Source organism: Sphingomonas ginsenosidimutans (assembly GCF_002374835.1).
GTDB classification, from domain to species: Bacteria; Pseudomonadota; Alphaproteobacteria; order Sphingomonadales; family Sphingomonadaceae; genus Sphingomonas; species Sphingomonas ginsenosidimutans.
On sequence record NZ_NWVD01000005.1, the window covers coordinates 114,552 to 168,474 of the forward strand.

Below are 53,923 nucleotides of genomic sequence, written 5' to 3' on the forward strand. Positions count from 1 at the left end.
AGCCATTTCAACACTCCCGGGCCGCAGCCCTCTTTGTCATCGCATAGGCGGCGCGCAGCGTCGCGACCGCCGGGGAAAGCTCACGCCGCCGGCGGCACGTCGCGGGGGCGGCGGTTCTCGTCGATCGCGACGAAGGTGAAGCGCGCCTCGGTCACCTTGCGGGTTTCCTCGCCATGGCGGTCGCGCGCCCAGCTTTCGACCTGGATCGTCATCGACGTGCGCCCAATCTTTTCGAGCTGTGCATAGACCGACACTTCGTCGCCGACATGGACGGGCGCGTGGAAATGCATCCCGTCGGTCGCGATCGTCACCGCGCGCCCCTTGGCACGGCGCGCGGCGGTCAGGCCGGCGGCCGAATCCATCAGGCTCATCAGCCACCCGCCGAAGATGTCGCCATAGGCATTGGCGTCGGCGGGCATCGCGGTGACGCGAATCGTCGGCGCGCGATCCGGCGGGGGGAGCGTGGTCATGCCGCGGCCCCTTCGCGCTGCATCCGCCCGACGTCGCGTGCGCCCAGCACGCCGACCGCCACCAGCGTGGCCGCGCCGACCAGCCAGATCGTGTCGGCGCCCTGCGGATAGCTCCACGCCGCGCCCTGGAAGACCAGCGCGGTGATCCCGAAGCCCAGCACGGTCCAGGCGATCTCGCGCTTTTCGGCGGACAGCTGCATCTGCGCCATCGCGGCCGGCCTCAGGCGAGCATCGACAGCGGGCTTTCGACCAGCGTCTTGAACGCCTGCATCAGCTGCGCGCCGTCCGCGCCGTCGATCGCGCGGTGATCGAAGCTGCCGGTCGCGCTCATGATGCTGGCGACGCCCAGCGTGCCGTCGGGCATCACCCACGGGCGTTTATCGCCCGCGCCGATCGCCAGGATCATGCCCTGCGGCGGGTTGATGACCGCCTCGAACTGCTTGATCCCGAACATGCCCATGTTGCTGAGCGAGGCGGTGCCGCCGGTGAATTCCTCCGGCTTCAGCTTCTTGTCGCGCGCGCGGGCGGCCAGATCCTTCATCCGCGTCGAGATGCTGGACAGCGACGCGCTGTCCGCCTCGGTGATGACGGGGGTGATCAGGCCTTCGGGCGTCGACACCGCGACCGAGATGTCGGCGCGGTGGAAGCTGACCAGCTGATCGGGCGTGAACATCACGTTGCACTTGGGCACCTGGACCAGCGACACCGCCAGCGCCTTGATGAGCAGATCGTTGACCGACAGCTTGACCCCGCGCGCCTCCAGCCCGGCGTTCAGCTCGGCGCGCAGCTTCAGCAGCTTGTCGAGCTGCACGTCCACGGTGAGGTAGATGTGCGGCACCTGCTGCTTCGATTCGGTCAGGCGGCGCGCGATCGTCTTGCGCATGTTGCTGAGCTTGGTCGTCTCATGCGGGATGTCCGGCACCTGCGCGGGCTTCGGCGCGGCGGCGGGCGCCTCGGCCGGTGCGGCGGCGCTCGCGGCCGGCGCGGCGGCGCCCGGCCGGGCCTTCTCCACGTCCGCCTTGACGATGCGGCCGTTCGGGCCGGAGCCGGAGACGCCCGACAGGTCGACTCCCTTGTCCGCGGCGATGCGGCGCGCCAGCGGGCTGGCCTTCACGCGGTCGCCGTCATGACGTGCGGCGGCCGGCGCCGGCGTGGCGGCGGGTGCAGAGGCAGGGGCAGCGGGCTTCTCTTCCCGGGCGACCGCGGCATCGGCGGGCTTGCCGTGGTCGGCGGGAGCGGGCGCCTCCTCCTTCTTCGCGGCGGGCGGCGCCGCTTCCTCGCCTTCGCCTTCCAGCAGCGCGATCACCGCGCCGACCTTCACGCCATCGGTGCCCTCGGCCACCATGATCTTCGCGATGCGGCCTTCGTCGACCGCCTCGAACTCCATCGTCGCCTTGTCGGTCTCGATCTCGGCCATGATGTCGCCGGACTTCACCTCGTCGCCTTCCTTGACGAGCCATTTGGCCAGCGTGCCCTCCTCCATCGTGGGCGACAGGGCAGGCATCTTGATTTCGATGGGCATCGTGATCCTCGAAAGGCTCCTGGGAATGGCCCGTCTCTCGCGGACACGCGCTATGCGGTCAAGCCCGTCTGCCCCTTGGCGCGCGCGGCGGCGGGGCGTAGGCTGGCGGGATGCGCATTTACCTGACCGTGATCGACGACACCGCCGAGGCATTGAGCGCGCTGCGCTTCGCAGCGCGGCGCGCGGTGAAGACCGGCGGCGGGGTAGAGATCCTCGCGCTGCTGCCGCCGCAGGAGTTCATCGCGTTCGGCGGGGTGCAGGCCACGATCGAGGAGGAACAGCGCCAGCGGGCCGAGGGGCTGGTCGCGCGTGCGGCGGGCACGATCCTGGAGGAATCGGGGGTGCGCCCGTCGCTGACCGTGCGCGAGGGCGACGGGCCGAAGGTGATCCGGCAGATGATCGCCGACAATCCGCGCATCGCCGCACTGGTGCTGGGCGCGGCACCGGGTGCGCCCGGTGCGCTGGTCAGCCATTTCGCGGCGGAGGCCGGCACGCTGCCGGTCCCGCTGATGATCGTGCCGGGCGGGCTGGACGCCGCCGCGATCGACCGGCTGAGCTGAGGCGCGGACCGGGCGTCCGCCGCAGGCTCAGCAGCGACAGCGGCTCTTGGTGTAGCGGCGCGGCGCCTTGGTATAGCGACGCCCCGTGTGGACCACGCGATCCCCGTAGACGTCCTGCACCGTCTGTCCGGTGCCGCCCGACTGGACGGTGATGGTGGTGATCGTGGCGGGCGGATAATACCAGCCGCCGGCGACATAGCCGGGCGCGCCCTGCGTCGTCGTCACGACCGTGCCGTTGCCGCCGGTCACCTGCACCGGGGGATAGGGGGCGTAGGCGGGGTAGTCGGCTGGCGGCGGGCCGTAATAGGTCGTCCCCGAATAGGTCGTGCCTGCATAATCGCCGCCATAGCTGCCCTGCTGATAGGCGACGACCGGTGGCGGCGGCGCACCCGGTCCACCGGCGCCCGGCGGCGGGGGATAGCCGGCACCGGGGGGCGGATAGCCCGCACCCGGTGGCGGCGCGACCGGGACGCGCCCCGCGCGGTCCGCCTTGTCGATCGCCATGCCGGCCAGCGCGCCCGCGCCCGCGCCCAGCAAGGTGCCGCCCAGCCGGTTGCCCGATCCTGCGATCACATTGCCCGCTACGCCGCCGACCACCGCACCGATGGCGGCGCCGCCCAGCCCGCCGTCGGCATCGCGCGTCGGATAGGGGAGCCGCGGGTAGCCGTCACTCGCCACATCCGCGCCATAGCCGCCATATCCCGCGTCGCCGCGCGACCAGTCGATCCCGCCGACGCTGTCGTACACCGTCCCGCGCGGGTCGATCAGCACCGCATCGTCATAGTAACGCGACCAGGTATAGCCATAGGGCGGTTGGCGCAGGCCATAGGCCTGCCAGTCGTTGATGTGCCAGCCCGGCGCGATCCAATAGCCCGGCAGCGCCCAGCCGCGCACCGGCCGGCGATACGCGCCCCAGCCCCCCGGCGCGCGCATCCCGCCCCACCAGCGGCCGCCGATCTGACCGCCCCAGCGCGGCCCGTGCCATGCACGGGTGCCGTTCCACTGGCCCCGGGTCCACTGGCCCCGATCCGACGGGCCATGCCGGCCGCCGTTCCACGTTGTCGCGCCCGGCGCCGTCTGCGCCACGGCGGGTGCGCCGGCAGCAAGCGAGAGTGAGGCGACGGCGGCGATCGGCAGCAGGCGCATGGGCGCAATCCTTCCCCTGAAGCAACCCGGCCGCAACGCGCCCGTGGTGAACGGGTTGCTTACCATCGTGACGCCACTGCAACCAGAGCCGCGCGCCGCGCGCGATCTGTCCCGTTTTGGGGCGAGGCTGTGGTCAGTCGCTCAACCGCGCAGTCGCGGGGCGAGCAGCGCCATCATCGCCTCGCACCCCGCCGCGTCGGTCGCATCGAACCGCGCGGGCAGGGGACTGTCGAGATCGAGGACGCCGATCAGCCGATCGCCGTCGAGGATCGGCACGACCAGTTCCGACCGGCTCGCCGCGTCGCACGCGATATGCCCCGGAAAGGCGTGGACGTCCTCCACCAGCTGCGTGCGCCGCTCGGCCGCGGCGGTGCCGCATACGCCCTTGCCCAGCGGGATGCGGATGCACGCCGCCTTGCCCTGGAACGGCCCCAGCACCAGTTCGTCGCCGACCATCCGATAGAAGCCGGCCCAGTTCAGGTCGGGCAGATACTGGCCGATCATCGCGGCGGCATTGGCCATGTTGGCGATCGCATCCGGCTCGCCCGCGGTCAGCGCGTCGAGCGCGGCGGTCAGTTCGCGGTACAATTCCGCGCGGTCGGTCGTGGCGATGTCGAAGGCGTACATGCCGCCGTAGCTAGGCGCACCTGCCGGAAAGTCCAGCCGCGCGGTCAGGCAGCGGTGCGCAGCTGGCTGAGGAAGGTCGCGACGCTGCGGTCGAGCCGCGAGAGCGTCTCGGTGAGGTCGAGCGCGACCCCGTCCAGCCGGTCGGCGGCATCGTGCCCGGCAGCGATCGCCGAGCGGGTATCGCCGACCGATGCGGCGGCGGTACGACTTTCGGCGGCGATCCCGTCGATCCCGGCGCGGATGCCGTCGATGCCGCGCGCCTGGCGGTTCACCGCCTCGGTGATGACGCTCGATGCCTGTTCGGTGCGGGTCAGCGCGCCGCTGATCGTACCGATCGATTCGACCGCGGTGCCGACGCGGTCGCGCAGTGCCCCGATCTGGGTGGCGACGCGCGCGGTCAGATCGGCGGTGTGATGCGCCAGCGACTTCACCTCGCTGGCGACCACCGCGAAGCCGGAGCCGGCCTTGCCTGCACGCGCCGCCTCGATCTGCGCGTTGAGCGCCAGCAGGTTGGTCTGCCGCGACAGATCGTCGATCAGCGTCAATACCCCGCCGATCTCGTCGAGCGATCCCGCCAGTTCGCCCACGCTCGCCTGTATCTCCTGCCCGTCGCTGGCGGCGCGGCGTGCGTCCGACAGCGCGGCGAGCGACTGGCGCTCGATCTCGCGGCTGGCCTCGGTAAAGGTCGCCGCCTGCGGTGCGAGGTCGAGCGAGCGGCGCTCGGTGGCGGCGGCGGCGGTCGATGCGTTGGTGGCGAGCGTCTCCAACCCGCGCGCCTGGTCGCGGACCTGTTCCGACGCCCCGGCCAGCAACGCCGCCTGCCCGCGCATCGTCGCCAGCAACGGCGCCAGTTCGCGTTCCAGCTGCTGGCGCGCCTCGGCCATTGCGGCGTCGCGGGCGTTGCGCACTTTGGCATCCAGCGCGCGATTGTCGGCGCGCACCTGCGCCACCGTCCGTTCCAGCCGGTCGCGCGCCTCCTGCTCGGCGGCGGCGGCGGCATCGCGGGCGCGGTTCAGTTCCTCCAGCGCGTCATGCGCCTGGCGGGCGGCGCGTTCGGACTGCGCGATCGCCGCGGCGGTATCCGCCAGGATTCGGCGCGACCGGCGCAGGATCTGCCGGGTCAGCAATCCCAGCAGCGCGAGCAGGATGACGACCGCCGCCAGGCCGCGACGCAGAAGGTACGCGCCCGGCTGCCTCGCGTCCCATTGCAACTGGCCGAACGCCACGCCGCGCGCATCGTGGAGGGGCAGCGTCGGTTTTCCCGCGGACACCGGCACGCCCAGCGGGACGAAGTGGACGCCCGACAGCTCGCGCTCGCCGCCAAGCCGACTCAGCTCCGCGGGTGACAGGATGTTGACGAAGACGAGATAGGAACGGTCGCTTCGGGTCGGCGTCTCGCCGCTCGCATCGGTGATCTGCACCACGCTGACGATCGCCAGCCGGTCGCCGATCGGTACATACATGCCACGTTCGTTGCGCCCGTTGGCGGGTTGCCGGCGAAGGTCGGCGAGGACGGTGCGCAGCGACGGGCCGATCAGCTCGAACGCGTCAATCGGCTCTCGTCGGTCGCGGTTGCTGGCATAGATCGTGCGACCCTGCCCGTCGATGACCAGCGCATGTTCGTATTGGTGGGACAGATAGACGTAGGCGCCGATGTTCCGATGCGCCCACCCGGTGTCGCGATGCAGCACGATCCGGTCGAACGCATCGTCCCATTGCGCGTAGCCGCGTTCGTTGCGCACAAGGAACTGGCGTTCCGAATCGATCAGGAATTCCGCCATCTGCCGCTCGCGCGCCAGTTCCTGCCGGTCCGACGCGGCGCTGAACCAGAACAGCAGCGCCAGCGTGACCGCCGACGATGCCAGCAGGATGAAGATCAGCGGCGCCACGAAGTGGCGGCGGTAGATCGATGCCAGCGACGCCAGGTCGGCGTCCGGGCGCGCGGCAACGGGCAACGTCATGCCGCGAACATAGTTGATCCGCTTTAAGGCTACGCTAACGGCGCTGCCGTCATTCGCGCACCTTGCCGCGCCCCGCCTTCACCGCCGAACGTCGCGCCTTTCCTTCTACCCGTCGGGTCTGCGATGCGCGCGTCGGCTTGGTGGGGCGCCGCTTCTTGGGGACGATCAACGCCTCGCGGATCATCGCGATCAACCGGTCGCGCACTTCCTGCCGGTTGAGAAGCTGCGACCGCGCGCCCTCGCTGCGCAGCACCAACACGCCCTCGCGCGTCATCCGCGTTCCCGCGATCGCCGCCAGCCGGTGCTTGACCGCATCGGGCAGGCCGGGGGAGCGCGCCACGTCGAAGCGCAGCATGACCGCGCTGTCGGTGGTGTTCACATGCTGCCCGCCGGGACCCGATGCGCGCGTGAACGATTCCTCCAGCTCGTCGCTGTCGATCGCGATGCTGCGCGAAATCGGGATCGCTACCATTGGCGCCACGTATCGATGTCGTCGACCAGCGCCGGCTGGCGCGCGGCATAGGCGATGTCCACCAGCGCGGCGACGATATCCTCGCGCTCATCGGTGCCGATCACGCCGCCGGCCGCGTCGTCGGCGTCGTTGAACCATTCGACGGTGCGTTTCAGGACCGCGCGCACCGCCGGCTTGCGCGGTTTCTCCCCCATCGCCGCCAGTTCGGCGCGGGCGGCGCGCAGCATCGCACGCGCCCCGTCGATGAAGGCGGGCGGGGGGAAGGCCGGCGACGGTTGCCAGCGCGCCAGCGGCGTTTCCGCGGCAAGTTGCGCCCAGCTGAGAGTCGATAGCCGCGTTTTGAAGCGTTGCGCCGCGGCCTCGCGCTGCGCCTCCTCGCGCTCTTCCTCCTGGTCCAGTTCGGCGGCCAGCGCGTCACGATCGTTCGCCCAGCGCCATTCGCCTTCGACGATGATGTCGACGTTCGACAGCTCGCCGAAGCCGGCGCCCCGCCCGAACCCGGTTAGCGTGGCGAAGAACGTCTCTTCCTCTTCCGACACCGGCTGGTCGGCGACGAACGCGAGCGCGTCGAGCTGGCCCGGGGCGTCCAACTCCTCCGGCCGCGCGCCGAACACGGCCGGCTTTCCACGAAAGGCGAAGCGGTGTTCGTGGAGGACCGGCGCGCCTACGACGTCCATTGCCGCTGGCGGCGTGCGCCACACGCCGGACAGCACCGCGACGCCGAGCATGTCGTCGGCCACGCCGATGATCTTGAATGCGCCGTAGCGTCCCGTGTGCGGGGGTGAGAACGTAGTGAACGGGCGCGTGCGGAAGGACCAGACCTGCCCGGCGGCCGGGGGCGGCGTGATCGGCTCAGGCATCGCCGTCGAAGCCCAGCGCGGTGAACCGTTCCGGCCACGGTGCCTGCGCGGTCACGTCGTCCTTGCCGGGGCGCGGCACGGTCAGCGCGATCGCGTGGAGCATCATTCCGCCGGGATGCGCGGTGCCGTAGACCGGATCGCCAGTCACCGCCGCGCCCAGCCCTTCCAGCGCGTGGACGCGAATCTGGTGGGTGCGCCCGGTCGCCGGCAGGAACTCGACCAGCGCGCGTCCGGCATGGTCGCCGATCACGCGCCAGTCGGTCCGCGCCGACTTGCCGCGCGGATCGCGCGTCATCCGCCAGCCGCGTTCCGCCGACGACACCTTGCCCAGCGGCAGGTCGATCGTCCCGCTAGCTTCCCGCGGCACGCCGTCGAGCACCGCGACATAGCGTTTGCGCAACGCACCCGCTTCGAACGCCTGCTGGAACCGCGCATGCGCCTTGGGATTGCGCGACAGCAGCAGGCAGCCGCTGGTGTCGCGGTCGAGGCGGTGGACCGCGACGGGCCAGCGCCGGAACCCGAAGGTCAGCGAGGCGAGGTGGTTTTCCAGGCTGGTCGCGCCGTCGCGCGGCCGGTCCACCGGCAGGCCCGCCGGCTTGTCGATCACCAACGCCTCACCGTCGAGGAAGAGCACACGGTCGCCTAACATGCCTGCCCCCTTGCCATCATGGCGCCGCGCTGGCCAGAGGGGTGCCATGCAGCGCGCCATCCTGTTCCTCATCATGTTCGTCCTGGCGATCCCGGCGCAGGCGCAGGTTTGTGCTGTGGGTCGCGCGCCGTCCGCCGCCGACGGTCGCGTGCTCGGGCATCTGCCCTATGGCGATGCGCCGCCGGGCGATCTGGTGCCGGTGCCCTCGCAATGGGTGGCGGGGAAGGGCTGCGTCCTGCGGCGGGAGGTGCTGCCCGATCTGGAACGGCTGCTGACCGCCGCCGCGGCCGATCCGGCGGTGGGCGGGCGCATCCTGGCGCTGTCGTGCCATCGCGCGATCCTGTACCAGCAATCGGTGTTCTGCCGCGGCGAGCGGGCGGGGAGCGATGCCGGCGATCGCGCCATCTCGGTCGCGCCACCGGGGCACAGCGAGCATGCCACCGGCTTCGCGCTGGACTTCGCCTTTCGCCCGCGCGTCAACGACTGCCCGGATGTCGAGGCGTGCGTTGCCGCCACCCCGGCGTTCCGCTGGCTGGCGGCCAACGCGCCGCGCTACGGCTTCGAAATGTCCTTCCCCGCGGGCAACCGGCAGGGGGTGAAATGGGAGCCGTGGCACTGGCGATGGGTCGGCGCGACCGGGGCCACCCCGGCGGCGCAGCGCGCGCGGCTGCTGTTTGCGCGGGCGCGCCGCGACTTTCCCGCCAACCCGGCGGTGCCGCCCGACGTGGTGGTGATCGGCCATGTCGATGCGCCGCCGGTCTATCTGGGCGCCTATCCGCCGCCAGACTGTCGCAAGGGCAAGTGCCGGATGCCGCGTCCGGCACGGCGCCGATAGCGCGTATCGCCCCGGCGCGCTGCCGGGGCGATACGCAGCATCATCAGCCGAACAGCTTCGCCGCCGTCTCGGCAATACGCTTGCCCTGATGGCGCGCGCCGTCCAGATCGACCTGGCTGGGCTGGCGGCTGCCGTCGCCGTCGGCGAGCGTGCTGGCGCCATAGGGGGTGCCGCCATGCACTTCCTTGACGCCCATCTGCCCCTGGAAGCCATAGTCCAGTCCGACGATCGCCATGCCGTGATGCAGCAGGTTGGTGATGATCGAGAACAATGTCGTCTCCTGCCCGCCGTGCTGGCTGGCGGTAGAGGTGAATGCACCGCCGACCTTGCCGATCAGCGCGCCGCGCATCCACACGCCGCCGGTGGTGTCCCAGAAGGCCGCCATCTGGCTGGGCATCCGGCCATAACGGGTCGGCGCGCCGACGATGATCGCGTCGTAGTTCGCCAGCGCGTCCGGCCCCTCGATCAGCGGGTGGGCGGTGTCGGTCTTGAACCCGGCGGCCTTCACGACCTCGTCCGGGGCGGTTTCGGCGACACGGCGGATCTCCACTTCGGCGCCACCGGCGCGCGCGCCCTCGGCGACGGCATCGGCCATCTTCTCGATATGCCCGTAGGAGGAATAATAAAGCACCAGGACCTTGGCCATGAACGGCTCCTTTTCGATGGGTGGGGACGAAAAAAACGTGTGGCGCGAACCTAGGTGTGCGGCCGGCGCGCGAAAACGTGAACGATTGAAACGGATCGTTTCGCCCGATAGACGTTTCGCATGAGGCTCCCCGACCTGGAGGCATGGGCAATCTTCGCCGCGGTGGCGGAGCACCGCTCGTTCAGCGGCGCGGCAGAGGCGATCGGGTTGAGCAAGGCCACCGTCTCCAAGGGCGTGTCGCGGCTGGAAGCGCATCTGGGCCTGTCGCTGTTCCATCGCACCTCGCGGCGGCTTGCACTGACCGAGGCGGGACGCCCGCTTGCCGACCATGCCGCGCGGATCGTGGCGGAGGCGCAGGCCGCCGAGGAGGCCGCGCGGCAGGGCGCCAGCGCGCCGGCCGGGCGCGTCCGGGTGGCGGCACCGATGAGTTTCGGGTTGCAGAACGTCGCGCCGGTCATCGCCGATTTCCTGGCGGAACACCCCGCGATCGAGATCGAGCTGCACCTGTCCGACGCGCGCGTCGATATCGTGGCGGAGGGGTTCGACATCGCGCTGCGCATCGCCGACCTGCCCGACAGCAGCCTGCGCGCGCGGCGGCTGTGCGGCATCGCGGGGCATCTGGTCGCCGCGCCCGCCTATCTCGCGCGGCACGGCACGCCGACGCATCCGTCGCAACTCGGCGAGCATCGGCTGCTGGGCTATACCAACCTGTCCGGTCCGTGGCGCTTCCGCTCGCGCGACGGTGCCGATGTGTCGGTCAAGGCGCACGGGCCGCTGCAGTCGAACAACGGCACCGCCCTGTTGCCCGCGCTGCTCGCCGGGCTGGGGATCGCGCGGCTGCCCGCCTTCATCCTGGGCGATGCGCTGACGTCGGGGCAGGTGGTGGAGATCCTGCCCGACTGGGCGCCCGCGCCGACCGCGCTCCATCTGCTCACCCCGCCCAGCGCGCTGCGCCCGGCGCGGGTCGAGGCGCTGATCGCGTTCCTGTCGGCGCGGCTCAAGGATTGACCCCCAAAGGTGCTGGCGTACCGGCGGCGGCTGCGCCATCGTGCCGGCACATCAAGGGGAATTCAGGGAATGACGATGGTGAAGTGGGCGTGGCCGGTTGTGGCCGCGATGGCGGCGTCGGTGGCGTTGCCGGCGATGGCCGCACCGGCGCAGAAGGCGCCGGAGACGGTGGTGGTGACGGCGGCGCGGATGCTCGACGTGCAGAGCGGGCGGATGGTCGACCGCCCGGTGGTGACGGTCGTCGACGGAAAGGTCACCGCGGTCGTGTCCGGCGGCGCGGTGCCCGCGGGGGCGAAGCGCATCGACCTTGGCGATGCGACGATCGTGCCGGGGCTGATCGACATGCACGTCCACCTGACCAGCCTGGCGGAGGTCGGCGGCTATCAGGCGCTGAAATATACCGACAGCTTCTGGGGCGCGGTGGGCGTCGCCAATGCGGCGAAGACGCTGCGCGCGGGCTTCACCACGGTGCGCAACGTCGGTTCATCCGACTTCCAGGACGTCGGTCTGCGCGAGGCGATCGACGGCGGCTGGGTGATTGGCCCGCGGATCGTCGCCGCCGGCTATGCGATCGGCGCGACCGGCGGGCATTGCGACGACAATGCGCTGCCGCCTTCCTATGACAAGAAGCTGCCCTCGGTGGTCAACTCGCCCGAGGAAGCGCGCGCCAAGGTCCGCTGGCTGCACAAATACGGCGCCGAGGTCATCAAGATCTGCGCGACCGGCGGGGTCTTCTCGCTGGGCGATTCGGTCGGCGGGCAGCAGCTGAGCCTCGAAGAGATGAAGGCGATCGCCGACGAGGCGCACATGCTCCACCTGAAGGTCGCCGCGCACGCGCATGGCGACGAGGGGATCAAGACCGCGATCCTCGCCGGGATCGACACGATCGAGCACGTCAGCCTCGCCTCGGACGAGGCGATCCGCCTCGCGATTGAGCGCAAGACGTGGTTCGACATGGATATCTACAACGACGACTATATCCTGGCGACCGGCACCGCGAACGGGACCGAGCAGGAAAGCCTCGACAAGGAACGGATGATCGGCCTCAAGCAGCGCCAGACGTTCCAGCGCGCGGTCCGCGCCGGGGTGAAGATGGCGTTCGCGACCGATGCCGGCGTCTATCCGCACGGCGACAATGCCAAGCAGTTCGCCAAGATGGTCGAATGGGGGATGACCCCGTTGCAGGCGATCCGCGCCGCGACGGTGAGCGCGGCGGAGGCGCTGGGCCGCGACGACGTCGGCGAGATCGCGCCCGGCCGCTGGGCGGACATGGTCGCGGTGTCGGGTGATCCGACCGCCGACGTGCGCGTGCTGGAACATCCGGTCGCGGTGGTGAAGGGCGGAGTGCGCGTCGATTGATCCGCAGCGTCGCCGCCGGCCGTGCGATTGACGCGGCCGGCGGCGATGCGTATAGGCCCGCCGGTTCGCGTCGCGGGGTGACTCGCGCACGGACAGCTTGAACATTGCTGGATGCATTGAGGGCCGCGGCGACCGGTGACGGGCGCCCATGGTCCTTTTCGTATTCCAAGTAGCTGTGATGGCTCCAGCAAAGTAACCTAGATAGAGGTGAAGGCTTCAATGCCAACGATCAACCAGCTGGTCCGCAAGGGCCGCGAGCCGCAGAAGGCCAAGTCCAAGGTCCCTGCGATGGAGCAGAACCCGCAGAAGCGCGGCGTCTGCACCCGTGTCTACACCACGACCCCGAAGAAGCCGAACTCGGCGCTGCGCAAGGTGGCCAAGGTCCGCCTGACGAACCAGCGCGAAGTCATCAGCTACATCCCGGGCGAGGGCCACAACCTGCAGGAGCACTCGGTGGTGCTGATCCGCGGCGGCCGTGTGCGCGACCTTCCGGGCGTGCGCTACCACGTGCTGCGCGGCGTGCTCGACACGCAGGGCGTGAAGGACCGCAAGCAGAGCCGTTCGAAGTACGGCGCGAAGCGTCCCAAGTAAGCCACGCACGTCGCTCCGGCGAAGGCTGGAGCCTCTTGGTTTATGATCCGCTCTTCGCCGGAAGATCCCAGCCTTCGCCGGGATCACGTGAGTGGCGGTTGATCTAGAAGGAAATTCACATGGCGCGTCGTCGTCGTCCCGAAAAGCGGGAAATCCTGCCTGATCCCGTGTATGGGGATGAGGTTCTGTCCAAGTTCATGAATTCGGTGATGCTGGACGGCAAGAAGTCCGTCGCCGAAGGCATCGTCTATTCGGCGCTCAACACCGTCGAGACCCGCGCCAAGCGCGAGCCGCTGGGCGTGTTCCACGACGCGCTGAACAACATCAAGCCGGGCATCGAGGTCCGTTCGCGCCGCGTCGGCGGTGCGACCTACCAGGTGCCGGTCGAGGTTCGCCCGGAGCGCGCACAGGCGCTGGCGATCCGCTGGCTGATCACCGCGGCGCGCAGCCGCAGCGAGAACACGATGTCGGCGCGCCTGTCGGGCGAGCTGCTCGATGCGTCGAACAACCGCGGCAACGCGGTGAAGAAGCGCGAGGACACGCACCGCATGGCGGAAGCGAACCGCGCCTTCTCGCACTACCGCTGGTAACACCGGCGATGCGGACGCTGCCTGTCTTGGAAGCGTCTCATATCTGACCTATATCGTGGGGAGCCGGCCGAGTGCTGAGCTCCCCACATCGCTAAGGAAGCCCCCATGGCCCGCAGCCATCCGCTCGAACTCTACCGCAATATCGGCATCATGGCGCACATCGACGCCGGCAAGACGACGACGACCGAGCGTATCCTCTATTACACCGGGAAGTCCTACAAGATCGGCGAAGTGCACGAAGGCACCGCGACGATGGACTGGATGGAGCAGGAGCAGGAGCGCGGGATCACGATCACGTCGGCTGCCACCACCTGCAAGTGGAAGGCCGAGGAGGGCAAGGGCCCCGAGCATCTGATCAACATCATCGACACGCCGGGCCACGTCGACTTCACGATCGAAGTCGAGCGTTCGCTGCGCGTGCTCGACGGCGCGGTGGCGTGCTTCGACGGCGTGGCGGGCGTGGAGCCGCAGTCGGAAACCGTGTGGCGTCAGGCCGACAAGTACGGCGTGCCGCGCATGTGCTTCGTCAACAAGCTCGACCGCACCGGCGCCGATTTCTATTTCTGCGTGCAGTCGATCATCGATCGGCTGGGCGCGAAGCCGGCGGTGCTGTACCTGCCGATCGGCATCGAGGGCGGGTTCAAGGGCCTGGTCGACCTGGTCGAGAACCGCGCGATCATCTGGCTCGAGGAATCGCTGGGCGCGAAGTTCGAATATCAGCCGATCCCCGACGACATGGTCGAGAAGGCGGCGAAGTATCGCAACGATCTGATCGAGCTGGCCGTCGAGCAGGACGACGAGGCGATGGAGGCGTATCTGGAGGGCAACGAGCCCGACGCCAAGACGCTGAAGGCGCTGATCCGCAAGGGCACGCTGAACATGGCGTTCGTGCCCGTCGTGTGCGGTTCGGCGTTCAAGAACAAGGGCGTCCAGCCGCTGCTCGACGCGGTGGTCGACTTCCTGCCGTCGCCGCTCGACGTGCCGGCGATCAAGGGCGTGAAGCTGGACGGCGAGACGCCGGACGAGCGTCCGTCCTCGGACGAGGCGCCGTTCTCGGCGCTGGCGTTCAAGATCATGAACGACCCGTTCGTCGGCTCGCTCACCTTCGCGCGTATCTATTCGGGCGTCCTGACCAAGGGCAGCTACCTGAACTCGGTGAAGGACAAGAAGGAAAAGATCGGCCGTATGCTCCTGATGCACGCGAATTCGCGTGAGGACATCGAGGAAGCGCGCGCCGGCGACATCGTCGCGCTCGCGGGTCTGAAGGAAACGACGACCGGCGATACGCTGTGCGATCCGGCCAACCCGATCATCCTGGAGCGCATGGAGTTCCCGGAGCCGGTGATCGAGCTGTCGGTGGAACCGAAGACCAAGGCCGACCAAGAAAAGATGGGCGTCGCGCTCAACCGCCTGGCCGCCGAGGATCCCTCGTTCCGCGTGTCGACCGATCACGAATCGGGCCAGACCATCATCAAGGGGATGGGCGAGCTCCACCTCGAAATCCTGGTCGACCGCATGAAGCGCGAGTTCAAGGTCGAGGCGAACGTCGGTGCGCCGCAGGTGGCGTATCGCGAGTATCTGAAGAAGCCCGTCGACATCGACTATACGCACAAGAAGCAGTCGGGCGGCACCGGCCAATTCGGCCGCGTGAAGGTGAAGCTGACGCCGGGCGAGCGCGGCGCGGGCATCATCTTCAAGGACGAGATCAAGGGCGGTAACATTCCGAAGGAATATATCCCCGCGATCGAGAAAGGCTTCCGCGAGACGGCGGCGACCGGTTCGCTGGTCGGCTTCCCGATCATCGACTTCGAGATCACGCTGTACGACGGCGCGTATCACGACGTCGACTCGTCGGCGCTGGCGTTCGAAATCACCGCCCGCGGCGCGATGCGCGAAGCGGCGCAGAAGTCGGGCATCACGCTGCTCGAGCCGGTAATGAAGGTCGAGGTCGTCACCCCGGAGGATTATCTGGGCGACGTCATCGGCGACATGAACTCGCGTCGTGGCCAGATCCAGGGCACCGACACGCGCGGCAACGCGCAGGCGGTGACCGCGATGGTCCCGCTGGCGAACATGTTCGGCTATGTGAACTCGCTGCGCTCGTTCACGCAGGGCCGCGCCAGCTACTCGATGCAGTTCTCGCACTATGACGAAGTGCCGCAGAACGTCGCTGACGAGGTGAAGGCCAAGCTCGCGTAATCGCACGGCTCCCGGCTTGCCGGGGGCCGAGACGATGCGAGCCGGCCGGCCTCGGGCTTGCCCGAGGTTTGACGACGCGGGATTTACTCCCGCGTCGGCCCCCGCCGGGAAGGGCAGGGGTTTGCACAACGGTTAAACACTCGCTATGGGGCCGCGTTCTGGCGCGGCTCCGTTCGCGAAGACGAATCCAATAAGGTAGGGAAACAATGGCCAAGGCTAAGTTTGAGCGGACCAAGCCGCACCTGAACATCGGCACCATCGGTCACGTCGACCATGGCAAGACCTCGCTGACCGCAGCGATCACCAAGGTGCTGGCGGAGAACGTCGCGGGCAACGCCGCGGTCGACTTCGCGAACATCGACAAGGCTCCGGAAGAGCGCGAGCGCGGCATCACCATCTCGACCGCGCACGTCGAGTATGAGACGGCGAACCGCCACTATGCGCACGTCGACTGCCCGGGCCACGCCGACTATGTGAAGAACATGATCACGGGCGCGGCGCAGATGGACGGCGCGATCCTGGTCGTGTCGGCGACCGACGGCCCGATGCCGCAGACCCGCGAGCACATCCTGCTCGCCCGTCAGGTCGGCGTGCCGGCGATGGTCGTGTTCATGAACAAGGTCGATCTGGTCGACGACGAGGAAATCCTCGAGCTGGTCGAGCTGGAAGTCCGCGAGCTGCTGAGCTCGTACGAATTCCCGGGCGACGACATTCCGATCATCAAGGGGTCGGCGACCTGCGCGCTGTCGGGTTCGAACCAGAAGCTCGGTACCGACGCGGTGATGGAGCTGATGAAGGCGGTCGACGAGTACATCCCGCAGCCGGAGCGTCCGCTGGACAAGCCGTTCATGATGCCGATCGAAGACGTGTTCTCGATCTCGGGCCGCGGCACCGTGGTGACCGGCCGCGTCGAGACCGGCATCATCAAGGTCGGTGAGGAAGTCGAGATCGTCGGCATCCACCCGGAAGTCCGCAAGACGACCGTCACCGGCGTGGAAATGTTCCGCAAGCTGCTCGACCAGGGCCAGGCTGGCGACAACGTCGGCGCGCTGATCCGTGGCGTCGCCCGTGACGAGGTCGAGCGTGGTCAGGTGCTGTGCAAGCCGGGCTCGATCAAGCCGCACACCGACTTCTCGTCGGAAGTGTACGTGCTGTCGAAGGACGAAGGTGGCCGTCACACGCCGTTCTTCGCCAACTATCGTCCGCAGTTCTACTTCCGCACGACCGACGTGACCGGCACCGTCGAGCTGCCCGAGGGCACCGAGATGGTGATGCCGGGCGACAACGTCGCGCTGGGCATCAAGCTGATCGCCCCGATCGCGATGGACGTCGGCCAGCGTTTCACCATCCGTGAGGGTGGCCGGACCGTCGGCGCGGGCGTTGTCAGCAGCATCGCCAAGTAATCGCGCCCCGTCAGGGGTTCGATGAAGGAAAAGGCCCGGTTTCCCCGCGGGGAGACCGGGCCTTTTCGTTGTCGGATCGCCGGGGCGCGGCGACCGCGCTGCGCTCGTTCGATCAGGGCAACGCGGCTGGCTCCACCGGGAAGCCGCCCTCGATCGTCCGGCGCGCGCGCGCCGCGGCCTTCTCCGACAGCGGGATCAATCCGGCCCTGGCCAGCGGGCCGTTGGCGGCGGCCATGTCGAGGTACAGGTTCAGGAATGTCTTGATCGCAGGCTTCTTCTCCATGTGCGCCTTCTTGACGTACAGATAGAGTTGCCGGACGCCGGGATAGGTGCCGTTGGCAATCGTCGTCGCATCGGGAGCGACCCCGCCGATCGGTACCGCGCGAAGCTGCGCGAGGTTGCGCTCGAGATAGGAATAGCCGAAAACCCCCAGCGCCTTCGGATCCCTCTCCAGCGCGGTGACGATCGCATTGTCGTCCTCTCCTTCGCTGACGAACGCGCCATCGTTGCGAAGCCGGCTGCATGTCATGTCGAACTTGGCGGGATCGCCGCTGGTGCGCAGCGTCTGCGCCTCGGGCATCGCGACCAGGCAACCCGGTTCGATCAACAAGGTGACGAACGCGGCGCGCGTTCCGCTCGATTCGGGTGGCCCAAGAACCTTGATCGGCAGCGCGGGAAGCGCCGGATTGACGTCTCGCCACGTCCTGGCGCTGTTGGGCTTGCCCATCGGGTTGGCGGCGAGCGCCAGATACAGGTCCTTCGTGGTCACCGCCAGTTTCGGCCCGCTCTTGGCCTCCGCCACCGCGATGCCGTCAAGTCCGATCGGAATTTCCAGGACGTCGCCGACCTTATTGGCGGTGCAGGCGGCCAGGTCGTCGCGCGTGATCCGCCGCGATGCGTCGAGCAGGTCGGGCGCCCCCGGACCGGCGCAGAACGTCTTCATGCCGGCGATCGTGCCGGCGGACTGGACCAGCGGGTGAACGTTGCCGTCCTTGCCTGCGAAACTGTCCGCCACCGCGGCGGTGAACGGATAGACGGTCGACGAACCGGTGATCCGGATCGGCGCGGGCTTCTCGCTGCATGCGGCCAGCACGCAAGAGGTCGCGAGTAACGAGGCGATGGTCTTCTTCATGAACCCCCTCCATCAGGATGCCGCACACACCGTCTGGTATCTGCCGGCGGCCGATCATTGCCGGGGGGCATGACCGGCGTATGACCTGTCTCCATCGCGGGGATGCCCCGCGAGCGTGCGCAAAAATACGATCAGGGGGCGTTGCCTTTTGCCGGGCGCTCCCTTAAGGGGCCGCCTTCGCCTTTTACGAGGCCAGTAAGAGCCGTGGCAACACGGCCCGCTCTTTCGCATTGGTAGGGACTATGGACAGCAACATCCGCATCCGCCTGAAGGCGTTCGATCATCGCGTGCTCGATCAGGCGACCGGCGACATCGCCGACACCGCGCGTCGCACCGGCGCGCTCATCCGTGGTCCCATCCCGCTCCCGACCCGTATCGAGAAGTTCACGGTCAACCGTGGGCCGCACATCGACAAGAAGAGCCGCGAGCAGTTCGAGGTCCGCACCTACAAGCGGATGCTCGACATCGTCCAGCCGACCCCGCAGACCGTCGACGCGCTGATGAAGCTCGACCTGGCGGCCGGTGTTGACGTCGAGATCAAGCTGGCGTAAGCGCGCTGCTTCTCGCGAGGGGTGAGTCTTGTCATCCTCCTCGCGTCATCCCGGCGCAGGCCGGGATCTTTATGGGGAGGGCGGCACGCCGCCTCCATGAGATGCCAGCCTTCGCTGGCATGACGACATGATGAGATACCGCCGGCGCTTCTCGAAGCGTCGGGACAGCGTCTCCCGTCTGCCTTCCCTCTCGGGGAGGGCGCCCAGCCCGGGACGGGGGCACGCTTCGTTATTCCGGGCCGGGACCGATCGGTGGCGCAGGCCGCCGGTCACAAGCACCCATGGGATGGGCCTGTGGGTGCCTCTGTCACGGTTTTCGCGGGGGCTTTGCCACCGCGGGGGCCATTAGAGGAGCACGAGGTCATGCGTACTGGCGTGATCGCGAAGAAGATGGGGATGACCCGCCTGTTCCAGGACGACGGCCGCCATGTGCCGGTCACCGTCCTGCAGATCGAGGCGCTTCAGGTCGTCGCCCGCCGCGAGAAAGACCGCGACGGCTATACCGCCGTCCAGCTTGGCGCCGGTGTCGCCAAGGCAAAGAACGTCGCCAAGCCGCAGCGCGGCCATTTCGGCAAGGCCGAAGTGGAGCCGAAGGCGATCGTCCACGAATTCCGCGTGAGCGAGGACAATCTCCTCGACGTCGGCGCGGAGCTGTCGGCCGATCACTATGTCGCCGGCCAGCTGGTCGACATCCAGGGCCGTACCCAGGGTAAGGGCTTTGCCGGCGCGATGAAGCGCTGGAACTTCGGCGGTCTGCGCGCCACGCACGGCGTGTCGGTCAGCCACCGTTCGCACGGTTCGACGGGTAACCGCCAGGATCCGGGTCGCGTCTTCAAGAACAAGAAGATGGCCGGCCACATGGGCGACAAGAACCGCACGCAGCAGAACCTCGAGATCGTCGGCACCGACGTCGAGCGCGGCCTGATCTTCGTCAAGGGCTCGGTGCCCGGATCGAAGGGCGGCTGGCTGTTCGTCAAGGACGCCGTCAAGCATCCGCGCCACGACAGCGCGCCGTTCCCGGCGTCGATCAAGTCGGCGGCCAACAACAATTCCGTTTCCGAGCCTGCCCCGGAAGCCGCCGAGAGCCAGGAGGGCTAAGCAGTGAAGGTCAAGGTTTCTTCCTTCGCCGGCACCGCCGGGGCGGATATCGAGCTCAACGACGAGGTCTTCGGCCTCGAGCCGCGCGCCGACATCCTGCACCGTGTCGTGACCTGGCAGCTCGAGAAGCGTCGCGCCACCGCGCGCGGCACCCGCGAGCGTGCGGACGTCGCCCGTTCCGGCAAGAAGCTGGGTCGCCAGAAGGGCGGCGGCGTCGCCCGTCACGGCGATCGTCGTGCTCCCGTCTTCATCGGCGGCGGCAAGGCGCATGGCGCGCGCGTTCGTGACTTCAACCCGTCGCTGAACAAGAAGGTTCGCGCGCTGGGTCTGAAGATGGCGCTTAGCAGCCACGCCAAGGCCGGCTCGCTGATCGTCCTGGAAGGTTTCGAGGTCGCCAAGACCAAGGAGCTGAAGGGGCATTTCGCGACGCTGAACACGGGCAAGCGCACGCTGGTCATCGACGGCGAGGCGGCCGAAGGCTTCCGCGCCGGCCGCAACCTGCCGGGCGTGGACCTGCTGCCGGCCGTGGGCGCCAACGTCTACGACATCATCAAGGCTGATACGCTGGTGCTGACGCGCGCCGCGGTCGAGAAGCTGGAGGCGCGCTTCAATGGCTAAGCCGACCAAGGCGATCGACAACCGTCATTATGACGTGATTGTCGCGCCGCACATCACCGAGAAGGCGACCCTGCTCTCCGAGCAGAACGCGGTGGTCTTCAAGGTCGCCAACAAGGCGACCAAGCCCGAGATCAAGGCTGCCGTGGAGGCGCTGTTCGGCGTGTCCGTGACCGGCGTCAACACGATCGTCCAGAAGGGCAAGACCAAGCGTTGGAAGGGTGCGCCCTATCAGCGTTCCGACATGAAGAAGGCGATCGTGACGCTGGCCGAAGGCCAGTCGATCGACGTCACCGAGGGGGCCAAGTAAGATGGCACTCAAGCATTATAACCCGACGTCGCCGGCGCAGCGCGGGCTGATCCTGGTCGACAAGTCGGCGCTCTGGAAGGGCAAGCCCGTCAAGGCGCTGACCGAGGGCAAGAACAAGACCGGCGGCCGCAACAACAAGGGCCACGTGACCAGCCGCGGCATCGCGGGTGGCCACAAGCAGAAGTACCGCTACGTCGACTTCAAGCGTCGCAAGTGGGACGTCGAGGGCACCGTCGAGCGGCTGGAGTACGATCCGAACCGCACCGCGTTCATCGCGCTGGTGTCCTACCCGGACGGCGAGCAGGCCTATATCATCGCGCCGCAGCGGCTCGCGCCGGGCGACAAGGTGATCGCGGCGAAGAAGGCGGACACCAAGCCGGGCAACGCGATGGAGATCGGTCAGGTCCCCGTCGGCACCATCGTCCACAATGTGGAGATGAAGCCGGGCAAGGGCGGTCAGATCGCGCGTTCGGCCGGCACCTATGTGCAGGTTGTCGGGCGTGACCGCGGCATGGTGATGGTGCGCCTGAACTCGGGCGAGCAGCGCTACATCCGTGCGGATTGCATGGCCACCGTCGGCGCGGTGTCCAACCCGGACAACCAGAACCAGAACCTCGGCAAGGCCGGTCGTTCGCGCTGGATGGGCAAGCGCCCGCTGACGCGCGGCGTGGCGAAGAACCCGGTCGACCACCCGCACGGCGGTGGTGAAGGCCGGACCTCGGGCGGTCGCCATCCGGTGACGCCGTGGGGCAAGCCGACCAAGGGTGCGCGCACGCGCCACAACAAGTCTACGGACAAGATGATCATCCGTAGCCGCCACGCGAGGAAGAAGTAATGGCTCGTTCCGTCTGGAAAGGCCCGTTCGTCGAACTGAGCCTGCTCAAGAAGGCCGAAGCCGCGCAGGACGCCGGTGGCCGTGCGCCGATCAAGACCTGGTCGCGCCGCTCCACCATCCTGCCGTCGTTCGTCGGCCTGACGTTCACCGTGTACAACGGCCGCAAGTTCGTGCCCGTGTCCGTCAACGAGGACATGGTCGGCATGAAGCTCGGCGAATTCGCGCCGACCCGCTATTTCCCGGGTCACGCGGCTGACAAGAAGGGCAAGCGCTGATGAGCAAGCCTCAGTCCCCCCGCAAGGTCGGCGACAAGGAAGCCCTGTCGGTCGGCACGCAGATCCGCGGATCGGCGCAGAAGCTGAACCTGGTCGCGGGCCTGATCCGCGGTCGTTCGGCGGCCGACGCGATGAACATCCTGGCCTTCTCGAAGAAGGCGATGGCGGTCGACGCGCGCAAGGTGCTCGCCTCCGCGATCGCCAATGCCGAGAACAACCACAACCTCGACGTCGACGCGCTCGTCGTCGCCGAGGCGTCGGTCGGCAAGTCGATCACCATGAAGCGGTTCGCCACTCGCGGCCGCGGCAAGTCCACCCGCATCCTCAAGCCGTTCTCGCGGCTGCGGATCGTCGTGCGCGAGCAGGAAGAAGCCTAATGGGTCACAAGAGCAACCCCATCGGTCTGCGCCTGCAGATCAACCGCACCTGGGACAGCCGCTGGTTCGCCGAGGGCGCGGACTATAAGAAGCTGTTGCTGGAGGATCTGAAGATCCGCCAGTACATCGTGAAGACGCTGCCGCAGGCGGCGATCTCCAAGGTAGTGATCGAGCGTCCGGCCAAGCTGTGCCGCATTTCGATCTACGCCGCGCGCCCCGGTGTCATCATCGGCAAGAAGGGCTCGGACATCGAGAAGCTGCGCAAGACGCTCGGCGCGATGACCAGCTCGGACGTGTCGCTGAACATCGTCGAGATCCGCAAGCCGGAAGTCGACGCCAAGCTCGTCGCGCAGGGCATCGCCGATCAGCTGGAGCGCCGTATCGCGTTCCGCCGCGCGATGAAGCGCGCGGTGCAGTCGGCGATGCGCCTGGGTGCCGATGGCATCAAGGTGTATTGCGGCGGCCGTCTGGGCGGCGCGGAAATCGCGCGTTCGGAAAGCTATCGCGAAGGTCGCGTGCCGCTGCACACGCTGCGCGCGAACATCGACTATGCCGAGGCCGAGGCGCACACCGCCTATGGCGTCTGCGGCGTGAAGGTGTGGGTGTTCAAGGGCGAGATCCTCGGCCACGACCCGTTCGCGACCGATCGTCTCATGATGGAGGCCCAGACCTCCGGCGTGCGCCCGGCACGCGATGACCGTCGCTAAGGAATAAAGGCAATGCTGCAACCGAAGCGCACCAAGTTCCGCAAGGCGTTCAAGGGTCGCATCCATGGCGACGCCAAGGGCGGCACCACGCTGAACTTCGGTTCCTATGGCCTGAAGGCCATGGAGCCGGATCGTATCACCGCACGCCAGATCGAGGCGGCCCGTCGCGCGATCACCCGTCACATCAAGCGCCAGGGGCGTCTGTGGATCCGCGTGTTCCCGGACGTGCCGGTGTCGTCGAAGCCAGCCGAAGTCCGCATGGGCTCGGGCAAGGGTTCGCCCGAATTCTGGGCCGCTCGCGTCAAGCCGGGCCGGATCCTGTTCGAGCTGGACGGCGTCGAAGGCCCGCTGGCCGCCGAGGCGTTCGAGCGCGCGGCGATGAAGCTGCCCATCAAGACCAAGGTCGTTGCCCGGCTGGGCGACACCTCGCACCTCGGAGGCGAGTAATGGCCAAGAACGACTTTAACGGCCAGAGCGACGACCAGCTGGTCGAGGCGCTGGGCAACCTGAAGCGCGAGCAGTTCAACCTGCGCTTCCAGGCGGCGACCAGCCAGCTCGAGAAGCCGAGCCGCGTGCGCGAGGTCCGCAAGGACATCGCCCGCATCAAGACCATCCAGGCGCAGCGCACCGCTGCGTCCGGCAATTAAGGGAGCCTAAGCACATGCCGAAGCGCGTGCTGACCGGGCTGGTCGTGTCCGACAAGGGCGAGAAGACCGTGGTGGTGAACGTCGAGCGTAAGGTGAAGCACCCGCTCTACGGCAAGATCATCCGCCGCTCGAAGAAGTATCATGCCCATGACGAGGGCAATGAGTATAAGGCGGGTGAGACCGTGCGCATCGAAGAGACCGCGCCGATCTCCAAGCTGAAGACCTGGAAGGTCGTGGGGCGCGTGAACACGCACGTCGCGCCGGAGCGGGTCGACGTCGACGCGTAAGCGCTGGCGATCACGCCGCTGACGGCGTTTCGGGCAGGGTCCGGCGGCAGCGCCGGAGACCACCCGAGCGACGCGGCGGAAAGACGGGGCGGGGGCATTGCCTTCTGTCCGCGGGGCGGCTACAGGGCCGCTCCCCCTGGCGCGGTTCGACCGCTGCCGGGGGTCGTTTTTTTAGGCGGGGCTGGGTCGGTATCCACCCCATAGGCGAGAAGGAAGCGGATCGATGATCCAGATGCAGTCCAATCTCGACGTCGCTGACAACAGCGGCGCGAAGCGGGTGCAGTGCATCAAGGTGCTGGGCGGGTCGAAGCGCCGCACCGCTGGCGTGGGCGACATCATCGTCGTCAGCGTCAAGGAAGCGCAGCCGCGTGGCCGCGTGAAGAAGGGCGACGTCCACCGTGCGGTGATCGTGCGCACCGCCAAGGACATCCGCCGCGCGGACGGGTCGGTGATCCGGTTCGACGGCAATGCCGCGGTGCTGGTCAACAAGAACGAGGAGCCGATCGGCACCCGTATCTTCGGCCCGGTCGTGCGCGAGCTGCGCGGCAAGAAGCACATGAAGATCATCAGCCTTGCGCCGGAGGTGCTGTAATGGCCGCCGCGAAGATCAAGAAGGGTGATCGCGTCGTCGTCCTGTCCGGCAAGGACAAGGGCAAGACCGGCACCGTGACGCTCGCCATGCCGAAGGACGGCAAGGTCGTCGTCGAGGGCGTTAACGTCGCCACCCGCCACCGCAAGCCGAGCCAGGCGAACCCGCAGGGCGGGCTGGAGCGGATCGAGGCGCCGCTGCACATCTCCAAGGTGGCGCACGTCACCGCGGACGGCAAGCCGACCCGCGTGCGTTTCGAGACCCAGGACGGCAAGAAGGTCCGCGTCGCCGTCAAGACCGGGGAGAAGATCGATGGCTGATGCCTACAAGCCCCGCATGAAGGCGATCTACGACGATCGCATCGTCAAGGCGATGACCGAGAAGTTCGGGTACAAGAACGTGCTCGAAATTCCCCGGATCGAGAAGATCGTGCTCAACATGGGCGTCGGCGAGGCGACCCAGGACAAGAAGCGCGTCGACCAGGCCGCGTCCGAGATGGAGTTGATCGCGGGCCAGAAGCCCGTCGTCACCAAGGCGAAGAAGTCGATCGCGCAGTTCAAGCTGCGTGAGGGCATGCCGATCGGCGTCAAGGTGACGCTGCGTCGCGAGCGCATGTACGAGTTCCTCGACCGCTTCATCACGATCGCGCTGCCGCGCGTCCGCGACTTCCGCGGGCTGAACCCGAAGAGCTTCGACGGTCGCGGCAACTACGCCTGCGGCATCAAGGAGCAGATCGTGTTCCCGGAGATCAGCTATGACCGCGTCGACAAGGTGCGCGGCATGGACGTGATCGTGACCACCACGGCGAAGACCGACGAGGAAGCGCGCGAGCTGCTTCGCCTGTTCGGCTTCCCGTTCCCGCAGGACGAGGCCGCCGACGAGCAGCCGCGTCAGGCTGCGTAACAAAGAGAGCTTAAGTCCATGGCGAAACTGAGTTCCGTGAACAAGAACGAGCGTCGCAAGAAGCTCGTGAAGCAATATGCCGGCAAATATGCCGCGCTGAAGGCGAAGGCCAACGACCAGAGCCTGGATGAGACCGAGCGTCTCATCGCGCGGCTGAAGATGGCCGAGCTGCCCCGCAACGCGAACCCGACGCGTATCCGCAACCGCTGCGCGCTGACCGGTCGTCCGCGTGCGTATTACCGCAAGTTCGGGCTTGCCCGTGTGATGCTGCGCGAGCTGGCCAACAAGGGCCTGATCCCGGGTCTCACCAAGTCGAGCTGGTAAGGACGTATCATGGCAGTGACCGATCCCCTGGGTGACCTGCTCACCCGCATCCGCAACGGCCAGCGCGCGCGCAAGGACAGCGTCCTTTCGCCGTCGTCGAAGCTGCGCGTCCGCGTGCTCGACGTGCTGCAGCGCGAAGGCTACATCCGCGGTTATTCCGAGGAGCAGATGGGCCCCGCCGCCGGCGTGCGCATCGAGCTGAAGTATTTTGAAGGCCAGCCCGCGATCAAGCATGTCGCGCGCGTGTCCAAGCCGGGCCGCCGTATCTACAGCGGCTCGCAGGACCTGCCGCGCGTCATGAACGGCCTGGGCATCACCATCGTCTCGACGCCGCGCGGCGTGCTTTCCGATGCGGAAGCGCGCGAGCAGAACGTCGGCGGCGAAGTGCTGGCGGAGGTGTTCTGATGAGCCGTATCGGCAAGAAGGCGGTCGCCATTCCGGCGGGCGTCACCGCGACCCGCAACGGCAACGAGCTGTCGGTCAAGGGCCCCAAGGGCACCCTGTCGATGCCGCTGTCGCAACTGATCACCTATGACGTCCAGTCGGACTCGATCGGTGTGCAGCCGGCGAATGACACCAAGCGCGCCCGCGCGTTCTGGGGGATGCAGCGCACGCTGGTGCAGAACCTGGTCACCGGCGTGACCGAGGGCTTCACCAAGAAGCTGCTCATCACCGGTGTCGGCTATCGTGCCGCGGCGCAGGGCAAGACCCTGAAGCTGCAGCTCGGCTACAGCCACGACGTCAACATCGACGTGCCGGAAGGCATTGAGGTGAAGACGCCGGACGCCACCACCGTCGAGATCAGCGGTGCCGACAAGCAGCGCGTGGGTCAGCTCGCCGCCGAAGTCCGCCGCTGGCGCAAGCCGGAGCCCTACAAGGGCAAGGGCATCAAGTACGACGGCGAGTATATCTTCCGTAAGGAAGGGAAGAAGAAGTGACCAAGGGTCTTTCGCTTTTCGAGAAGCGGCGTCGCCGCAACCGTACCGCGCTGCGTGCGCGTGCCGGCACCCGTCCGCGCCTGTCCGTGCATCGCTCGGGCAAGCACATCTATGCGCAGGTCATCGACGACGCGCAGGGCCGCACCCTGGCGTCGGCGTCGACGCTGGCTGGCCACGACGGCAAGACCGCGACCGTCGCGGCAGCCACCGAGGTCGGCAAGCGCGTGGCGGAGGCGGCCAAGGCCGCCGGCGTCACCCAGGTCGTTTTCGACCGTGGCGGCTTCCTGTTCCACGGCCGCGTGAAGGCGCTGGCCGAGGCGGCGCGCGAAGCCGGACTGGAGTTCTAAGACATGGCTGACGAGAACAACCAGCAGCCGCAGGCTGTGGAGAACGAAGCCGCAGCGGCGGCGCCGCAGGACGGCAACGCCGGCGGTTACCAGGGCGGCGATCGCGGTGCGCGTGGCGGCCGTGGCCGCGGCGGCCCGGGCGGCGGCGGCCGTGGTGGTCCCGGCGGCGGGCGCGGTGGCCGTGACGGCCGCGGCGGTGGTCGTCGCGACGACCGCAACCGTACCGAGGACGGTGGCGAGGAGCTGATCGAAAAGCTCGTCCACATCAACCGCGTGTCCAAGACGGTGAAGGGCGGCAAGCGCTTCGGCTTCGCGGCGCTGGTCGTCGTGGGCGACGGCAAGGGCCGCGTCGGCTTCGGTCACGGCAAGGCGCGCGAGGTGCCGGAGGCGATCTCGAAGGCGACCGCCGCCGCCAAGAAGAAGATGATGCGCGTTCCGCTGAAGGAAGGCCGCACGCTGCACCATGACGGCAACGGCCACTTCGGTGCCGGTCGCGTCACGGTCCGTTCGGCGCCGCAGGGCACCGGCATCATCGCGGGCGGCCCGATGCGCGCCGTCTTCGAAAGCCTGGGCGTGCACGACGTCGTGACCAAGTCGGTCGGTACGTCGAACCCGTACAACATGATCCGTGCGACGTTCGAGGCACTGGGCAGCCAGACCTCGCCGAAGGCGGTGGCACAGCGTCGCGGCAAGAAGATCGCCGACCTGCTGGGCCGCGCCCACGGCGCCGACGCAGCCAGTGCCGAGGCGGACGCCGCGGCCGTGGTGGAGTAAGCGACAATGGCTACGATCAAAGTCAAGCAGACCGGTTCGCCGATCCGCCGCACCAAGGATCAGCGCGCGACGCTGATCGGCCTGGGCCTCAACAAGATGCACCGGGTCGCGGAGCTGAACGACACCCCCGAGGTGCGCGGCATGATCCGCAAGGTGCAGCACATGGTGGAGGTGGTGGAGGGCTGACGCCCGCCGCCGTTTCCCCGGTGACAAATGACGGGAAGGGGGCTAACCGGCCCCCTTCCTTTTTCCATCAGCGCGACAAAAGCGAAAGCGAGTGCATATCATGAAGCTCAACGAACTCCGCGACAACGAAGGCGCCCGTCACCGCAAGATCCGCGTCGGCCGCGGCATCGGCTCGGGCAAGGGCAAGACCGGCGGTCGTGGCCAGAAGGGCCAGAAGAGCCGCGAGGGCGTGTCGATCGCCGGCTTCGAGGGCGGCCAGATGCCGCTGCACATGCGGCTGCCGAAGCGCGGCTTCAACAATATCTTCGCCAAGGATTATGCCGAGGTGAACCTGGGTTCGATCCAGAAGGCGATCGATGCGGGCAAGCTGACCGCCACCGACATCGACCATGCCGCGCTGAAGGCCGCTGGCCTGGCGCGCGGCGGCAAGGACGGCGTGCGCATCCTGGGCAAGGGAACGCTGTCGGCCAAGCTGTCGTTCACCGTCGCCGGCGTGTCGGCCGGTGCGCGCGACGCGATCGAGAAGGCCGGCGGTTCGGTGTCGGTGATCGAGATCGTTCCGGCTGCGGACAAGGCCAAGGCCAAGCACCGCACCGCGCAGGCGGCGAAGAAGCAGGGCTGAGCGAACGCGCCCGGTCTGGTGCGGCTGCGCGCCGTATCGGACCGCGCTTCGTCGCCGGACCATTAGACATGGGCGCTGCGGCGCCTATATGGGCGGCGGGGGCGTGACAACGCATCCCGCCGTTCTTCGTTTCCAGGATATACCCGCACGATGGCATCCGCAGCCGACCAGATGGCGCAGAGCATCAGCCTCGCGAAATTCTCGCAGGCGACCGACCTCAAGAAGCGACTGTGGTTCACGATCGGTGCGCTGATCGTGTTCCGCCTGCTCAGCTATGTGCCATTGCCGGGGATCGACCCGACGCAGCTCAACCTGCTCGCCGAGCGGATGAAGGGCGGCGTGCTCGACTTCTTCAACACCTTCTCCGGCGGGTCGCTGTCGCGCGCGTCGCTGATCGCGCTGGGGGTGATGCCGTACATCACCGCCTCGATCGTGGTGCAGCTGGCGACCTCGCTCAGCCCGCAGCTGGCGGCGATCAAGAAGGAAGGCGAATCGGGGCGCAAGAAGCTCAACCAGTACACCCGCTACGGCACGGTCGCGCTGACCGCGGTGCAGGGCTTCTTCATCGCGCGCGGGCTGGAGGCCGGCGGTGCGGTGCTGGAGCCGGGCACGCTGTTCCGCGTCGGCGCGGTGATCTCGCTGATCGGCGGCACGATGTTCCTGATGTGGCTGGGTGAGCAGATCACCAGCCGCGGGATCGGCAACGGCATCAGCCTGATCATCATGGCGGGGATCGTCGCCCATCTGCCGACGACGCTGCTCAACCTGCTGGAGGGCGGCCGTTCCGGGTCGATGAGCCCGGTGACGCTGATCGCGATCATCCTGGTGGTCGTGGGCCTGATCCTGCTGATCTGCTTCATGGAGCGCGCCCAGCGCCGCATCCTGATCCAGTATCCCAAGCGACAGACGCAGCGCGGGATGCAGGCGGATCGCAGCCACCTGCCGCTCAAGATCAACACCGCGGGGGTGATCCCGCCGATCTTCGCCTCGTCGCTGCTGTTGCTGCCGCTGACGATCACCCAGTTCGCGGGCAACCGCGTGTCGGGCGAGAGCCGCTTCGGCGACATCATCATCACGCTGAACCAGTATCTGCAGCACGGTTCGCCGATCTATATGGCGCTCTATGCCGCGGGGATCATCTTCTTCTCGTTCTTCTACACCGCGGTGGTGTTCAACCCGGAGGAGACGGCGGAGAATCTGAAGCGGTATGGCGGGTTCATCCCCGGCATTCGTCCGGGCAAGAACACCGAGACGTATTTCGATTACGTGCTGACGCGCATCACCGTGATCGGCGCGGCGTATCTGACGTTCATCTGCGTGGTGCCGGAATATCTGGTGTCGGCGCTGTCGATCCCCTTCTATCTGGGCGGAACCAGCTTGCTCATCGTGGTCAACGTGACCATGGACACGGTGACGCAGATCCAGTCGCACCTGCTGGCGCACCAGTATGGCGACCTCATCAAGAAGGCCAAGCTGAAGGGCGCGCGGCGCCGCTGACGCGGGGTTGCGAGACGCGAGAGGGAGGAACAGGCTTCGTGAACATCATCCTTCTGGGGCCGCCGGGTGCGGGCAAGGGCACGCAGGCGCAGCGGCTGGTGGAGGATCGCGGCATGACGCAGCTGTCCACCGGCGACATGCTGCGCGCCGCGGTGAAGGCGGGCACGCCCGTCGGCGTCGAGGCCAAGGCGATCATGGACGCCGGCGGTCTGGTATCCGATTCGGTCGTGTCCGCGCTGATCGGCGAGCGGCTGGATGCCGGCACCGGCGCCGGTGCGATCTTCGACGGCTATCCGCGCACTGCGGCGCAGGCCGAATCGCTCGACGGGCTGTTGTCCGAACGTGGCCAGCAACTCGACCACGTGATCGAACTGGCGGTGGACGAGGATGCGCTGGTCGAGCGGATCGTCGGCCGGTTCACGTGCGCCAACTGCGGCGCCGGCTATCACGACACGTTCAAGCAGCCCAAGGTTGCGGGCGTGTGCGATGCGTGCGGCGCGACCGAGTTCAAGCGCCGTCCGGACGACAATGAGGAAACCGTGCGCACGCGCATGGCCGAATATCGTGCCAAGACCGCGCCGATCATCCCGATCTACGAAGCGCGCGGGCTGGTCCACCGCGTCGACGGCATGGCCGACATCGACGCGGTCACCCGCGCGATCGCCGCGATCCTCGACGCGCGCTGACGTCCGGTGACGGCGGGGGCGGGGGCGCGAGTCGCGCCGCCGCCACGATCGCCGCGCTGCCGGCCAGGATCATCGTCACCATCCCCCCGATTGCCAACAGGCCCGCGGGCGTGAGGCCGAGCGCCGCACGGGCGCGGAACACCGGCGTCTCGATCGAGGCATAGGCGCGCTGTGGCTCGGCCAGCATCGCGGCGGGATGGGCGGGGTAGGTCATGGTCGCTTGATATCTTCCTGGCTCGACGCGGGGCTGGCCCGGCGGCCAACATGACCGAAAGTTCATGTTCGCGCCACGCCGCGGTGCGTCCCGCGCGGTTAGAAGGTGCATACGCAAGGCGATTGCGTCACCCCGCCCGTCACCTGCACTCCCGGTGGTGCCGGGCCGGTGGGAGAGAGCCGGCGGAGGGCATCCCCTCCGCCGGCTTTTCGTTTATGGCGGCAGCGTTACCGGGAGAATCGTGATGGACGCCGTGACCGCCTTCGGGCTGTTCGCCGTCAGCTTCATGCTGCTGTGCTATATGATGGAGGACCGCGCGCCGTTCTGGACGCTGCTGTTCGCGATCGGCTGTCTGATGGGATCGGCCTATGGGTTCCTCCAGGGGGCGTGGCCGTTCGGACTGGTGGAACTGGCGTGGTTCGTCGTCGCGCTCAGGAAATGGGTGGGGTTGCGGCATCGGGTGTCGCCCGGCGCCTGATCGATCGGGCGGAACCGGTCGCCTGATCGATCAGGCGTGACCCATGGGGTGGAACCCGTTGCTTGACAGCGCGTTCGCGCGCCCTTATCCGCCCCGACTTCCAACCTCTCGTTTCCCGGCGACGCAATTGTGCGGGCGCCGCGTTTCCTGCGTTTCGCAGGGGCGAATCGGGCGAGGGCGCGGAAACGCAATGCGACGAGATGGGGTGCGTGGCAGCCATGCCGCATCCTGTGGAGCACAGGAGAACAAATTCATGGCACGTATCGCGGGTGTCAACATCCCGACCAACAAGCGCGTGGTGATCGCGCTGACCTATATCCACGGCATCGGTCCGGCCAAGGCGAAGGAAATCACCGCCAAGCTGGACATCGCGGCGGAGCGCCGCGTGCAGGACCTGAGCGATCAGGAAGTGCTGCAGATCCGTGAGGCGATCGACGCCGACTACACCGTGGAGGGTGACCTGCGTCGCCAGACCGCGATGAACATCAAGCGTCTGATGGACCTGGCCTGCTATCGCGGCCTGCGCCACCGCAAGGGCCTGCCGGTCCGCGGCCAGCGCACGCACACCAACGCGCGCACCCGCAAGGGCAAGGCGAAGCCGATCGCGGGGAAGAAGAAGTAAGAAATCGGTCCGGGGGACCGATTTCTGACTTCTTCTCCGCCGGAGGCAGGCGTGAGGCGGACCGCCGCCCGCCCGCCGTATTGAGATACAAGGTCAGGAACACCATATGGCACAGGCACCGCAGCGCCTTCGTCGGCGCGAACGCAAGAACATCACCGCGGGCGTCGCACACGTGAACGCCAGCTTCAACAACACCATGATCACCATCACCGATGCGCAGGGCAATGCCATCAGCTGGTCTTCGGCCGGCATGATGGGCTTCAAGGGCAGCCGCAAGTCGACCCCCTATGCCGCGCAGGTCGCTGCCGAGGACGCGGGCAAGAAGGCCGCCGAGCACGGCGTCCGCACGCTCGAGGTCGAGGTGAAGGGTCCGGGTTCGGGCCGCGAATCGGCGCTGCGCGCGCTGCAGGCGGTCGGTTTCCAGATCACGTCGATCCGTGACGTGACCTCGATCCCGCACAATGGCGTGCGTCCGTCGAAGCGCCGCCGCGTCTGATCGTTCTTCTTCGCGTGGCCGCTGACGAGCGGCTGCGTCCATTACCCGGCCGACGCCCGCAACCGTCGGCCCAACCCCAGGGGACGAGAGCTTGTCTGTCAACGCAAAGAACTGGCAAGAACTGAAGAAGCCCAATCAGCTCGAAAAGAAGAGCGGTGACGGCAAGCGCAAGGCGACCTTCGTCGCCGAACCGCTGGAGCGCGGCTTCGGCCTGACGCTCGGCAACGCGCTGCGCCGCGTGCTGCTGTCCTCGCTTCAGGGCGCGGCGGTTACCTCGATCAAGATCGAGAACGTGCTGCACGAGTTCAGCTCGCTGGCCGGCGTCCGCGAGGACGTGACCGACATCGTGCTGAACGTGAAGCAGATCGCGCTCAAGATGCAGGGCGAAGGTCCGAAGCGCCTCCAGCTGTCGGCCACCGGCCCCGGCGAGGTGAAGGCGGGCGACATCGCGGTGTCGGGCGACATCGAGGTGATGAACCCCGAGCTGGTCATCTGCCACCTCGACGAGGGTGCGACGCTCAACATGGAACTCACCGCGGATGTCGGTAAGGGCTATGTCGCGGCGGTCGGCAACCGTCCGGTCGACGCGCCGATCGGGCTGATCCCCGTCGACGCGCTCTACTCGCCGGTGCGGCAGGTGTCGTACAAGGTCGATCCGACCCGTGTCGGTCAGGACCTCGACTACGACAAGCTGACGCTGACGATCGAAACCGACGGCACCGTCACTCCGGAGGACGCGGTGGGCTATGCCGGCCGGATCCTTCAGGACCAGCTGGCGCTGTTCGTGCACTTCGACGATTCGGCGGTCACCCGCAGCGCACCGGTCGGCGTCGCCGCCCCGGCCGCGACGGGCGAGACGCCGGGCGACACCGCACAGATCAACCGCTACCTCCTCAAGAAGGTGGACGAGCTGGAACTGTCGGTGCGGTCGGCCAACTGCCTCAAGAACGACAACATCATCTATATCGGCGATCTGGTCGGCAAGACCGAGGCCGAGATGCTGCGCACGCCGAACTTCGGCCGCAAGTCGCTCAACGAGATCAAGGAAGTGCTGTCCTCGATGGGGCTGCGGCTGGGCATGGAAATCCCCGGCTGGCCGCCCGAGAACATCGAGGAAGTCGCCAAGAAGCTCGAGCAGGAAATCATGGGCTGAGCCGCACGCGGATAGCGCAAGCTATCCGCGAGAGGGCGACAGCCGGCCGGTGGGGGCGACTTGCCGCCCCCACCGGCCGACGAGATCCTGCTACTTATTGGGAGGCCCCAGCCTTCGCTGGGGCGACGTGATCCGGTGGGCTCCCACGTCCCCACCAGGCCCGGGGTACCTCATCCGGCCCCCTGACGAACGAGAAGGATTGAACCATGCGTCACAAGGTTGGCGGTCGTAAGCTGCAGCGTACCTCGGCCCATCGCGCCGCGCTGTTCCGCAACATGTCGGCCGCGCTCATCAAGCATGAGCAGATCACCACCACCCTCGCCAAGGCGAAGGAACTTCGTCCGTATATCGAAAAGCTGGTGACGCTGGGCAAGAAGGGTGGCCTGTCGAACCGCCGTCTCGCGCATGCCCGCCTGCTCGACGACGCGCAGCTGGTGAAGCTGTTCGACGTGCTGGCGGCCCGCTACGCCTCGCGCAACGGCGGCTATACCCGCATCGTCAAGGCCGGCATCCGCGCGTCGGACGCCTCGCCGATGGCGATCATCGAATTCGTCGACCGCGATACCTCGGCCAAGGGCCAGGATTCGGGTCCGGTGATGACCGACGAGGATTTCGACGAAGCCGCCTGATCGGCGCCTCGTCGGATCGAGAGCCGAAGGGGCCGCGCCAGCGATGGCGCGGCCCCTTTTCGTTGATCCCGACTGCTAGAAGGCGCCAGAGTCGAGCGTGATGTTGCCCGCCTTGGCGCGCCCCGCTGGCTTGCCGTTCATTACCGCCTTCAGCACCTGGTCCGGCGCCGGTAGCGCACTGAACGTGGCGAAGATGGCGGTGTTGCCGTCAACGTCCTTCAACGTCACTGTATAGGTACCCTTCTTGTCCACCTGTCCTATCAGCGATGGTGCCACCGTAATAACGCGGCCGGCATCCCCCAGCGCCATCACGTAGGACGCGGCATCGTCGCTGGAGCGATAGGCTGCGTATCTGGCGCCGGCCACGTCGCCGCGGCACCAGACGGGCGGCGCGTCTGCGGGCGTGTCCGGCTTCTTCCGGGCTTCGGCGGTGGCGAGCCCGGCGGTCAGCAACAGGGAGACGAGAGCATCCGCGCCCTGCGTCTTGACGACCTTCGCCTTGCCATAGGCAAGCGGCGTCGAGCAGGGCGCGATCGGTACCGCAGCAGGCACCGCGGCGCCGCTGGCGGCGGGCCAGGCGATCGCCGTGATCAGCGTCGACAGCGTGGCGTCGAGCTGTTCCGCGACCAGCGTGTCGGACGTCAGCCGGATCGCCACCAGCCACTGGCCGACAGGGATGACGGCCAACGCGGTGCTGCGCGGACGACCGCTGGCGAGGGCATATACCTGCCGCAGCGAAGAGGCCGTGGTCGCGCCCGGAGCGGCGAAAGCGACGGGATCGATCGTCGCGGGCGCGGCATTGCGAAAGATGTCGCGTTCCTCCAGCGCCGTGCGCGCCCGATCGAACCACATCGGCACGCTCTGCACCGCCGGCTGGAACAAATAGATCGTCGCGAACGTGGCCTTGTCGGGGGTAGCGAACTGAGCGGTAACGTCGAACTCGCCGTTTGTCGCATCGCTCAGTCCGATGCGCGTCATCCCGGCCAGCTGCGCGCGCAGGATCACGCCGCTTTGCGCATGTTTCCAGCCCTTGTCCGCCGGTACCGGCAGGTCGCGCGCCATTGCCGGCGCCGCCGACGCGACCGCCGCCATGAGGCATACACCCGTCATGAAGGTCTTCACCGCGCTCCTCCCCCCGTCGCCGGCTGCAGAATGCGTGGCGGGGGCGCGGGAAACAAGGGCAATCCCACCCCCTTTCACCCCGCCGCACGAGTCGCTACACGCCCGCCATGGAACACCCCGACAGCATCCTCATCATCGATTTCGGCAGCCAGGTGACCCAGCTGATCGCGCGCCGCGTGCGCGAGGCGGGGGTGTATAGCGAGATCGCGCCGTTTCAGTCCGCTGCCGAGGCGTTCGAACGGATGCAGCCGCGGGGCGTGATCCTGTCGGGCGGCCCCGCCTCGGTTGTGGATGATGGCAGCCCGCGCGCGCCGCAGGCGGTGTTCGACGCCGGGGTGCCGGTGATGGGCATCTGCTACGGCCAGCAGGTGATGATGCAGCAGCTCGGCGGGCGCGTCGACAAGGGATCGGCGGGTGAGTTCGGTGAGGCCTATGTCGCGGTCGACGGCGACTGCGCGCTGTTCGACGGGCTGTGGCGCACCGGCGAACAGCATCAGGTGTGGATGAGCCATGGCGACCACGTCGCCGCGCTCGCCCCCGGCTTCGCGCCGGTCGCTTCCTCGAAGGGCGCACCCTATGCGATCGTCGCGGACGAGGCGCGGCGCTATTACGGGATGCAGTTCCACCCCGAGGTGGTTCATACCCCCGACGGTGCGAAGCTGATCGCCAATTTCGCGCGCCACGTCTGCGGCCTGTCCGGCGACTGGACCATGGCCGAGTTCCGCGCGACCAAGATCGCGGAAATCCGCGAACAGGTTGGCAGCGGGCGCGTCATCTGCGGCCTGTCGGGCGGGGTCGATTCGGCGGTCGCCGCGGTGCTGATCCACGAGGCGATCGGCGAGCAACTGACCTGCGTGTTCGTCGATGGCGGCATCCTGCGCGCCGGGGAGGCCGAGCAGGTCGTCGGGTTGTTCCGCGGCGCGTACAACATCCCGCTGGTCCATGTGCAGGCACAGGACCTGTTCATGGACGGGCTGGCCGGGGTCACCGATCCCGAGGCGAAGCGCAAGTTCATCGGCAAGACCTTCATCGACGTGTTCGAGGCGGAGGCGAAGAAGATCGGCGGCGCCGAATTCCTGGCGCAGGGCACGCTCTACCCGGACGTGATCGAAAGCGTCAGCTTCACCGGCGGCCCGTCGGTGACGATCAAGAGCCACCACAATGTCGGCGGCCTGCCCGAGCGGATGAACATGAAGCTGGTCGAGCCGCTGCGCGAATTGTTCAAGGACGAGGTGCGCGCGCTGGGCCGCGAACTGGGCCTGCCGGACGTGTTCGTCGGCCGCCACCCGTTCCCCGGCCCGGGCCTGGCGATCCGCATCCCCGGTGAGGTGACGCGCGAACGCTGCGACATTCTGCGTAAGGCGGACGCGATCTATCTGGAGGAAATCCGCGCCGCGGGCCTGTACGATGCGATCTGGCAGGCGTTCGCGGTGCTGCTGCCGGTGCGCAGCGTCGGCGTGATGGGCGACGGGCGCACCTACGACAGCGTGCTGGCGCTGCGCGCGGTGTCGTCCACCGACGGCATGACCGCGCAGGCGTTCGAATTTCCCGGCGGCTTCCTCTCGCGCGTCACCACCCGCATCATCAACGAGGTGAAGGGCATCAACCGCGTGACCTACGACTATACGTCGAAGCCGCCCGGCACGATCGAGTGGGAGTGATTCAGGCCTGTCCGAACGTATCCTAGAATGCGCCCGGGTTCGACATACTGACACTAACGACAAATTGTATAAGGGCGTAGGCCGTAACGATATCTACGTCTTGAGCCTTCATCGGGTTTGACCGCGATTGACCGCGACGTCGGTGATCTACCGACGTGGGAGCGCGTCGACAGCCTGAGCCATGACGTTATCAGGCGCAGTTCGCTTATCAGTCGTTCAATTGAACCGACCATGTGCCGTGCCGTTATGCCCGGGGAGTCTCCCTCTCGACGGCGTTACCGCAGCGGATCGTAGACGGGATTGATAGGGGCGAGGCCGCTGGTCTCGCCCCTACTCATTGTGGGCGAACCTTCATGCCGTAGCGAGATCCGGTTGTTCGTTGGCTTGGCCACCCAGATGGAGAGCCGCCAGCACCGCGTCGGCAAGCGGGGCGCTCGATGCCGGGTTTTGGCCGGTCATCAGGTTACCGTCCGTCACAACGTAAGGGCCCCAGTTTGGCCCCTTCTCATAGGCGGCACCCATGTCACGCAACGTCTTTGCGAGAAGCCACGGGGCGTTGTCAGCAGTCCCCAGTTCAATCTCCTCTTCGTCGCTGAACGACGTCATGCGGCGGCCGGCGAACGGCCAGGAGCCGTCGTCCTTGCGAGTGGCGAGCAAGGCCGCCTGACCGTGACAGACGGGCGCGATAATCGTCCCGCTGGCATCCGCCTCGATCAGGACGCGCGCCATGTCGTCGTCCCTGTAGAGGTCCTCGACCGGGCCGTGCCCACCGGGGATGACGATCGCATCGTAATCAGCCGTCGCGACATCGGCCAGCACCAGCGGCTTCGCCAGCCGATCCGCGATGCGGTCCAGATAGGCGCGGAAATGATTGACGCTCGCCTGGCCGACCACCTCCGGGTTCATCGAGTGCGGATCGATCGTGGGAGGGATGCCGCCCGGCGTCGCGATGTCGACGGCGCAGCCGGCAGCGACGAACTTCTCGTCCATGACGACGAATTCCTCGGCCCACACCCCGCTCTGGTACTTGGAGCCGTCCGCCCTGGTCCAGGTGTCGGCGGCGGAAAGAACGATCAGCAGCTTGGTCATGCTTTATCTCCTGGTGCAGCGGCGGCGCAGGCGCGCAACCGTGAGGGTGTCAGACCGCTTCCAAGCCGGCGCAGGCAGCCGCCAGCAGCCCCGACACACGCACGAGGCGTTGGCGCAGGAACACTGGACTGGCACCGATGCCATTCCTTCGAAGCAGGGCGCTGTCTTTCGACACCTCGTCACTACGTTCGTACCGTAGCTGCGACAAAGACTTTGCGCGACGGGCACCCATGCCTGTAAAGCATGGCAGCATGGAACTGCGTCATCTACGATACTTCGTTGCCGTGGCCGACGCCGGCAGCCTGACCGAGGCGGCCGCCAACCGCCTCCACACCTCGCAGCCGTCACTCAGTCGGCAGTTGCGAGACCTAGAGGCCGAGGTGGGCACGCCATTATTCAACAGGGAACCGCGGGGCATCACCCTGACGCCCGCCGGTCAGGCGTTCCTGAGCCATGCTCGCCTTGCGTTGACGCAAGCCGGCGAGGCGATTGCCGCTGCACGCCGGATCGCGCGTCCTGCAAAGGCCAGTTTCGCGGTCGGCTTCCTCACGGGGCAGGAGGTCGAATGGCTACGGCATGTCACCAACCTGCTGCGCGACGAGCTGCGTGCCATCGACTTCCGCGTGACCAGCGACTTCTCGCCAGCGATCGGCGCGGCCGTCCAGCGCGGCGAGATCGATCTGGGCTTCTCCCGTATCGAGCAGCAGCCGGACGTGACCTACAGGATCATCGCGCAGGAGCCGATCGTGGTGATAATGCCGCGTGATCACCCGCTGGCGTTGAACCAGCGGATCGATCCACGGGACATCGAACCGGGGGCGTTCATCGGCTACTCGAACACGCCGCATGTCCTGCGCGGTATCGTCGACCGATACTTTCGCGAGCGCGGCCTGGTGATGGCGCCGACCCATTTCCTCGATGGATACGCCACGGGCATCTCGCTCGTTGCGTCTACGCGCGGCGTCACCTTGCTACCGGCCTATGTGGAAGCGCTGCTGCCTCCGTCGCTGGTGAGTCGGCCGCTGGTCGGCGACGGCCCCACGATCGAGGTCGCGGCCGGATATCGAGCCGACAATTCCTCCCCGATCCTGGCGGCGTTCCTTCGAGACGTCGATCGTCTGATCGCGGCGCGACAGTCGGAGGTCGGATTGGCTAAGTAGGGGGGCAATGCGTCGCACCGCCTTGTGCCAACAGACTTGGTCCTCTTACTCGAAATGACCGATGACGGATCGTCGGCGCCTTCGGCTGGGCTCTCCCGATCAAGCCGCGTCGTCGTCCAGTAGAGGGCAGGGCGTGAAGCACCCGCTGTTACGCGGCGGCGTGTCCTTCTCGCCGGGGTTTGGTAGCCGGATGCCGAAATAACAGCCCGGCGCCGATCAGCAGCGCAAGCTCCATGGCTATTCCCGACAAGCCGATCGGGCGGGTGATCACGTAGACCAAAGCAAGCGCAAGGGTGCTGGCTGCGACCAGACGACGAACGCGCACAGCTCCGTTCGATGCATCGAACCCTTTCGCGGCGCCGGCGATGGTCAGTGAGCCCGCCGTCGCCGCCATCCAGATCCAGATCAAAAGGCCATCGTGCGCAGGAGCAGCCAATCCGGTGACCCCTACCAGCGCCAGGGCCAGCGGTTGGCCCCATGCGATGCCCGCCCACAACCGCTCCCACAGCGGTACGGCACGGCCCCGATCGCGGCGCCGTGCGAGCCAGATCGTCACGCCGCGCGACGTGACGATGCAAAGCGCCAGACCCAGCAAGCCGTAGAGCAATCGTACCGGCAGACCGCCGAACCATCCGAAGTGAAGCTGGCCAATGCCCCCCAGCATTCTGGTTCCGAGCACGAGGTCGGCCGGATGCCTGTCCTTCACGACGTTGCCCTTCACATCGAAGATGGTCGTATCCTGCGGCACCAGCAGGCGATCGCGTTCCGAGGAGACGGTGAGGCGGGCGTCGGTGCGCCCCGCGCGCTCAATAATGAGCTGGTGAGGCGTTGCGCTACCCCCGCGACGTCGGGCCTCGGCGAGCATCGGCTCCAGCGGCGGCAGCGGTGCCGCCACCGCGTTGATGGCCGGCGGTGCTTCCGTGAACAGCCCGTAGACCTTCGCCGTGTCGCCCCGGTAGAGGAGCATCGCCAGGACGCCGACGATCAGTGTGCTGAGGCCCAACAACGCGCCGGTCAGCGCGATGGCGACATGGAACGGCAGCGCCCAGATGCCGAGGCGGTTGTGCAGGTCCGCTTCCTGCACCCGTCGCGTGCCTCCCCGTCGCAAGTGGAAGGCATCCTTGAAGATGCGCGGATGCGCGAGGATGCCTGACATCAGCGAGGAGAGGAGCGCCACCCCGGTCAGGCCGACGATGAAACCGCCCCAGGCACGCGGCAGGTGCAGCGCGACATGCAGATCGACGAGGAAGTCGGCGATGGGAGTGCGCCGTTCGGTCAGGGTGCCGTTACGGTCCGGCGCCCATTCGCGGTGGAGCGCGGGCGTATAGGCGATGATGCTGGCCTCCGGCTCCTCCAATGAAGGTAGCGAGACGTACAGCGTGGCGTGCGCCGGCCCGCTTTCCTGCGCGGATCGGACGGCCCGGTCGAGCGCACCTGGGGCAAATGCCGTGATCGAGGGCGCATCGGGCTGCTCCCAGCGCGCTATGTCATGGGCGAAGACGGCAAGCGTGCCCGTCAGGCAGACGAGATAGATGATCGCGGCGAAAGCGAGGCCGAGGATGCCGTGGCCGCTCAGCACCGCCCGCACGGTGGCCGGCGACAGCGGCCAGCCACGCGGCGCATCCTGTTTGCCAATGGTTTTCATACCAGGCCTCGCATTGCGGCCAGAGTGAACCCGGCGACCGTTGTTCCCAGAAGCACCGCCAGCGAACGGAGCAGCCGCTGATCGGCGAGCGTCCAGGTCATGGCGAGCGCCCAAGCAATCGGCATGAGCAGGCCACCGATGATGATGCGGGTCCGCGGATCGCCGGGTGCCCAGGTTGCGTAGCAGAACGCGATTCCCATGGCGGCGGTCATGCCGAGCGGCCCTGCCAGCAGCGCCTTGAGCCACCCGCGCCACGCCTTCGATGGTCCTTCAAGCGGCTCGGGCGCTAGGCTCGCACTTCGCCCGGCGCGTGCCGCGCGGACCGTCCGCCCCTGAAACATGACGATCAGCGCAGCCACCCCGATTCCGGCAACGGCCAGCGCACTTCCCTTGACCCTGCCAACCCACGCGGCATCGAGCAGGACAGTGCCGGCAAGCACCGCCCATCCGCTCACGATCAGGCCGACACGCTCGCGCAGCCGATCCGCCCATGCGCGCCGCAGCAGCGTGGCACCGGCCGATCCACCGATGACGGCGACGAGCGCGGCCATGGCTGTCACAGATGCAGTTCCAGACCGGCACCGAACGTCTGCGGATCGCCGACGATGCCGCGATTGCCGTCCGGGGTGCGGTACTGGACGTAATCCTCGTCCAGCAGGTTCCGTGCAAAGGCGAACAGGGTCCAGCGACCGGCATCATAGCCGAGCCGGGCGTTCACCACCGTGCGGCCGGGCACGCGCGACTGCCCTTGCGTGGTGCCGACATCGGTGAAGACGGCGCTGCGATAGTTGGCGTTGACGTTGCCCGCGATGGCGCCGGCACGGCCGTTGATCCCCGCCGCCAGCGTCCAGCGGGGCGCATAAGGGAACTGCGATCCGGCCAGGTTGACCGTGCTGGTCGAACCTGCGGGCAGATCGAAGCGATCGTATTTGGTCCGGACGTAGCCGGCCGACGCATACGCGTCGAACATGCGATTGAGACGGCCCTGCACCTCCAGTTCCCCGCCGTAGAGGTGCGACTTGCCGGCGTTCACCGTATTGTAGTCGTAAGCGTTGAGGCCGAAGAAGGCGGTCGTCTGCTGATCCTTCCAGTCGACGTAGAAGATGTTGGCATTGATCGTCAGCCTTCCGTCCAGCCAGCGCGAGCGCAACGACCCCTCGTAGTTCCAGCTATACTCCGGATCATAGGCGACGAGCAGCGCGCGCGCCGGGTTCTGGCTCGACCCGCCCGAGCGGTAGGCGCGCTGCACGGTGAAAGCGGTGGTGAGATCGGGCGTCCACTCCATGCTGAGGCCGGCCTTCGGCAGAAAGGCGTCGAAGCTGCGCGCGTTGCTGGCCCGCGCCGATGCCGCCTGCGCGACCAGGCCGAGCACGCCGCGGTTGATCGCGGTCACCGCGAGGTTGAGCGGGGTACCCGCTGCGCCGAACGTGGTCGGATTCGGCAGTGTGCCGTTGAAGGTCGCGATCGTTTCCGCGCCGTAGCGGTTGTCCTCGTGATCGTAGCGGAAGCCGGCGAGCAGCGAGAGGCGATCGCTCACGCGCAGGCGAGCGTCGCCGAACAGCGCGGCGTTCTTCACGAACAAGGGCTGATCGGCAATATAGCGGACCGGTATCTGCGGCAGTGCGGTGGCATAGGCTGTCGCGATCTGCCGCGCAGCGGCAGCCGGGAAACCGCCGCTCTGCAACAGTCCGACGATCGTGGTAACGGGCGTCGCGATGTTCAGGCGGTTGTTGGCGTCGAGCCCGCCGGAGCGCCGATAGGCCCAGGCGCCCAGCACGCCGCTCAGCCGCTCGCCATCGTAATTGAGGCGGAGTTCCTGCGTCCAGGTCCGGTACCGGCTGTCGTTGCTGATGAATTGTACGTCCGCGGCCGTGCCGTCCGCGTCCGTCTGGGCCAACGTCGCGGTGCGATTGAACGAGGTGACGCTCGACAGCCGCAAGCGGGGGGCGATTTCATAGCCGACGTTCAGCACTGCGATGTCGGAGCGGATGTAGCCGCGATTGGGCTGGTCGCTGGTCGATTGGCGGTGATCGTAGAAGTCCGGCGTGGTGAGGTTGGTATATTCGTACAGGTAGCCGCCATCGCGCCGCACGCGATTGTAGCTTGCCGTCACATCGAGGCCGGGCAGCGCCTGCGGAGTCCAGTGCAGCTTGCCGCGCAGGTTGAGCGTGCGCAGGCTGTCGTCGTAACCGCCACGCGTAACGTTGCGGATGATGCCACGGTCGGCGCGACGTTCGGCCGACAGGCGGATACCCAGCTCGTCGCGGATCAGCGGGCCGCCCGCCGCGACCGAGAAGGTGCGATCGTTGCGGTCCGTCCACAGGATGCGGCCGTCTGCGCTATAGTCGGTGACCGACGCATCGCGGGTCGTCAGCACGATGGCGCCCGCCAGCGAGTTCAAGCCCTGGATGGTGGATTGCGGCCCGCGCAGGATTTCGACCTGATCGACGTCCCACAGGTCGGTGGGGCCGCCGAACAGCGCCTGGCGGGGGATGGGCGCGCCGTCCACATATACCGTCGCCGTATCCGCATTGCCACCGGCACCCACGCCCTGGTTGTTGATCCCGCGGATGGTGAAGCCGGCCGAGCCATAGGTTTCCGAGACGTTGGCAGTGCGGTTGTAGACGTCCTGGATCGTCAGGATGTTCTCCTGCCGGATGCGTTCGGGGGTTGTGACTGCGACGCTCGTCGTCGTCTCCTGAAGCGTCCGGTTCGACTTTTCTCCGGTGACGATGATGTCGTCCGGTTGCACGTCTGGCGCGGAGGCAAGCGCCTGTTGCCCAAGGCTGGGTGTCGCGGCGATCAGCGCGCCGGTGCAGAGCAGATAGGCGATCAGTCTCATTGTGGCCCCTTTTTCAAAAGCGGCTACAAACCTACGTAATGATAATCAATAGCAAAAAACATTCGGCTCGTTTCTGCCGGGTGCCTTTCCGCGCTGGTGTCATCGCCATCTGGTGATGACACCAGCGCGGAAACGGCCGTTTTTCGTGAGGTTAGGAGCGTCAGAGGTCTGTCAGATCGTTTGCGCGACAAATGACAGACACGCGTGCACTTGGCGATCGGCTGCGGGCTGGACGTCCGCAAGACCGAAGACGAAGTGCGGGCGGTTGCCTGAGCAGCGCGAGCTGCCGGGGTTCGGCACGCTTGCCGTACCGCTTGCCGTACCGCTGGCGGTGCCGGCCGTTCGGTCGGCGAACGCCCGCGCCGTCTGGCTGGCCGTTCGATCCAGGGCACGTAGGTGCATGGGGAATGAGGGTCAGGCCGCCGCGGTCTGCCCCGTGCAATCGGCGTCCCGCTCGACCAACCATCGCGGTAGCCGGTCGGCATCAAGCGGGCGGGAAAACAGATATCCTTGCCCCTCTTCGCAGCCCATCCGTGCAAGCGCGGCTGCGGCATTGTGGGTTTCTATGCCTTCTGCGACCACGCGGAAGCCGAGCTTATGGGCCAGATCGACCATGGTTTCGACGAGCGTCGCATCGCTGCTGTCGCCGGCGGATAAGCCACGTACGAACGCCTGGTCGATCTTGACCACATGGGCGGGCAGTCGCTGCAGATAGGCCAGGCTGCTCTGGCCCGTTCCGAAGTCGTCGATCGCAAGGCTCACGCCTGCATCCGCGAGTTCACGCAACATCGCCATCGCTCGATCCGGCTGATCCATGATCGCGCTTTCGGTAAGCTCGATCTCGAGCCGGTCGGCGCGGAGCCGCCGCTGTAGCAAGCCGGATTGAATGCGTTCGACCAGATCGGTTTCGCTGAAATTGCTCGCCGAAATGTTGATCGACAGGTTGAGCGGGGAACCGGCCCGTTGCCACCCGGCAAGCTCGTCGAGGGCGGTGTTCAGGACCCACTGGGTCGTCTGACGCGCCAGCGTCGTTCGCTCGATGATGGGAATGAACTCGGCGGGCGAGATGTCGCCGAGGGTCGGATGACGCCAGCGCAGCAGCGCTTCGACACTGATGCAGCGGCCCGTCGCCAATGCCAGCCGCGGCTGGTACACGAGCCGAAGCTGGTCATCCGCCTCCAGCGCCGCACCGAAATCCTGGAGCAGGCGATAGCGCCGCCGATGCGCCATGTCGTTTGAGGAAGAGTAGACCGCGATCGCCCCATCCTCGCGACGCGCATCCTGCGCGGCACTGGACGCCCCTCTAAGGACATCATCTGCCGCCACCTCACCCAGGATGAACGGACGCACGCCGATCGCCACACTGGTCACGAAGCGCACCGACGAGACCGCCCGGATCGTATCGAAGGTGGAGCGCAGCAGGCCCAGATATGCGTCCTGCTCGACATCGGGCGGCGACAGGAAGGCAAATTGGGCCGCGCCGACATGATAGGCCGTTCGCGCCGGCGTCAGCGCCGTCTGCAACGCCAGCGACGCCTCGCAGATCATGTCGTCGACCCGAGCGCCGCCCATGGCCTGCCGGAACCGGCTCAACTCATCATCGCGCGCAAGGTCGACGGCAACGGCGAACCGCCGCTCGCCGGGGCGATCACGGGCAAGGTCGACGAGATCGTCGCGGAACTGCATCTGGGTGGCCAGTCCGCTGACCGGGTCGATGCGGCCAAAGGCGTGCTGCAACTCGATCTGCGCCATCACCATCGCCGCAAGATCGATCAGCGCCGCCATCTCGGACGGCGTTATCTGGCGTGGCTCCGTTCCGAGGACGCACAATGCCCCCAAGCCATATCCGTCGGTGGTGATCAGCGGTGCGCCAGCATAGAAGCGCGTCCCCGCGTGGGCCAGCAAGCTGTCGGCGTAGGATGGGCTGGCAGCGAAATCCTCGATGACGACGGGTTCGTTCGTCTCGGCCACCTCCGAACAGGGTGCCTTGTCACGCGGAATGCTATCATGGTCGATGCCGACCCGGGACTTGAACCATTGTCGGTCGCGATCGGTCAGGGACACGGCGGCGACGGGCAGGTTGAAGATCTGGCTGGCCATGCGCGTGATGCGGTCAAAGCTCTCGCTGGCCGGGGTGTCCAGTAGCTTGAGCTGGCGCAGTGCCGCAAGCCTGCCTTCTTCCTGATAGTTTCGCAAAAAACGACGCCTCCGCTGAGGAGCGTAGGCGCCAGGGAATTAAGGAATGGTTGCCGGTGAGCGCGTCAGCGCGTCAGACGGCAGCCCTTCGGCGCATTGACCGGGTTGCAACGTGCCTCGCCACCACCCGGCAGTCGCACCACATAGGTGGTGCCATAGGCGTTGCCCGGCTTGTAGAAGTCGGTGGAGACGATCTGCGCGCCGCTGGCAAAGGCCCGTTTGGCACGGACCGGATCGTTCACCTTCGCCTCATAGGTCTCGATATCGGCCCGAGCGCGCACCAGATAGCCTTGCCTCACGCGCTCGGGAATCTCCCTGGCGCGGACATTGGCGTTGTCGAGCAGCAGGAACGCGGCGTAACTTTGCCCCGGCGTGGCGCGCAGGAATGCGGCGCGGCCTTCCAGGTTCTCATGCCCCTCATGATAGGCGGCAAGCGCCTGGGGATCCATTGCGGTGAGCAGCAGGAAGACGAACTTGCCACGCGATGTCGCCAGCGTCGGCCAGTTGTGTGCGAGCACGCCAGCTTCGAGAGTGGCATAGGTGCCGCGGACCTGATCGGGGGTCACCAGCTTGTCGCGGCCGATCTCGCGGAAGATCGACTGGTCCATCTCGTCGAAGGCCGCGCGATCGAAGGCGAGCGGCGGCGTTCCATTGGGGAAGACCGGCACGGCATCGCTCTTCGCCTCGACCAGGATGAAGATCGGGGCATGATCCGGATGCGCATCCGACCAGGCGCGAAGCTGTTTCAGGCAGCGCGTGAACAGGTTGCAGCTCGAACGCACATCGAGATCGGCGATGTGGAACACCTTGAGGCCCGGCTTCTCCATGTCGGTGGCGTCATAGGGCAGCATCTGGCTGTCGCTGACGCCCGTGGCGCGCAACGCCGCAAAGCCTGCGGGATGGGCATAGCGTCCGCCCATTGGATCGTTGTTGATGTCGATCTCAAGGCTGCGGATACCCGCGTCGAGCTGATCGGTCAGCGTGGTGTAGCGATAGCTCAGGCCTTCGCTCATGCTGGTGAAGTTGGGGTGATATTCCTGCCAGTCAGCCTTCATCTTCTCGGGCATCGCTTTGGTGAAGGCCGCCAGCTTCGCGCCGAGCTTGGCGTCGACCATCGCGAGCAACCGCGGGTCGACGCCCTGCGAATAGCTGTTGTGGGTGCCGATCACCTGGATCTGGTTGATCCGTACCTCTTCGGTGCGGCGTGGTTCCCGGGCGATCGCGATCGCGGCGGTGCCGGTAGCGATCAGGCCCAGCGTGACGGCAAGCTTCTTCATGTCGTGCGTCCTAGGTGCGACGGGTCGTGCGCCGCCCCGGCCAGATGGCGCGGGGGCGGCGTCGAAGGTGCGTCAGAAGTTGATCTTTGCGAAGGCGCCGAGCGTTCGGTAGGCGTTCGGCGAGGTATAGTGCAGCAGGCCGAGCGGGCCGTAGATCTGCCAGCCGGTGGAATAATAGGTGTTCAGCAGGTTGCGGGCATAGACGCCCAACTCCACCGCATCATCCAGCCTGGCCAGGCTGACGCGGCCGTTCAGCAGGCCATAGGCCGGGATTCGCGAATAGGTCGAATTGGGCGTCTTGGTGCCGTCCGGGTTGCTGACCGCCGGGGCGAGGATATCGCCGAGCATTGCGCCCGTCACCGTCTGGGTGTCGCTGCGATAGCCATAATCAAGGTGCGCCTTGAGGTTCAGCCCGGCGCCGATCTCGTCCGCGTAGTCCATGGTGACGCTAGCCTGCCATTCCGGCGCATTGGTAAGGCGCGTGCCGGTATAGTTGGCGGTCGGGCTGGCGACGTAGTCGGTGAAGGTGGCATCGGTATAGGTCACGGAGCCGCCCAGCGTGAACTGGCGGGCGGGCTTGACCGTCAGCGACGCTTCGACACCGCGCGAGCGCAGGCCCGGCGCATTGCCGATTGCCGACGCCAGGATGAACCCGCCGACCCCGGTGCTCACCGGAGTGAGGATGGTCGCCTGGAAATTGGTGAACTCCGAGGAGAAGGCCGCGAGGTTGAACCGCGCGCGGCGATCGAACAATTCGCTCTTCAGGCCGATTTCCCAGCTCTTCACCGATTCGGGATTGTAGGGATCGTAGCGGTTCCCGACGAAGGCGACGCCGCCGGGCTTGTAGCCCGTGGCATAGCTTGCATAGATCATCACATCGCGGCTGATCGTGAACTGCGGCGCGATGCGATAGGTAAACCGGCCGCCGCTCCTCGATCCGGTGCGGAACGCCTCGGTCGGCCCGGCACCGGTGGCGATGAAGGTCGGCGAGTAGCCCGTGATCGGCTTCGGATCGATATTGATGTAGCTGATCGTCTGGCTGTTCCAGTCGTAATTGTAGCGTCCGCCGAAGGTCACGCTGAACCGGGGTGCCGGCGTGATCTTGATCTGGCCGAACGCGGCCGCCGCCTCGTTGGTGGCGTCGAACAGCACGGCATTGCCCAGCATCGCCTTGGTGATCGGATCGAAGGCACCGGTCAGCGCATAGAGCGTCGGCGACGGGACGCCGGCAGGCGACAGCAGCGGTGTGCCGAGCGTGCCCCATTGCAACTGGGTCTGCTTGGCATTCAGCTTGTTGTAGAAGGCGCCGAGCAGATATTCGATCGTCCCGCCCGTGGGCGAGGCGAAGTGGATCTCCTCGCTGAACTTGTTCGTCTTCAATCGGCCCGAGTTGAACGGGATGAAGGCATAGACGTCGCGGGGAAGCAAATTGGCAGGCGTGTCGTTATCGAATGTGGTCTCGCGATAGGCGGTAATCGAGGTCAGCGTGTGCTGGCCCATCTCATAGTTCACATGGAGCGAGCCGCCCTTGTTGGTTGTGGTGTTGTGGCCTAGCGACCCGTCGGCGCTGTCGGCATTCTCCGGCCCCGGGACGACGCCGAGCGCGATCTGCGCCGCGGTGAGCGCGGCGGCGGGCGCAAAGGCCGAGCCAGTCGGCCCGCCGACGGGCACCCGGATGGTCGTATCGATGTGGTGGGTATATTCGCCGGCGAGCAGCAGATCGAGCGACGGTGAAGGCTGGAACAGCAGCTTCCCGCGCACGCCCCATTCGCTGACCAGGCCAAGATTGCGGTCGAGCACGACATAGCGGCCCTTGCCGTCCTGCCCCAGTGCAAAGCCGGAGACGCGCAGCGCGGCCCGATCGCTGATCGGCACGTTCACGGTGGCATTGGCGTTGCGGTCGTTGCGCTCGCCATAGCTGGCATAGGCGGTGCCGGAGAACTGGCCGATCACCGGCTTGTTGGTCGTGATCGCGATCACGCCCGACGTCGAGTTCTTGCCGAACAATGTACCCTGCGGGCCCATCAGCACGTCGACGCGCTGGATGTCGGTGAGGCCGATCAGGCCGTTGTCGCGCTGGGCGTCCATCACGACATCGTCGACGACGACGTTGACCGACTTGGCATTGGAGAAGTCGAAGGACGTACTGCCGACGCCGCGGATCTGGAAGGCCGCCCCCTGGGTCGGGTCATATTGGACACCAGGCACGACATATTGCAGGTCGGTCAGCGACGTGAAGCCGCTGTCCTCCAGCGCCTGGCCGGTGACCGAGGTGATGGAGATCGGCACCGATTGCGCCTTTTCCTGGCGGCGCTGCGCCGTGACGACGATGTCGGTAAGCGCGGTGTCGCTTGCCCCCTCGCTCGTTTGCACCCTAGCGGTGTCGGCGCTCTGTGCAAACGCCTGTTCAGTAGCGCCGAAGCTGCAACCCAGAGTTGCTGCGCTGGCCATCAGCGCGCGGAATAGGTCGTTCGTCATCCAGAGTGCCCCCCAGTCCCACCGATTCGGTGGGCTACGGGAGTGCTTCCTATGAGGTGCCCATGACGGCACAATTACAGTTGTTCAGTTTCAGCCTTGGGCGTGCTCATTCTTCAGAAGCCGTCCCAGTCGCCTCGTGCCGGGGGGGATCGCCCGGATTTCCAAGCCAAACCAGCGTGTGAGGATGGGCGCGCCTCGAAGCCGGCGCGCGCGATAGCCGGCGCACGATGCATCCCGATCCGCCCTCCCGCTCCACGCCGGCGACGGTGCCTGTCAGCGGGTGATGCCGTTTCGAGGGCTCCTTCGGTTCAGGCCAATGAGCCAGTCCGCCATGCCTCCAGCGCGGCAAAGGCCTGAGCGAAGTGCGCAGGATCGGACGCCTTGCGCGCCATGCCGATCATGCCCAACCCGAAGGCGGCGATCGACAGCACCTGTCCCGCCGCGCGATCGAACGCCGCGCCGATGCCGATCTGCATCGCCTGCATGTCGCTCGCGCGCCAATTCTCGCCGCGCCGGCGCCGCATGTCGATTGCATAGGGTCGCAGGCTGGGTTCGCGGGCGCTCGCCAGCGCGATCATCGATGTCGCCTTGATCAGGTCTTCGATGCTGGTGTCGCTGGGCGGGCCGCCGCCATCGCCGATGCGGATATCGCTCCGGCGGCGGTGGAAGCGGGCGATAACCGCGTGGAGGCTTGCCACCACCAGGGCGGGACGCGATCCGAAATGATAGACGACGGTAGAGGCCGGCACGCCTGCAGCGAGCGCGACAGAGCGGTGCGTCACGCTGTCGATCCCCTGCGAGACGATCAGTTCGGCGGCGCTGGCGATGATCCGCTGGCGTTTCGGGTCCTCTTCCTCAACCGCGGGCGGTGCGGCGGTATCGAACAGGCCGATCAACGATGCGATCGCAGCACCGGTGCCGGCATCCGCATCGGCAAAGATGCCGCGCGCGAAGCGTTGCAGGCATAGCGAGCGAAGCAGGGCGTACTTCGGATCGTCGCCGATGCCGAGGGAGAATCCCGCCTCGTCCAGCACATAGCCCAGCGCCAGTTCGGCAAGCGCCGTGTCCCCGAATATGAGCGTGGCCCAGAAGCGCCCGGCATCGTCGAGCCAATCCTCAAGCGCCGCCAGCCGGTCGCGCCTAAGCGCACGGTCGTGGACCAGCTCGATCAGCAGAACCGCCTGGCGCCGTTCCCGTGTCACCCATTCGCGCAGCGCCAGTTCGGCAATGGCTGCGCGCGAGGCGCTATCCGTCGCGCCCACCGCTTTCGCGAGCGCCGCCCATTTTTCCAGGAACGCCCGGTCGCGCGTGTGCGCCGCCTGCGTCAGGCCTTCCAAGAGTTGTTCCTTGCTGCCCATGCGCGCCGAGATCACCGGCACGCTGACGCCCAGCCCTGTCGCGAGCGGCCGCAAGGTCAGTTCGGCGAGACCGCCGGACGCGATAAGGTCGAGTGCTTTGTCGACGATTGCATCGACGGAAATGCCAGGGGTTGCGATCGATCGATTGGCGGACACCGACGCGCATCTATCGCAATCGCTTCGTCCGGTCACGCCGAACGAGGCATTGGCGGGAATCTCCCGATTGTCGACGATCTCGCGTCTTTACCGCGCGAAGGTCCTGCCGCCATTCCAAAGCAGGATCGTGGACAGCGTATAGACGATGAAGAACCCGATATTGAGGGCAGCGGCGAAGAACCATGGCCCGACAGGTGCCGGTAACGCCGCACCCATGGCAGCGAGCAGCAGCGGCACGACGGGATTGAGCACGACCGCCGACCAACGCGGATAGCGGGTCGGGCGGGCGAGGATCGTCACGCACAACAGCATCATGCCGAGCGCCAGCGGGATCACCGCCAGGAACCATGCCGCCGCCTGCATCCGGCTAAACTGCGCGCCCAGCGTCAGCAGTGCGGGATGCGCCGCCACGGGAAGCGTCGGGATCGTCTTGTACACCATGCCGGGGTAATAGAAGGACGCATGGCCGAGCGGCGACCAGGCATTGGCGCAGAAGAGCAGCGCGAACGCGGCGAATGGGAGGATGCCCCCCGCCGGTTTCACGCCCTGATACAGATGCCAGCTTCCCGCGAGATAGAGCGGGATGGAGAGGTTGGCGATCATCGCGCCCGCCGCCAGCCTCGACTCGTCGAGCGGCAGCATCCATGCCAGCGCCTTGAACGGAATGCGGTCGGCATAGTCGCGCAGCAGCAGCGGGAATTGCTCGGGAGGCGCCGACCCGCCGACCAGCAGGACATCGCCGATCGCCCAGCAGATCGCACCGACGATCCCGGCGATCCCGGTGGCTCGGATGGCGAGGAGGTTCATGTCATTCTCCTACGTGGTGGCGATGGCCGGAGCGGCCCAGACGCTGTCACGCGGCCCGGCCACGGCTCGCCGCCGTGCGGCCCTGGCCATGGCGGCGAAACTGGCCGCGCCGAGGATCGCGACCAGATCGACCAGTCGGCTTGCACCGGGATGGCTCCAGCCATGCGCCAGCGCAGGGGACAGGATCGTGGTGAGCGGAATGGCGGCGGTCGCGCCGGCCGCAGCCCATAGCAGCTCCGATCCGCTGCGCGCCGCGCCGCGCAGCAGCGCCCAGCCAACGGCCGCGACGAACACGAGATAGTAGATGCGGCTGTGCCACGCGGCGAGATCGGCCCGGTCGGCCGGCAGCCACTTCGCGGCGGCGATCGTCAGCGAGATGCCCGCCACGCACCCCAGCGGAACGCCCACCGTCAGGCTTGCCAGGATACGGGTGGCACGGGTCTGCGTCACCGCGCCCGCCTTGCGTTCCTTGCGGCGGCGGCTCTCGATCCAGAGCAGGTTGCCCGAGTAGAACAGGAACGCCCCGGCCAACCCAAGCAGGAAATAGGACCAGCGCACGGGCGCGCCACCGAAGCTGCCGAAATGCAGCGTGAAGAAGGACGTGACCGCCGCGAACCATGGCCCCTGACGCCCCGGCATATAGTCTGCCTCGGTAATCGCGCCGGTGCGGGTGTCGATCTCCGCCCGGCCATAGGTCGGCGCGCGCATCCCGTAGCGCAGGTCGACGCCGGTGACGTCACCATGTGCCGCTTGCCTGGCATCATGGCGATAAGTGATCGAACGCAGTGCGAAGCCGGGTGCCTGGGCCGCGATGCGCCGTTGCAACTCGGCGGGCGACAGCGTGTCGCGCACCGCGTCATAGGCGGGCGGGCGTGGCTGGCCGGGCGGGGGTGGGGAACGCCGCTCGACCGTCGCGGCGCCGATCCGGTTCACCGCGCCTTGCACGTCGTAGATCTGGTCGTGGAAGGCGAAGATGACGGCGGTGATCGCCATGACGATGTGGAACGGCAGGCTGAACAGCCCGAGCAGATTGTGCAGGTCGAGCCACATCCGCTTCACATTCTTCCCGAAGCGCAGCGCGAACAGGTCCTTGGTCAGACTGGGCAACAGGCAGATGACGCCGGAGATGATGGCGACGGCGTAGAGCAGCGAGATCACGCCCATGATCGGCATCGCGATATTGCGACGGAACGGCAGACCGACCTGCTGGTGCAGCACGTCGACCAGCTCCGACACCGGCGACGCGTCCTGCCGCACCACCTGCAACACCCCGTCAGGCGCCAGTGCGGCGAGAAAAGTCGGGCCGGGCGCCCGGCGGGTGCCGGTGGTCCAGCTCAGCCGTGCGGGCTGATCGGGTCCGGTGTCGAGATGGACGGTATAGGCGGCGCGCGCATCGGGCCGGGCGCGCAGCACCTTGTCGATCAGTTCGGGCGTGCGATCCAGCGGTGGCGGCGCGGCGATGCCGGTCGGCGCGGAGGCCCAGCGGTTCAGCGGCTCGGCGAACATCGTGATCGCGCCGGCATAGAAGGCGACGAACAGCGCCAGCCCGGCGATGATGCCGACCCAGCTATGCACGTCCTTATAGGTCTTCACGATATCGGTGCGCATCGACGATCACCCGAGAAGAAGACGCGCAACGGCGTAGAGCGCCCAGGCACCCACATTGGCGAGCGCGAGCCAGCCCCATGCGCGCGCGCCGTTGCGAAACAGGAAGCAGAGGCCGAGGATCGCGCACCAGATCGGCGACGCCAGCCACATGGCGAGCTGCCGCTGCGCGCTGAAGGCGTCCGCGTCGGTCGAGAACAGCGTCGCGAAGGTGCAGGTCAACGCCATCGTCAGGGGGAAGCCGAGGACGGTCGCGGCCGACGCCTTGCCGAACCAGTCGCGACTGGTGAAAAGCGGGCGGCTCATCGCGCCGCTCCCCGCCGGAACCGCCACCAGC

The 53,923-nt window shown here is 67.2% G+C and carries 64 protein-coding genes (2 of these 64 only partly in view); 38 read left to right on the forward strand and 26 right to left on the reverse strand.

Features of this window, described 5'->3' with window-relative positions; genetic code table 11:
- From lpdA to COA17_RS12680, 4 genes are all read right to left on the reverse strand, one after another.
- Positions 1–6, reverse strand: partial view of a dihydrolipoyl dehydrogenase gene (gene lpdA / locus COA17_RS12665; RefSeq protein ID WP_096612917.1) — the 5' end (the start) only. It extends 1,389 nt beyond the left edge of the window; 6 of the gene's 1,395 nt are visible here — the first part of the coding sequence; the start codon lies at positions 4–6; its stop codon lies beyond the left edge, outside the window.
- Between the two features lie 74 nt (positions 7–80).
- Positions 81–470: an acyl-CoA thioesterase gene (locus tag COA17_RS12670; protein ID WP_066485780.1), complete on the reverse strand. Its 390-nt coding sequence runs from the start codon at positions 468–470 to the stop codon at positions 81–83.
- Positions 467–679, reverse strand: a complete 213-nt coding sequence (locus COA17_RS12675; RefSeq protein WP_066485778.1) for a hypothetical protein — start codon at positions 677–679, stop codon at positions 467–469. Before COA17_RS12675 ends, COA17_RS12670 begins: the two co-directional genes overlap by 4 nt.
- An 11-nt stretch (positions 680–690) precedes the next feature.
- Positions 691–1,992 carry a pyruvate dehydrogenase complex dihydrolipoamide acetyltransferase gene (locus COA17_RS12680; RefSeq protein ID WP_096612919.1) on the reverse strand — a complete coding sequence of 434 codons (1,302 nt, stop codon included), beginning with the start codon at positions 1,990–1,992 and terminating at the stop codon, positions 691–693.
- 110 nt (positions 1,993–2,102) lie between these two features.
- Between COA17_RS12680 and COA17_RS12685 the strand changes: the two genes are divergently transcribed.
- Complete coding sequence (locus COA17_RS12685; protein WP_066485767.1) at positions 2,103–2,552, forward strand: universal stress protein; 450 nt, start codon at positions 2,103–2,105, stop codon at positions 2,550–2,552.
- Positions 2,553–2,579: 27 nt separating this feature from the next.
- Here the strand turns inward: COA17_RS12685 and COA17_RS19925 are convergent, their stop codons facing one another.
- The 6 genes from COA17_RS19925 to COA17_RS12715 form a co-directional block, all read right to left on the reverse strand.
- The gene (locus tag COA17_RS19925) at positions 2,580–3,698 is read right to left on the reverse strand and encodes an RcnB family protein (RefSeq protein ID WP_245857795.1); all 1,119 of its coding nucleotides are present in this window, start codon (positions 3,696–3,698) and stop codon (positions 2,580–2,582) included.
- A gap of 141 nt (positions 3,699–3,839) precedes the next feature.
- A complete protein-coding gene (locus COA17_RS12695) occupies positions 3,840–4,325 on the reverse strand; it encodes a GAF domain-containing protein (protein ID WP_066487915.1) in 486 nt (161 codons plus the stop codon).
- A 44-nt stretch (positions 4,326–4,369) separates the two neighbouring features.
- A complete protein-coding gene (locus tag COA17_RS12700) occupies positions 4,370–6,286 on the reverse strand; it encodes a methyl-accepting chemotaxis protein (RefSeq protein WP_070321893.1) in 1,917 nt (638 codons plus the stop codon).
- A 49-nt stretch (positions 6,287–6,335) separates the two neighbouring features.
- Entirely contained in the window at positions 6,336–6,758 is a 423-nt protein-coding gene (gene arfB / locus COA17_RS12705) for an alternative ribosome rescue aminoacyl-tRNA hydrolase ArfB (protein WP_066490001.1), read from the reverse strand.
- Positions 6,752–7,618, reverse strand: coding sequence for a hypothetical protein (locus COA17_RS12710; protein ID WP_096612921.1), 867 nt, complete (start codon positions 7,616–7,618; stop codon positions 6,752–6,754). The genes arfB and COA17_RS12710 overlap by 7 nt, the downstream gene beginning before the upstream one ends.
- A complete protein-coding gene (locus tag COA17_RS12715) occupies positions 7,611–8,267 on the reverse strand; it encodes an RluA family pseudouridine synthase (RefSeq protein WP_096612923.1) in 657 nt (218 codons plus the stop codon). The genes COA17_RS12710 and COA17_RS12715 overlap by 8 nt, the downstream gene beginning before the upstream one ends.
- Positions 8,268–8,313: 46 nt before the next feature.
- Between COA17_RS12715 and COA17_RS12720 the strand changes: the two genes are divergently transcribed.
- Entirely contained in the window at positions 8,314–9,102 is a 789-nt protein-coding gene (locus COA17_RS12720) for a M15 family metallopeptidase (RefSeq protein ID WP_096612925.1), read from the forward strand.
- A 43-nt stretch (positions 9,103–9,145) separates the two neighbouring features.
- Here the strand turns inward: COA17_RS12720 and wrbA are convergent, their stop codons facing one another.
- Positions 9,146–9,748, reverse strand: coding sequence for an NAD(P)H:quinone oxidoreductase (gene wrbA / locus COA17_RS12725; RefSeq protein WP_066490008.1), 603 nt, complete (start codon positions 9,746–9,748; stop codon positions 9,146–9,148).
- Between the two features lie 120 nt (positions 9,749–9,868).
- On the opposite strand from wrbA, the gene COA17_RS12730 reads away from it, so the two are divergent.
- The 6 genes from COA17_RS12730 (at position 9,869) to tuf (ending at position 16,898) form a co-directional block, all read left to right on the forward strand.
- A complete protein-coding gene (locus tag COA17_RS12730; protein WP_066490010.1) occupies positions 9,869–10,756 on the forward strand; it encodes a LysR family transcriptional regulator in 888 nt (295 codons plus the stop codon).
- A gap of 69 nt (positions 10,757–10,825) precedes the next feature.
- Complete coding sequence (locus COA17_RS12735) at positions 10,826–12,115, forward strand: Xaa-Pro dipeptidase (protein WP_217991011.1); 1,290 nt, start codon at positions 10,826–10,828, stop codon at positions 12,113–12,115.
- A gap of 219 nt (positions 12,116–12,334) precedes the next feature.
- Positions 12,335–12,706 carry a 30S ribosomal protein S12 gene (gene rpsL, locus COA17_RS12740; RefSeq protein ID WP_019831557.1) on the forward strand — a complete coding sequence of 124 codons (372 nt, stop codon included), beginning with the start codon at positions 12,335–12,337 and terminating at the stop codon, positions 12,704–12,706.
- Between the two features lie 119 nt (positions 12,707–12,825).
- Positions 12,826–13,296, forward strand: coding sequence for a 30S ribosomal protein S7 (gene rpsG / locus COA17_RS12745; protein WP_066490012.1), 471 nt, complete (start codon positions 12,826–12,828; stop codon positions 13,294–13,296).
- Positions 13,297–13,401: 105 nt separating this feature from the next.
- Complete coding sequence (gene fusA / locus COA17_RS12750; protein WP_096612927.1) at positions 13,402–15,495, forward strand: elongation factor G; 2,094 nt, start codon at positions 13,402–13,404, stop codon at positions 15,493–15,495.
- Between the two features lie 206 nt (positions 15,496–15,701).
- Positions 15,702–16,898, forward strand: a complete 1,197-nt coding sequence (gene tuf / locus COA17_RS12755) for an elongation factor Tu (RefSeq protein ID WP_066490016.1) — start codon at positions 15,702–15,704, stop codon at positions 16,896–16,898.
- 112 nt (positions 16,899–17,010) lie between these two features.
- Here the strand turns inward: tuf and COA17_RS12760 are convergent, their stop codons facing one another.
- A complete protein-coding gene (locus COA17_RS12760) occupies positions 17,011–18,030 on the reverse strand; it encodes a substrate-binding domain-containing protein (protein ID WP_096612929.1) in 1,020 nt (339 codons plus the stop codon).
- A 242-nt stretch (positions 18,031–18,272) separates the two neighbouring features.
- Here COA17_RS12760 and rpsJ point away from each other — a divergent pair, with 242 nt between their 5' ends.
- From rpsJ to COA17_RS12875, 23 genes are all read left to right on the forward strand, one after another.
- A complete protein-coding gene (gene rpsJ, locus COA17_RS12765; protein ID WP_007406109.1) occupies positions 18,273–18,581 on the forward strand; it encodes a 30S ribosomal protein S10 in 309 nt (102 codons plus the stop codon).
- Between the two features lie 363 nt (positions 18,582–18,944).
- Entirely contained in the window at positions 18,945–19,679 is a 735-nt protein-coding gene (gene rplC / locus COA17_RS12770) for a 50S ribosomal protein L3 (RefSeq protein ID WP_066490019.1), read from the forward strand.
- Positions 19,680–19,682: 3 nt separating this feature from the next.
- Positions 19,683–20,297, forward strand: a complete 615-nt coding sequence (rplD, locus tag COA17_RS12775) for a 50S ribosomal protein L4 (protein ID WP_066490020.1) — start codon at positions 19,683–19,685, stop codon at positions 20,295–20,297.
- Entirely contained in the window at positions 20,290–20,604 is a 315-nt protein-coding gene (locus COA17_RS12780; protein ID WP_066490022.1) for a 50S ribosomal protein L23, read from the forward strand. The genes rplD and COA17_RS12780 overlap by 8 nt, the downstream gene beginning before the upstream one ends.
- A 1-nt stretch (position 20,605) precedes the next feature.
- The gene (gene rplB, locus COA17_RS12785; protein WP_066490023.1) at positions 20,606–21,439 is read left to right on the forward strand and encodes a 50S ribosomal protein L2; all 834 of its coding nucleotides are present in this window, start codon (positions 20,606–20,608) and stop codon (positions 21,437–21,439) included.
- Positions 21,439–21,714, forward strand: a complete 276-nt coding sequence (rpsS, locus tag COA17_RS12790; RefSeq protein ID WP_066490027.1) for a 30S ribosomal protein S19 — start codon at positions 21,439–21,441, stop codon at positions 21,712–21,714. Before rplB ends, rpsS begins: the two co-directional genes overlap by 1 nt.
- Positions 21,714–22,091: a 50S ribosomal protein L22 gene (gene rplV, locus COA17_RS12795; protein ID WP_066490029.1), complete on the forward strand. Its 378-nt coding sequence runs from the start codon at positions 21,714–21,716 to the stop codon at positions 22,089–22,091. Before rpsS ends, rplV begins: the two co-directional genes overlap by 1 nt.
- The gene (gene rpsC, locus COA17_RS12800) at positions 22,091–22,798 is read left to right on the forward strand and encodes a 30S ribosomal protein S3 (protein WP_066490031.1); all 708 of its coding nucleotides are present in this window, start codon (positions 22,091–22,093) and stop codon (positions 22,796–22,798) included. The genes rplV and rpsC overlap by 1 nt, the downstream gene beginning before the upstream one ends.
- Positions 22,799–22,810: 12 nt before the next feature.
- A complete protein-coding gene (gene rplP, locus COA17_RS12805; RefSeq protein WP_056637571.1) occupies positions 22,811–23,245 on the forward strand; it encodes a 50S ribosomal protein L16 in 435 nt (144 codons plus the stop codon).
- Positions 23,245–23,445, forward strand: a complete 201-nt coding sequence (gene rpmC, locus COA17_RS12810; RefSeq protein ID WP_066490032.1) for a 50S ribosomal protein L29 — start codon at positions 23,245–23,247, stop codon at positions 23,443–23,445. Before rplP ends, rpmC begins: the two co-directional genes overlap by 1 nt.
- A 14-nt stretch (positions 23,446–23,459) precedes the next feature.
- On the forward strand, positions 23,460–23,732 hold the full coding sequence (gene rpsQ, locus COA17_RS12815) for a 30S ribosomal protein S17 (RefSeq protein WP_066490034.1): 273 nt from the start codon (positions 23,460–23,462) through the stop codon (positions 23,730–23,732).
- A 223-nt stretch (positions 23,733–23,955) separates the two neighbouring features.
- Positions 23,956–24,324, forward strand: a complete 369-nt coding sequence (gene rplN, locus COA17_RS12820; RefSeq protein WP_022687056.1) for a 50S ribosomal protein L14 — start codon at positions 23,956–23,958, stop codon at positions 24,322–24,324.
- Positions 24,324–24,641, forward strand: a complete 318-nt coding sequence (gene rplX / locus COA17_RS12825) for a 50S ribosomal protein L24 (protein ID WP_066490037.1) — start codon at positions 24,324–24,326, stop codon at positions 24,639–24,641. The genes rplN and rplX overlap by 1 nt, the downstream gene beginning before the upstream one ends.
- Complete coding sequence (gene rplE / locus COA17_RS12830) at positions 24,634–25,224, forward strand: 50S ribosomal protein L5 (RefSeq protein ID WP_066490042.1); 591 nt, start codon at positions 24,634–24,636, stop codon at positions 25,222–25,224. Before rplX ends, rplE begins: the two co-directional genes overlap by 8 nt.
- A gap of 18 nt (positions 25,225–25,242) precedes the next feature.
- Positions 25,243–25,548, forward strand: a complete 306-nt coding sequence (gene rpsN / locus COA17_RS12835; protein ID WP_096612931.1) for a 30S ribosomal protein S14 — start codon at positions 25,243–25,245, stop codon at positions 25,546–25,548.
- Positions 25,549–25,557: 9 nt separating this feature from the next.
- Entirely contained in the window at positions 25,558–25,953 is a 396-nt protein-coding gene (rpsH, locus tag COA17_RS12840; RefSeq protein ID WP_028966610.1) for a 30S ribosomal protein S8, read from the forward strand.
- Complete coding sequence (rplF, locus tag COA17_RS12845) at positions 25,953–26,486, forward strand: 50S ribosomal protein L6 (protein ID WP_096612933.1); 534 nt, start codon at positions 25,953–25,955, stop codon at positions 26,484–26,486. The genes rpsH and rplF overlap by 1 nt, the downstream gene beginning before the upstream one ends.
- Positions 26,483–26,833, forward strand: a complete 351-nt coding sequence (rplR, locus tag COA17_RS12850) for a 50S ribosomal protein L18 (RefSeq protein ID WP_066490048.1) — start codon at positions 26,483–26,485, stop codon at positions 26,831–26,833. Before rplF ends, rplR begins: the two co-directional genes overlap by 4 nt.
- A gap of 3 nt (positions 26,834–26,836) precedes the next feature.
- Positions 26,837–27,607, forward strand: coding sequence for a 30S ribosomal protein S5 (gene rpsE, locus COA17_RS12855; protein WP_082741000.1), 771 nt, complete (start codon positions 26,837–26,839; stop codon positions 27,605–27,607).
- A gap of 6 nt (positions 27,608–27,613) precedes the next feature.
- Positions 27,614–27,793: a 50S ribosomal protein L30 gene (gene rpmD, locus COA17_RS12860; protein WP_066490049.1), complete on the forward strand. Its 180-nt coding sequence runs from the start codon at positions 27,614–27,616 to the stop codon at positions 27,791–27,793.
- 100 nt (positions 27,794–27,893) lie between these two features.
- Positions 27,894–28,415, forward strand: a complete 522-nt coding sequence (rplO, locus tag COA17_RS12865; RefSeq protein ID WP_096612935.1) for a 50S ribosomal protein L15 — start codon at positions 27,894–27,896, stop codon at positions 28,413–28,415.
- 150 nt (positions 28,416–28,565) lie between these two features.
- Positions 28,566–29,912, forward strand: coding sequence for a preprotein translocase subunit SecY (secY, locus tag COA17_RS12870; RefSeq protein ID WP_066490050.1), 1,347 nt, complete (start codon positions 28,566–28,568; stop codon positions 29,910–29,912).
- 38 nt (positions 29,913–29,950) lie between these two features.
- Positions 29,951–30,598, forward strand: a complete 648-nt coding sequence (locus COA17_RS12875; protein WP_096612937.1) for an adenylate kinase — start codon at positions 29,951–29,953, stop codon at positions 30,596–30,598.
- Here the strand turns inward: COA17_RS12875 and COA17_RS12880 are convergent.
- The gene (locus tag COA17_RS12880; protein ID WP_096612939.1) at positions 30,561–30,812 is read right to left on the reverse strand and encodes a hypothetical protein; all 252 of its coding nucleotides are present in this window, start codon (positions 30,810–30,812) and stop codon (positions 30,561–30,563) included. The genes COA17_RS12875 and COA17_RS12880 overlap by 38 nt on opposite strands.
- 244 nt (positions 30,813–31,056) lie before the next feature.
- Here COA17_RS12880 and COA17_RS12885 point away from each other — a divergent pair, with 244 nt between their 5' ends.
- The 5 genes from COA17_RS12885 to rplQ all read left to right on the forward strand — a co-directional run bounded on the left by COA17_RS12885 (position 31,057) and on the right by rplQ (position 34,190).
- The gene (locus COA17_RS12885) at positions 31,057–31,290 is read left to right on the forward strand and encodes a hypothetical protein (RefSeq protein WP_066486294.1); all 234 of its coding nucleotides are present in this window, start codon (positions 31,057–31,059) and stop codon (positions 31,288–31,290) included.
- A 253-nt stretch (positions 31,291–31,543) separates the two neighbouring features.
- Positions 31,544–31,912, forward strand: a complete 369-nt coding sequence (gene rpsM, locus COA17_RS12890) for a 30S ribosomal protein S13 (protein WP_066486292.1) — start codon at positions 31,544–31,546, stop codon at positions 31,910–31,912.
- Positions 31,913–32,018: 106 nt separating this feature from the next.
- Positions 32,019–32,408 carry a 30S ribosomal protein S11 gene (rpsK, locus tag COA17_RS12895; RefSeq protein WP_066486290.1) on the forward strand — a complete coding sequence of 130 codons (390 nt, stop codon included), beginning with the start codon at positions 32,019–32,021 and terminating at the stop codon, positions 32,406–32,408.
- Positions 32,409–32,499: 91 nt separating this feature from the next.
- The gene (locus tag COA17_RS12900) at positions 32,500–33,561 is read left to right on the forward strand and encodes a DNA-directed RNA polymerase subunit alpha (protein WP_066486289.1); all 1,062 of its coding nucleotides are present in this window, start codon (positions 32,500–32,502) and stop codon (positions 33,559–33,561) included.
- A 206-nt stretch (positions 33,562–33,767) separates the two neighbouring features.
- Entirely contained in the window at positions 33,768–34,190 is a 423-nt protein-coding gene (gene rplQ, locus COA17_RS12905) for a 50S ribosomal protein L17 (protein WP_096612941.1), read from the forward strand.
- Between the two features lie 75 nt (positions 34,191–34,265).
- Here the strand turns inward: rplQ and COA17_RS12910 are convergent, their stop codons facing one another.
- The gene (locus COA17_RS12910) at positions 34,266–35,312 is read right to left on the reverse strand and encodes a hypothetical protein (RefSeq protein ID WP_245857796.1); all 1,047 of its coding nucleotides are present in this window, start codon (positions 35,310–35,312) and stop codon (positions 34,266–34,268) included.
- Positions 35,313–35,419: 107 nt separating this feature from the next.
- Here COA17_RS12910 and guaA point away from each other — a divergent pair, with 107 nt between their 5' ends.
- Complete coding sequence (gene guaA, locus COA17_RS12915; protein ID WP_096612943.1) at positions 35,420–36,973, forward strand: glutamine-hydrolyzing GMP synthase; 1,554 nt, start codon at positions 35,420–35,422, stop codon at positions 36,971–36,973.
- Positions 36,974–37,324: 351 nt separating this feature from the next.
- Here the strand turns inward: guaA and COA17_RS12920 are convergent, their stop codons facing one another.
- Positions 37,325–38,062: a type 1 glutamine amidotransferase domain-containing protein gene (locus tag COA17_RS12920; RefSeq protein WP_096612945.1), complete on the reverse strand. Its 738-nt coding sequence runs from the start codon at positions 38,060–38,062 to the stop codon at positions 37,325–37,327.
- 251 nt (positions 38,063–38,313) lie between these two features.
- Between COA17_RS12920 and COA17_RS12925 the strand changes: the two genes are divergently transcribed.
- Positions 38,314–39,222, forward strand: a complete 909-nt coding sequence (locus tag COA17_RS12925) for a LysR substrate-binding domain-containing protein (RefSeq protein WP_096612947.1) — start codon at positions 38,314–38,316, stop codon at positions 39,220–39,222.
- Between the two features lie 148 nt (positions 39,223–39,370).
- Here the strand turns inward: COA17_RS12925 and COA17_RS12930 are convergent, their stop codons facing one another.
- The 11 genes from COA17_RS12930 to COA17_RS12980 all read right to left on the reverse strand — a co-directional run.
- Positions 39,371–40,867 (reverse strand): PepSY-associated TM helix domain-containing protein, encoded by a 1,497-nt coding sequence (locus tag COA17_RS12930; RefSeq protein WP_096612949.1) that lies wholly within the window; start codon positions 40,865–40,867, stop codon positions 39,371–39,373.
- Complete coding sequence (locus COA17_RS12935; RefSeq protein WP_176484900.1) at positions 40,864–41,418, reverse strand: hypothetical protein; 555 nt, start codon at positions 41,416–41,418, stop codon at positions 40,864–40,866. The genes COA17_RS12930 and COA17_RS12935 overlap by 4 nt, the downstream gene beginning before the upstream one ends.
- A gap of 5 nt (positions 41,419–41,423) precedes the next feature.
- The gene (locus COA17_RS12940) at positions 41,424–43,709 is read right to left on the reverse strand and encodes a TonB-dependent receptor (RefSeq protein ID WP_096612953.1); all 2,286 of its coding nucleotides are present in this window, start codon (positions 43,707–43,709) and stop codon (positions 41,424–41,426) included.
- Between the two features lie 414 nt (positions 43,710–44,123).
- A complete protein-coding gene (locus COA17_RS12945; RefSeq protein WP_096612955.1) occupies positions 44,124–45,905 on the reverse strand; it encodes a sensor domain-containing phosphodiesterase in 1,782 nt (593 codons plus the stop codon).
- Between the two features lie 65 nt (positions 45,906–45,970).
- A complete protein-coding gene (locus COA17_RS12950) occupies positions 45,971–47,182 on the reverse strand; it encodes a Ca2+-dependent phosphoinositide-specific phospholipase C (protein ID WP_066487610.1) in 1,212 nt (403 codons plus the stop codon).
- 72 nt (positions 47,183–47,254) lie between these two features.
- A complete protein-coding gene (locus tag COA17_RS12955; protein WP_245857798.1) occupies positions 47,255–49,660 on the reverse strand; it encodes a TonB-dependent receptor in 2,406 nt (801 codons plus the stop codon).
- A 308-nt stretch (positions 49,661–49,968) separates the two neighbouring features.
- The gene (locus tag COA17_RS12960; RefSeq protein ID WP_141397094.1) at positions 49,969–51,174 is read right to left on the reverse strand and encodes a TetR/AcrR family transcriptional regulator; all 1,206 of its coding nucleotides are present in this window, start codon (positions 51,172–51,174) and stop codon (positions 49,969–49,971) included.
- An 87-nt stretch (positions 51,175–51,261) separates the two neighbouring features.
- Positions 51,262–51,981, reverse strand: coding sequence for a DUF6796 family protein (locus tag COA17_RS12965; protein ID WP_066487617.1), 720 nt, complete (start codon positions 51,979–51,981; stop codon positions 51,262–51,264).
- Between the two features lie 9 nt (positions 51,982–51,990).
- Entirely contained in the window at positions 51,991–53,589 is a 1,599-nt protein-coding gene (locus tag COA17_RS12970; protein ID WP_096612959.1) for a PepSY-associated TM helix domain-containing protein, read from the reverse strand.
- A 6-nt stretch (positions 53,590–53,595) separates the two neighbouring features.
- Positions 53,596–53,892: a hypothetical protein gene (locus tag COA17_RS12975; RefSeq protein WP_096612961.1), complete on the reverse strand. Its 297-nt coding sequence runs from the start codon at positions 53,890–53,892 to the stop codon at positions 53,596–53,598.
- Positions 53,889–53,923: the end of a hypothetical protein gene (locus COA17_RS12980; protein ID WP_096612963.1), read on the reverse strand. It continues 241 nt past the right edge of the window; the window shows 35 of its 276 coding nt (coding positions 242–276); the start codon falls outside the window, past its right edge; the stop codon is at positions 53,889–53,891. Before COA17_RS12980 ends, COA17_RS12975 begins: the two co-directional genes overlap by 4 nt.

What these genes read in the sequence shown, in the direction of transcription:
- guaA (WP_096612943.1), top strand. Translation starts at nt 35,420, where the DNA reads ATGGAACACCCCGACAGCATCCTCATCATCGATTTCGGCAGCCAGGTG.
- rpsS (WP_066490027.1), top strand. Translation starts at nt 21,439, where the DNA reads ATGGCTCGTTCCGTCTGGAAAGGCCCGTTCGTCGAACTGAGCCTGCTC.
- arfB (WP_066490001.1), bottom strand. Translation starts at nt 6,758, where the DNA reads ATGGTAGCGATCCCGATTTCGCGCAGCATCGCGATCGACAGCGACGAG.
- rpsC (WP_066490031.1), top strand. Translation starts at nt 22,091, where the DNA reads ATGGGTCACAAGAGCAACCCCATCGGTCTGCGCCTGCAGATCAACCGC.
- COA17_RS12930 (WP_096612949.1), bottom strand. Translation starts at nt 40,867, where the DNA reads ATGAAAACCATTGGCAAACAGGATGCGCCGCGTGGCTGGCCGCTGTCG.
- rpsL (WP_019831557.1), top strand. Translation starts at nt 12,335, where the DNA reads ATGCCAACGATCAACCAGCTGGTCCGCAAGGGCCGCGAGCCGCAGAAG.
- tuf (WP_066490016.1), top strand. Translation starts at nt 15,702, where the DNA reads ATGGCCAAGGCTAAGTTTGAGCGGACCAAGCCGCACCTGAACATCGGC.
- COA17_RS12700 (WP_070321893.1), bottom strand. Translation starts at nt 6,286, where the DNA reads ATGACGTTGCCCGTTGCCGCGCGCCCGGACGCCGACCTGGCGTCGCTG.
- COA17_RS12730 (WP_066490010.1), top strand. Translation starts at nt 9,869, where the DNA reads ATGAGGCTCCCCGACCTGGAGGCATGGGCAATCTTCGCCGCGGTGGCG.
- rpsN (WP_096612931.1), top strand. Translation starts at nt 25,243, where the DNA reads ATGGCGAAACTGAGTTCCGTGAACAAGAACGAGCGTCGCAAGAAGCTC.
- fusA (WP_096612927.1), top strand. Translation starts at nt 13,402, where the DNA reads ATGGCCCGCAGCCATCCGCTCGAACTCTACCGCAATATCGGCATCATG.
- rpsM (WP_066486292.1), top strand. Translation starts at nt 31,544, where the DNA reads ATGGCACGTATCGCGGGTGTCAACATCCCGACCAACAAGCGCGTGGTG.
- COA17_RS12940 (WP_096612953.1), bottom strand. Translation starts at nt 43,709, where the DNA reads ATGAGACTGATCGCCTATCTGCTCTGCACCGGCGCGCTGATCGCCGCG.
- rpsH (WP_028966610.1), top strand. Translation starts at nt 25,558, where the DNA reads ATGGCAGTGACCGATCCCCTGGGTGACCTGCTCACCCGCATCCGCAAC.
- COA17_RS12675 (WP_066485778.1), bottom strand. Translation starts at nt 679, where the DNA reads ATGGCGCAGATGCAGCTGTCCGCCGAAAAGCGCGAGATCGCCTGGACC.
- COA17_RS12885 (WP_066486294.1), top strand. Translation starts at nt 31,057, where the DNA reads ATGGACGCCGTGACCGCCTTCGGGCTGTTCGCCGTCAGCTTCATGCTG.
- rpsG (WP_066490012.1), top strand. Translation starts at nt 12,826, where the DNA reads ATGGCGCGTCGTCGTCGTCCCGAAAAGCGGGAAATCCTGCCTGATCCC.
- wrbA (WP_066490008.1), bottom strand. Translation starts at nt 9,748, where the DNA reads ATGGCCAAGGTCCTGGTGCTTTATTATTCCTCCTACGGGCATATCGAG.
- COA17_RS12760 (WP_096612929.1), bottom strand. Translation starts at nt 18,030, where the DNA reads ATGAAGAAGACCATCGCCTCGTTACTCGCGACCTCTTGCGTGCTGGCC.
- COA17_RS12780 (WP_066490022.1), top strand. Translation starts at nt 20,290, where the DNA reads ATGGCTAAGCCGACCAAGGCGATCGACAACCGTCATTATGACGTGATT.
- secY (WP_066490050.1), top strand. Translation starts at nt 28,566, where the DNA reads ATGGCATCCGCAGCCGACCAGATGGCGCAGAGCATCAGCCTCGCGAAA.
- COA17_RS12955 (WP_245857798.1), bottom strand. Translation starts at nt 49,660, where the DNA reads ATGACGAACGACCTATTCCGCGCGCTGATGGCCAGCGCAGCAACTCTG.
- rplP (WP_056637571.1), top strand. Translation starts at nt 22,811, where the DNA reads ATGCTGCAACCGAAGCGCACCAAGTTCCGCAAGGCGTTCAAGGGTCGC.
- COA17_RS12935 (WP_176484900.1), bottom strand. Translation starts at nt 41,418, where the DNA reads ATGGCCGCGCTCGTCGCCGTCATCGGTGGATCGGCCGGTGCCACGCTG.
- rpsJ (WP_007406109.1), top strand. Translation starts at nt 18,273, where the DNA reads ATGGACAGCAACATCCGCATCCGCCTGAAGGCGTTCGATCATCGCGTG.
- rpsK (WP_066486290.1), top strand. Translation starts at nt 32,019, where the DNA reads ATGGCACAGGCACCGCAGCGCCTTCGTCGGCGCGAACGCAAGAACATC.
- COA17_RS12880 (WP_096612939.1), bottom strand. Translation starts at nt 30,812, where the DNA reads ATGACCTACCCCGCCCATCCCGCCGCGATGCTGGCCGAGCCACAGCGC.
- rplN (WP_022687056.1), top strand. Translation starts at nt 23,956, where the DNA reads ATGATCCAGATGCAGTCCAATCTCGACGTCGCTGACAACAGCGGCGCG.
- rplX (WP_066490037.1), top strand. Translation starts at nt 24,324, where the DNA reads ATGGCCGCCGCGAAGATCAAGAAGGGTGATCGCGTCGTCGTCCTGTCC.
- rpmC (WP_066490032.1), top strand. Translation starts at nt 23,245, where the DNA reads ATGGCCAAGAACGACTTTAACGGCCAGAGCGACGACCAGCTGGTCGAG.
- COA17_RS12715 (WP_096612923.1), bottom strand. Translation starts at nt 8,267, where the DNA reads ATGTTAGGCGACCGTGTGCTCTTCCTCGACGGTGAGGCGTTGGTGATC.
- COA17_RS12680 (WP_096612919.1), bottom strand. Translation starts at nt 1,992, where the DNA reads ATGCCCATCGAAATCAAGATGCCTGCCCTGTCGCCCACGATGGAGGAG.
- COA17_RS12925 (WP_096612947.1), top strand. Translation starts at nt 38,314, where the DNA reads ATGGAACTGCGTCATCTACGATACTTCGTTGCCGTGGCCGACGCCGGC.
- COA17_RS12695 (WP_066487915.1), bottom strand. Translation starts at nt 4,325, where the DNA reads ATGTACGCCTTCGACATCGCCACGACCGACCGCGCGGAATTGTACCGC.
- rplV (WP_066490029.1), top strand. Translation starts at nt 21,714, where the DNA reads ATGAGCAAGCCTCAGTCCCCCCGCAAGGTCGGCGACAAGGAAGCCCTG.
- rpmD (WP_066490049.1), top strand. Translation starts at nt 27,614, where the DNA reads ATGGCTACGATCAAAGTCAAGCAGACCGGTTCGCCGATCCGCCGCACC.
- rpsQ (WP_066490034.1), top strand. Translation starts at nt 23,460, where the DNA reads ATGCCGAAGCGCGTGCTGACCGGGCTGGTCGTGTCCGACAAGGGCGAG.
- rplO (WP_096612935.1), top strand. Translation starts at nt 27,894, where the DNA reads ATGAAGCTCAACGAACTCCGCGACAACGAAGGCGCCCGTCACCGCAAG.
- rplE (WP_066490042.1), top strand. Translation starts at nt 24,634, where the DNA reads ATGGCTGATGCCTACAAGCCCCGCATGAAGGCGATCTACGACGATCGC.
- COA17_RS12920 (WP_096612945.1), bottom strand. Translation starts at nt 38,062, where the DNA reads ATGACCAAGCTGCTGATCGTTCTTTCCGCCGCCGACACCTGGACCAGG.
- COA17_RS12950 (WP_066487610.1), bottom strand. Translation starts at nt 47,182, where the DNA reads ATGAAGAAGCTTGCCGTCACGCTGGGCCTGATCGCTACCGGCACCGCC.
- COA17_RS12965 (WP_066487617.1), bottom strand. Translation starts at nt 51,981, where the DNA reads ATGAACCTCCTCGCCATCCGAGCCACCGGGATCGCCGGGATCGTCGGT.
- rplF (WP_096612933.1), top strand. Translation starts at nt 25,953, where the DNA reads ATGAGCCGTATCGGCAAGAAGGCGGTCGCCATTCCGGCGGGCGTCACC.
- COA17_RS19925 (WP_245857795.1), bottom strand. Translation starts at nt 3,698, where the DNA reads ATGCGCCTGCTGCCGATCGCCGCCGTCGCCTCACTCTCGCTTGCTGCC.
- COA17_RS12685 (WP_066485767.1), top strand. Translation starts at nt 2,103, where the DNA reads ATGCGCATTTACCTGACCGTGATCGACGACACCGCCGAGGCATTGAGC.
- rplC (WP_066490019.1), top strand. Translation starts at nt 18,945, where the DNA reads ATGCGTACTGGCGTGATCGCGAAGAAGATGGGGATGACCCGCCTGTTC.
- COA17_RS12735 (WP_217991011.1), top strand. Translation starts at nt 10,826, where the DNA reads ATGACGATGGTGAAGTGGGCGTGGCCGGTTGTGGCCGCGATGGCGGCG.
- rplB (WP_066490023.1), top strand. Translation starts at nt 20,606, where the DNA reads ATGGCACTCAAGCATTATAACCCGACGTCGCCGGCGCAGCGCGGGCTG.
- COA17_RS12975 (WP_096612961.1), bottom strand. Translation starts at nt 53,892, where the DNA reads ATGAGCCGCCCGCTTTTCACCAGTCGCGACTGGTTCGGCAAGGCGTCG.
- COA17_RS12710 (WP_096612921.1), bottom strand. Translation starts at nt 7,618, where the DNA reads ATGCCTGAGCCGATCACGCCGCCCCCGGCCGCCGGGCAGGTCTGGTCC.
- COA17_RS12720 (WP_096612925.1), top strand. Translation starts at nt 8,314, where the DNA reads ATGCAGCGCGCCATCCTGTTCCTCATCATGTTCGTCCTGGCGATCCCG.
- rplQ (WP_096612941.1), top strand. Translation starts at nt 33,768, where the DNA reads ATGCGTCACAAGGTTGGCGGTCGTAAGCTGCAGCGTACCTCGGCCCAT.
- rpsE (WP_082741000.1), top strand. Translation starts at nt 26,837, where the DNA reads ATGGCTGACGAGAACAACCAGCAGCCGCAGGCTGTGGAGAACGAAGCC.
- COA17_RS12970 (WP_096612959.1), bottom strand. Translation starts at nt 53,589, where the DNA reads ATGCGCACCGATATCGTGAAGACCTATAAGGACGTGCATAGCTGGGTC.
- COA17_RS12670 (WP_066485780.1), bottom strand. Translation starts at nt 470, where the DNA reads ATGACCACGCTCCCCCCGCCGGATCGCGCGCCGACGATTCGCGTCACC.